54 protein-coding genes (2 of these 54 cut by a window edge) are annotated in these 56,652 nt (G+C 67.4%); 34 read left to right on the top strand and 20 right to left on the bottom strand.

The window, feature by feature from the left end:
- A protein-coding gene (locus tag AC5Y5E_RS15235; RefSeq protein ID WP_499903792.1) for a steroid 3-ketoacyl-CoA thiolase crosses the window boundary here: on the bottom strand, positions 1-1,009 show its 5' portion. The gene continues 155 nt to the left of window position 1, outside the view; only the first 1,009 of its 1,164 coding nucleotides appear in the window; the start codon lies at positions 1,007-1,009; its stop codon lies beyond the left edge, outside the window.
- A 183-nt stretch (positions 1,010-1,192) separates the two neighbouring features.
- On the opposite strand from AC5Y5E_RS15235, the gene AC5Y5E_RS15230 reads away from it, so the two are divergent.
- From AC5Y5E_RS15230 to ltp2, 6 genes are read left to right on the top strand one after another with little or no spacing between them, the layout of a single operon-like run.
- Positions 1,193-2,446, top strand: coding sequence for a cytochrome P450 (locus AC5Y5E_RS15230; protein WP_499903791.1), 1,254 nt, complete (start codon positions 1,193-1,195; stop codon positions 2,444-2,446).
- Positions 2,446-3,459 carry an acyl-CoA dehydrogenase family protein gene (locus AC5Y5E_RS15225; RefSeq protein ID WP_499903942.1) on the top strand — a complete coding sequence of 338 codons (1,014 nt, stop codon included), beginning with the start codon at positions 2,446-2,448 and terminating at the stop codon, positions 3,457-3,459. Before AC5Y5E_RS15230 ends, AC5Y5E_RS15225 begins: the two co-directional genes overlap by 1 nt.
- On the top strand, positions 3,450-4,613 hold the full coding sequence (fadE29, locus tag AC5Y5E_RS15220) for an acyl-CoA dehydrogenase FadE29 (RefSeq protein WP_499903790.1): 1,164 nt from the start codon (positions 3,450-3,452) through the stop codon (positions 4,611-4,613). Before AC5Y5E_RS15225 ends, fadE29 begins: the two co-directional genes overlap by 10 nt.
- Positions 4,610-5,566, top strand: a complete 957-nt coding sequence (locus tag AC5Y5E_RS15215; RefSeq protein ID WP_499903789.1) for a bifunctional MaoC family dehydratase N-terminal/OB-fold nucleic acid binding domain-containing protein — start codon at positions 4,610-4,612, stop codon at positions 5,564-5,566. The genes fadE29 and AC5Y5E_RS15215 overlap by 4 nt, the downstream gene beginning before the upstream one ends.
- Positions 5,563-5,964: a MaoC family dehydratase gene (locus AC5Y5E_RS15210; protein WP_499903788.1), complete on the top strand. Its 402-nt coding sequence runs from the start codon at positions 5,563-5,565 to the stop codon at positions 5,962-5,964. The genes AC5Y5E_RS15215 and AC5Y5E_RS15210 overlap by 4 nt, the downstream gene beginning before the upstream one ends.
- Positions 5,964-7,133, top strand: a complete 1,170-nt coding sequence (gene ltp2, locus AC5Y5E_RS15205) for a 17-hydroxy-3-oxo-4-pregnene-20-carboxyl-CoA lyase (RefSeq protein ID WP_499903787.1) — start codon at positions 5,964-5,966, stop codon at positions 7,131-7,133. The genes AC5Y5E_RS15210 and ltp2 overlap by 1 nt, the downstream gene beginning before the upstream one ends.
- A gap of 56 nt (positions 7,134-7,189) precedes the next feature.
- Here ltp2 and AC5Y5E_RS15200 read toward each other — a convergent pair whose 3' ends face one another.
- The 5 genes from AC5Y5E_RS15200 to kstD all read right to left on the bottom strand — a co-directional run bounded on the left by AC5Y5E_RS15200 (position 7,190) and on the right by kstD (position 13,542).
- On the bottom strand, positions 7,190-8,035 hold the full coding sequence (locus AC5Y5E_RS15200) for a type IV toxin-antitoxin system AbiEi family antitoxin (protein WP_499903786.1): 846 nt from the start codon (positions 8,033-8,035) through the stop codon (positions 7,190-7,192).
- A gap of 31 nt (positions 8,036-8,066) precedes the next feature.
- Entirely contained in the window at positions 8,067-9,038 is a 972-nt protein-coding gene (locus tag AC5Y5E_RS15195) for an FHA domain-containing protein (RefSeq protein WP_499903785.1), read from the bottom strand.
- 149 nt (positions 9,039-9,187) lie between these two features.
- A complete protein-coding gene (locus tag AC5Y5E_RS15190; RefSeq protein WP_499903784.1) occupies positions 9,188-10,942 on the bottom strand; it encodes a patatin-like phospholipase family protein in 1,755 nt (584 codons plus the stop codon).
- Between the two features lie 55 nt (positions 10,943-10,997).
- Positions 10,998-11,858: an enoyl-CoA hydratase ChsH3 gene (gene chsH3 / locus AC5Y5E_RS15185; protein ID WP_499903783.1), complete on the bottom strand. Its 861-nt coding sequence runs from the start codon at positions 11,856-11,858 to the stop codon at positions 10,998-11,000.
- 1 nt (position 11,859) lies between these two features.
- Complete coding sequence (kstD, locus tag AC5Y5E_RS15180) at positions 11,860-13,542, bottom strand: 3-oxosteroid 1-dehydrogenase (RefSeq protein WP_499903782.1); 1,683 nt, start codon at positions 13,540-13,542, stop codon at positions 11,860-11,862.
- Between the two features lie 74 nt (positions 13,543-13,616).
- On the opposite strand from kstD, the gene AC5Y5E_RS15175 reads away from it, so the two are divergent.
- From AC5Y5E_RS15175 to AC5Y5E_RS15140, 8 genes are all read left to right on the top strand, one after another.
- Positions 13,617-14,402 (top strand): 2-keto-4-pentenoate hydratase, encoded by a 786-nt coding sequence (locus AC5Y5E_RS15175; RefSeq protein ID WP_499903781.1) that lies wholly within the window; start codon positions 13,617-13,619, stop codon positions 14,400-14,402.
- A 42-nt stretch (positions 14,403-14,444) separates the two neighbouring features.
- On the top strand, positions 14,445-15,365 hold the full coding sequence (locus AC5Y5E_RS15170) for an acetaldehyde dehydrogenase (acetylating) (protein WP_085201102.1): 921 nt from the start codon (positions 14,445-14,447) through the stop codon (positions 15,363-15,365).
- Entirely contained in the window at positions 15,362-16,420 is a 1,059-nt protein-coding gene (gene dmpG, locus AC5Y5E_RS15165) for a 4-hydroxy-2-oxovalerate aldolase (protein ID WP_499903780.1), read from the top strand. The genes AC5Y5E_RS15170 and dmpG overlap by 4 nt, the downstream gene beginning before the upstream one ends.
- Before the next feature lie 116 nt (positions 16,421-16,536).
- Positions 16,537-17,754: a PPE family protein gene (locus AC5Y5E_RS15160; RefSeq protein WP_499903779.1), complete on the top strand. Its 1,218-nt coding sequence runs from the start codon at positions 16,537-16,539 to the stop codon at positions 17,752-17,754.
- Between the two features lie 99 nt (positions 17,755-17,853).
- A complete protein-coding gene (locus AC5Y5E_RS15155; RefSeq protein WP_499903778.1) occupies positions 17,854-18,150 on the top strand; it encodes a hypothetical protein in 297 nt (98 codons plus the stop codon).
- Between the two features lie 87 nt (positions 18,151-18,237).
- Positions 18,238-19,365 carry a hypothetical protein gene (locus AC5Y5E_RS15150; RefSeq protein ID WP_499903777.1) on the top strand — a complete coding sequence of 376 codons (1,128 nt, stop codon included), beginning with the start codon at positions 18,238-18,240 and terminating at the stop codon, positions 19,363-19,365.
- Positions 19,362-20,144 (top strand): SDR family oxidoreductase, encoded by a 783-nt coding sequence (locus tag AC5Y5E_RS15145; protein WP_499903776.1) that lies wholly within the window; start codon positions 19,362-19,364, stop codon positions 20,142-20,144. Before AC5Y5E_RS15150 ends, AC5Y5E_RS15145 begins: the two co-directional genes overlap by 4 nt.
- Entirely contained in the window at positions 20,144-21,289 is a 1,146-nt protein-coding gene (locus AC5Y5E_RS15140; protein WP_499903775.1) for a sulfotransferase family protein, read from the top strand. Before AC5Y5E_RS15145 ends, AC5Y5E_RS15140 begins: the two co-directional genes overlap by 1 nt.
- Positions 21,290-21,382: 93 nt before the next feature.
- Here the strand turns inward: AC5Y5E_RS15140 and AC5Y5E_RS15135 are convergent, their stop codons facing one another.
- Together AC5Y5E_RS15135 and AC5Y5E_RS15130 are read right to left on the bottom strand one after the other, a co-directional pair.
- Positions 21,383-21,832, bottom strand: a complete 450-nt coding sequence (locus AC5Y5E_RS15135) for a hypothetical protein (RefSeq protein WP_499903774.1) — start codon at positions 21,830-21,832, stop codon at positions 21,383-21,385.
- A gap of 4 nt (positions 21,833-21,836) precedes the next feature.
- Positions 21,837-23,000 (bottom strand): 3-ketosteroid-9-alpha-monooxygenase, oxygenase component, encoded by a 1,164-nt coding sequence (locus AC5Y5E_RS15130; RefSeq protein ID WP_499881641.1) that lies wholly within the window; start codon positions 22,998-23,000, stop codon positions 21,837-21,839.
- A gap of 117 nt (positions 23,001-23,117) precedes the next feature.
- On the opposite strand from AC5Y5E_RS15130, the gene AC5Y5E_RS15125 reads away from it, so the two are divergent.
- On the top strand, positions 23,118-23,642 hold the full coding sequence (locus AC5Y5E_RS15125) for a gamma carbonic anhydrase family protein (RefSeq protein WP_499903773.1): 525 nt from the start codon (positions 23,118-23,120) through the stop codon (positions 23,640-23,642).
- 103 nt (positions 23,643-23,745) lie between these two features.
- Here AC5Y5E_RS15125 and AC5Y5E_RS15120 read toward each other — a convergent pair whose 3' ends face one another.
- The 5 genes from AC5Y5E_RS15120 to AC5Y5E_RS15100 form a co-directional block, all read right to left on the bottom strand.
- Positions 23,746-25,629 (bottom strand): PE family protein, encoded by a 1,884-nt coding sequence (locus AC5Y5E_RS15120; protein ID WP_499903772.1) that lies wholly within the window; start codon positions 25,627-25,629, stop codon positions 23,746-23,748.
- Positions 25,630-25,761: 132 nt separating this feature from the next.
- Entirely contained in the window at positions 25,762-26,187 is a 426-nt protein-coding gene (locus tag AC5Y5E_RS15115; protein WP_499903771.1) for a nuclear transport factor 2 family protein, read from the bottom strand.
- The gene (locus AC5Y5E_RS15110; RefSeq protein WP_499903770.1) at positions 26,184-27,377 is read right to left on the bottom strand and encodes a thiolase family protein; all 1,194 of its coding nucleotides are present in this window, start codon (positions 27,375-27,377) and stop codon (positions 26,184-26,186) included. The genes AC5Y5E_RS15115 and AC5Y5E_RS15110 overlap by 4 nt, the downstream gene beginning before the upstream one ends.
- The gene (locus AC5Y5E_RS15105; RefSeq protein WP_499903769.1) at positions 27,377-28,438 is read right to left on the bottom strand and encodes a thiolase family protein; all 1,062 of its coding nucleotides are present in this window, start codon (positions 28,436-28,438) and stop codon (positions 27,377-27,379) included. The genes AC5Y5E_RS15110 and AC5Y5E_RS15105 overlap by 1 nt, the downstream gene beginning before the upstream one ends.
- A gap of 15 nt (positions 28,439-28,453) precedes the next feature.
- Complete coding sequence (locus AC5Y5E_RS15100) at positions 28,454-29,443, bottom strand: Zn-ribbon domain-containing OB-fold protein (RefSeq protein WP_499903768.1); 990 nt, start codon at positions 29,441-29,443, stop codon at positions 28,454-28,456.
- Positions 29,444-29,507: 64 nt separating this feature from the next.
- Here AC5Y5E_RS15100 and AC5Y5E_RS15095 point away from each other — a divergent pair, with 64 nt between their 5' ends.
- The 3 genes from AC5Y5E_RS15095 to AC5Y5E_RS15085 are packed head-to-tail and all read left to right on the top strand — an operon-like array spanning position 29,508 to position 32,501.
- Complete coding sequence (locus tag AC5Y5E_RS15095; RefSeq protein ID WP_499903767.1) at positions 29,508-30,539, top strand: LLM class F420-dependent oxidoreductase; 1,032 nt, start codon at positions 29,508-29,510, stop codon at positions 30,537-30,539.
- Between the two features lie 43 nt (positions 30,540-30,582).
- Positions 30,583-31,299, top strand: a complete 717-nt coding sequence (locus AC5Y5E_RS15090) for an acetoacetate decarboxylase family protein (RefSeq protein ID WP_499903766.1) — start codon at positions 30,583-30,585, stop codon at positions 31,297-31,299.
- Positions 31,296-32,501 (top strand): cytochrome P450, encoded by a 1,206-nt coding sequence (locus AC5Y5E_RS15085; protein WP_499903765.1) that lies wholly within the window; start codon positions 31,296-31,298, stop codon positions 32,499-32,501. The genes AC5Y5E_RS15090 and AC5Y5E_RS15085 overlap by 4 nt, the downstream gene beginning before the upstream one ends.
- 83 nt (positions 32,502-32,584) lie before the next feature.
- On the opposite strand, the gene AC5Y5E_RS15080 is transcribed toward AC5Y5E_RS15085, so the two are convergent.
- A complete protein-coding gene (locus AC5Y5E_RS15080; RefSeq protein ID WP_499881650.1) occupies positions 32,585-33,397 on the bottom strand; it encodes a crotonase/enoyl-CoA hydratase family protein in 813 nt (270 codons plus the stop codon).
- A 64-nt stretch (positions 33,398-33,461) separates the two neighbouring features.
- On the opposite strand from AC5Y5E_RS15080, the gene AC5Y5E_RS15075 reads away from it, so the two are divergent.
- Genes AC5Y5E_RS15075 through AC5Y5E_RS15060 form a run of 4 tightly spaced genes read left to right on the top strand, consistent with a single transcriptional unit; the run spans position 33,462 to position 38,279 of the window.
- Positions 33,462-35,102: an acyl-CoA synthetase gene (locus AC5Y5E_RS15075; protein WP_499903764.1), complete on the top strand. Its 1,641-nt coding sequence runs from the start codon at positions 33,462-33,464 to the stop codon at positions 35,100-35,102.
- Positions 35,103-35,116: 14 nt separating this feature from the next.
- Positions 35,117-35,884, top strand: coding sequence for a fructosamine kinase family protein (locus AC5Y5E_RS15070; protein ID WP_499903763.1), 768 nt, complete (start codon positions 35,117-35,119; stop codon positions 35,882-35,884).
- A 23-nt stretch (positions 35,885-35,907) separates the two neighbouring features.
- Complete coding sequence (locus AC5Y5E_RS15065) at positions 35,908-36,732, top strand: amidohydrolase family protein (RefSeq protein WP_499903762.1); 825 nt, start codon at positions 35,908-35,910, stop codon at positions 36,730-36,732.
- Complete coding sequence (locus tag AC5Y5E_RS15060; protein ID WP_499903761.1) at positions 36,729-38,279, top strand: acetolactate synthase large subunit; 1,551 nt, start codon at positions 36,729-36,731, stop codon at positions 38,277-38,279. The genes AC5Y5E_RS15065 and AC5Y5E_RS15060 overlap by 4 nt, the downstream gene beginning before the upstream one ends.
- A 73-nt stretch (positions 38,280-38,352) precedes the next feature.
- Here AC5Y5E_RS15060 and AC5Y5E_RS15055 read toward each other — a convergent pair whose 3' ends face one another.
- The 4 genes from AC5Y5E_RS15055 to AC5Y5E_RS15040 are packed head-to-tail and all read right to left on the bottom strand — an operon-like array spanning position 38,353 to position 42,904.
- Entirely contained in the window at positions 38,353-39,066 is a 714-nt protein-coding gene (locus AC5Y5E_RS15055; protein WP_499903760.1) for a serine hydrolase, read from the bottom strand.
- A complete protein-coding gene (gene fadD17 / locus AC5Y5E_RS15050; RefSeq protein WP_499903759.1) occupies positions 39,048-40,556 on the bottom strand; it encodes a long-chain-fatty-acid--CoA ligase FadD17 in 1,509 nt (502 codons plus the stop codon). The genes AC5Y5E_RS15055 and fadD17 overlap by 19 nt, the downstream gene beginning before the upstream one ends.
- Before the next feature lie 41 nt (positions 40,557-40,597).
- Positions 40,598-41,695: an acyl-CoA dehydrogenase family protein gene (locus AC5Y5E_RS15045; RefSeq protein WP_499903758.1), complete on the bottom strand. Its 1,098-nt coding sequence runs from the start codon at positions 41,693-41,695 to the stop codon at positions 40,598-40,600.
- A gap of 27 nt (positions 41,696-41,722) precedes the next feature.
- On the bottom strand, positions 41,723-42,904 hold the full coding sequence (locus AC5Y5E_RS15040; RefSeq protein ID WP_499903757.1) for an acyl-CoA dehydrogenase: 1,182 nt from the start codon (positions 42,902-42,904) through the stop codon (positions 41,723-41,725).
- Between the two features lie 189 nt (positions 42,905-43,093).
- On the opposite strand from AC5Y5E_RS15040, the gene AC5Y5E_RS15035 reads away from it, so the two are divergent.
- From AC5Y5E_RS15035 to AC5Y5E_RS14980, 12 genes are all read left to right on the top strand, one after another.
- Positions 43,094-43,285, top strand: a complete 192-nt coding sequence (locus AC5Y5E_RS15035) for a ferredoxin (RefSeq protein ID WP_499903756.1) — start codon at positions 43,094-43,096, stop codon at positions 43,283-43,285.
- Positions 43,286-43,309: 24 nt separating this feature from the next.
- Positions 43,310-44,224: a 3-oxoacyl-ACP reductase gene (locus AC5Y5E_RS15030; RefSeq protein WP_499903755.1), complete on the top strand. Its 915-nt coding sequence runs from the start codon at positions 43,310-43,312 to the stop codon at positions 44,222-44,224.
- A 238-nt stretch (positions 44,225-44,462) separates the two neighbouring features.
- Positions 44,463-45,227 carry an MlaE family ABC transporter permease gene (locus AC5Y5E_RS15025; RefSeq protein ID WP_499881662.1) on the top strand — a complete coding sequence of 255 codons (765 nt, stop codon included), beginning with the start codon at positions 44,463-44,465 and terminating at the stop codon, positions 45,225-45,227.
- 16 nt (positions 45,228-45,243) lie between these two features.
- Positions 45,244-46,086, top strand: coding sequence for an ABC transporter permease (locus AC5Y5E_RS15020; RefSeq protein WP_067159662.1), 843 nt, complete (start codon positions 45,244-45,246; stop codon positions 46,084-46,086).
- A gap of 19 nt (positions 46,087-46,105) precedes the next feature.
- Positions 46,106-47,308, top strand: a complete 1,203-nt coding sequence (locus AC5Y5E_RS15015; RefSeq protein ID WP_499903754.1) for an MCE family protein — start codon at positions 46,106-46,108, stop codon at positions 47,306-47,308.
- The gene (locus tag AC5Y5E_RS15010; RefSeq protein ID WP_499903753.1) at positions 47,308-48,360 is read left to right on the top strand and encodes an MCE family protein; all 1,053 of its coding nucleotides are present in this window, start codon (positions 47,308-47,310) and stop codon (positions 48,358-48,360) included. The genes AC5Y5E_RS15015 and AC5Y5E_RS15010 overlap by 1 nt, the downstream gene beginning before the upstream one ends.
- Positions 48,350-49,414, top strand: coding sequence for a virulence factor Mce family protein (locus AC5Y5E_RS15005; protein ID WP_499903752.1), 1,065 nt, complete (start codon positions 48,350-48,352; stop codon positions 49,412-49,414). Before AC5Y5E_RS15010 ends, AC5Y5E_RS15005 begins: the two co-directional genes overlap by 11 nt.
- Positions 49,411-50,853, top strand: a complete 1,443-nt coding sequence (locus tag AC5Y5E_RS15000; protein WP_499903751.1) for a virulence factor Mce family protein — start codon at positions 49,411-49,413, stop codon at positions 50,851-50,853. The genes AC5Y5E_RS15005 and AC5Y5E_RS15000 overlap by 4 nt, the downstream gene beginning before the upstream one ends.
- Positions 50,850-52,016: a virulence factor Mce family protein gene (locus tag AC5Y5E_RS14995; RefSeq protein ID WP_499903750.1), complete on the top strand. Its 1,167-nt coding sequence runs from the start codon at positions 50,850-50,852 to the stop codon at positions 52,014-52,016. The genes AC5Y5E_RS15000 and AC5Y5E_RS14995 overlap by 4 nt, the downstream gene beginning before the upstream one ends.
- Before the next feature lie 5 nt (positions 52,017-52,021).
- Complete coding sequence (locus AC5Y5E_RS14990) at positions 52,022-53,743, top strand: virulence factor Mce family protein (RefSeq protein ID WP_499903749.1); 1,722 nt, start codon at positions 52,022-52,024, stop codon at positions 53,741-53,743.
- Entirely contained in the window at positions 53,743-54,456 is a 714-nt protein-coding gene (locus AC5Y5E_RS14985; protein ID WP_499903748.1) for an Rv1363c family protein, read from the top strand. The genes AC5Y5E_RS14990 and AC5Y5E_RS14985 overlap by 1 nt, the downstream gene beginning before the upstream one ends.
- Positions 54,456-54,938: a mammalian cell entry protein gene (locus AC5Y5E_RS14980; RefSeq protein ID WP_499903747.1), complete on the top strand. Its 483-nt coding sequence runs from the start codon at positions 54,456-54,458 to the stop codon at positions 54,936-54,938. Before AC5Y5E_RS14985 ends, AC5Y5E_RS14980 begins: the two co-directional genes overlap by 1 nt.
- Positions 54,939-55,024: 86 nt before the next feature.
- On the opposite strand, the gene AC5Y5E_RS14975 is transcribed toward AC5Y5E_RS14980, so the two are convergent.
- Together AC5Y5E_RS14975 and AC5Y5E_RS14970 are read right to left on the bottom strand one after the other, a co-directional pair.
- Positions 55,025-55,603 (bottom strand): hypothetical protein, encoded by a 579-nt coding sequence (locus tag AC5Y5E_RS14975; RefSeq protein ID WP_499903746.1) that lies wholly within the window; start codon positions 55,601-55,603, stop codon positions 55,025-55,027.
- 58 nt (positions 55,604-55,661) lie between these two features.
- Positions 55,662-56,652 carry the 3' portion of an alpha,alpha-trehalose-phosphate synthase (UDP-forming) gene (locus AC5Y5E_RS14970; RefSeq protein WP_499903745.1) on the bottom strand. 476 nt of this gene lie beyond the right edge of the window, so only the last 991 of its 1,467 coding nucleotides appear in the window; its start codon lies off the right edge, out of view — the gene reads right to left on this strand; the stop codon is at positions 55,662-55,664.

Here is a 56,652-nt window from a genome sequence, read left to right as displayed (position 1 = left end):
CGCCGTTGACGTTGACCTTGGCCATGTCGGGCTCGTGGACGCGCGCCCAGGACAGCACCACCGACGCGAAGGCCTCGTTGATCTCGGTGATGTCGATGTCGCCCATCTTCATCCCGGCCTTCTCCAGCACCTTCGCCGTCGACTGCACCGGGCCGTCGAGGTGGTAGTAGGGCTCGGCGCCGACGAGGGCCTGGCTGACGATCCGGGCCCGCGGCCGCAGCCCGAGCGCCTTGGCCTTATCCTCGTCCATCCACAACACCGCCGCGGCGCCGTCGGAGATCTGCGACGACGTGCCCGCCGTGTGGATAGCACCCTCGATGACCGGCTTGAGCTGGCTCAGGCCCTCCAGAGTGGTGTCACGCAGGCCCTGGTCGCGGGAGACCATGTGGCGGTCGCTGGTGGGCTGCTTCTGCTCGTCGAGCACCGGCGCCTCGATCGGCGAGATTTCCCGGTCGAACCGGCCCTCGTCCCACGCCCGCTTGGCGCGTAGCTGGGACTGGAAGCCCCAGGCGTCGATGTCCTCGCGGGTGATGCCGCGGCGCTTGGCGATCCGCTCGGCGGCGGTGAACTGGTCGGGCAGGTCGATGTCCCACGAGGCCGGCCGCAGGATGCTGCGGTCGGGGCCGGCGTTGGCGCCGAGCCCGACGCGGCTCATGGCCTCGATGCCGCACGCGATGCCGATGTCGATGGCGCCCGCCGCGATCAGGCCGGCGACCAGGCCGTTGGCCTGCTGGCTGCTGCCGCACTGGCAGTCCACGGTCGCGGCCCCGACGTGCTCCGGCAGGCCGGCGACGAGCCAGCTCACGCGGGTGATGTTGTTGGACTGCTCGCCGAACTGCGTGACGCAGCCGCCGATGACCTGTTCCACATCACCGGCGTCGATGCCGGCCTTTTCCACCAGCGCCTTTTGCACCGCGCCCAGCAGCTCGGTGGCGTGCAGTCCTGAAAGCCATCCATTGCGCTTGCCAATAGGGCTGCGAGTGGCTTCAACGATTACCGGGTTACCCATGGGGCCAGGCTAGAACACGTTTCATTACTATGACAAGCGACGATGCGTCGGCGCCTTTTTTCTACGGTGGAGGCATGTTTTACTGGCAACAGAGCTCCACTAGGGAAGCTAGTGTCCTGGGATCGCCAGTCACTGGCCAGTCGCCAGACCAGCATAGGGACCAGCAGTTAAAGGAGAAGTAGCGTGCCCAGCCCCAACCTTCCGCCCGGGTTCGATTTCACCGACCCCGACATCTACGCGGAGCGGATTCCGGTCGAAGAGTTTGCCGAGGTCCGCGCGACTGCGCCGATCTGGTGGAACGAGCAAGCCCCGGGCCACGGCGGCGGCTTCAACGACGGCGGCTTCTGGGCGATCACCAAGCTCAACGACGTCAAGGAGATCTCCCGGCGCAGCGACGTGTTCTCCAGCTACGAGAACTGCGTGATCCCCCGGTTCAACGACGACATCGCGCGCGAGGACATCGAGCTGCAGCGGTTCGTCATGCTCAACATGGACGCGCCGCACCACACCCGGCTGCGCAAGATCATTTCCCGCGGTTTCACCCCGCGGGCCGTCGGGCGCCTGGAGGACGAGCTGCGCGAGCGTGCCCAGAAGATCGCCCGGGACGCGGCGGCTGCCGGCTCCGGCGACTTCGTCGAGCAGGTGTCCTGCGAACTCCCGCTGCAGGCGATCGCGGGCTTGCTCGGGGTGCCGCAGGAGGACCGCGAAAAGCTGTTCCGCTGGTCGAACGAGATGACCGGAAACGACGATCCCGAATATGCCGACATCGATCCCAAGACGTCGTCGTTCGAGGTGCTCAACTACGCGATGCAGATGGCCGCCATCAAGGCCGAAAAGCCCGGCGAGGACATCGTCACCACGCTGATCAACGCCGACATCGACGGGGAAAAGCTCTCCGACGACGAGTTCGGCTTCTTCGTGATGATGCTCGCCGTGGCCGGCAACGAGACCACCCGGAACTCCATCACGCAGGGGATGATGGCGTTCGCCGACTTCCCCGACCAGTGGGAGCTGTTCAAAAAGGAGCGCCCGGAGACCGCCGCCGACGAGATCGTCCGCTGGGCCACCCCCGTCACGTGTTTCCAGCGGACCGCTCTGGAGGACTACGAACTCTCCGGCGTGCAGATCAAGAAGGGTCAACGGGTCGTGCTGTTCTATCGGTCGGCCAACTTCGACGAGGAAATCTTCGACGACCCGTACACCTTCAACGTCCTTCGGGATCCCAACCCGCATGTCGGTTTCGGCGGCACCGGCGCGCACTACTGCATCGGCGCGAACCTGGCCAAGCTGACGATCAACCTGATCTTCAACGCCGTGGCCGATCACATGCCCGACCTCAAGCCGATCTCGGAGCCGGAGCGGCTGCGCTCGGGTTGGCTCAACGGCATCAAGCGTTGGCAGGTGGACTACACCGGTAAGTGCCCGGTGAACCACTGATGGACTTCGACCTCACCGCCGAGCAGCAGGCCGTCGCCGACGTGGCGACGTCAGTGCTGGACCGGGATCTGTCGTGGGAGGCGCTCGTCAGCGGCGGCCTGACGGCGCTGCCGGTTCCCGAACGCCTCGGTGGCGACGGGGTAGGCCTGCCCGAGGTCGCCACGGTGCTGACGGAAGTCGGCCGCCACGGCGCGATTACGCCGGCGTTGGCCACGCTCGGCTTCGGGGTGGTGTCGCTGCTGGACCTGGCGTCCGAGGAACAACAGGACCGTTTCCTGGCCGGGGTCGCCAAGGGCGGGGTGCTGACCGCGGCGCTCAACGAGCCGGGCACGGCGCTGCCCGACCGGCCGGGCGTCACGTTCGCGGGCGGCCGGGTGTCGGGCGTCAAGATCGGTGTGGCCTACGCCGAGCAAGCGGATTGGATGATCGTGACCACCGACAGCGCCGTCGTGGTCGTGTCGCCCAAGGCCGACGGTGTGCGGCTGGAGCGCACGCCGACCTCGAACGGTTCGGACGAGTACACGGTCACGTTCGACGGTGTGGCGGTTGGTGATTCGGACGTGTTGGCGGGCGCTTCGGCGCACCGGGTCAACCAGCTGGCATTGGCGGCGACGGGCGCGTACGCCGACGGGCTGGTCGCCGGGGCGCTGCGACTGACCGCCGACTACGTGGCCAACCGCAAGCAGTTCGGCAAGCCGCTGTCCACCTTCCAGACCGTCGCCGCGCAGCTCGCGGAGGTCTACATCGCTTCGCGCACCATCGATCTGGCCGCCAAGTCGGTGGTGTGGCGGCTGTCCGAGGGCCGGGACGCCGACAGCGACCTCGACGTCCTCGGATACTGGGTTACGTCGCAGGCGCCGCCGGTGATGCAGACCTGCCATCACCTGCACGGCGGGATGGGCATGGATATCACCTATCCGATGCACCGGTACTACTCCACGATCAAAGACCTGGCCCGGCTGCTGGGCGGTTCTTCTCATCGTCTCGACCTGGTGGGAGCGCAATGTTCATAGACCTGACTCCGGAGCAGCGTCAGCTGCAAGCGGAACTACGGGAATACTTTTCGAACCTGATCTCGTCCGACGAGATGAAGGCGATGGAGCAGGACCGTCACAACGAGGCCTACCGTGCGGTGATCCGGAGGATGGGCCAGGACCGCAAGCTCGGCGTCGGTTGGCCAAAGGAGTTCGGCGGCTTGGGTTTCGGCCCGATCGAGCAGTCGATCTTCGTCAACGAGGCGCATCGGGCCGACGTGCCACTGCCCGCGGTGACGTTGCAGACGGTCGGTCCGGTGTTGCAGCAGTTCGGCAGTGAGGCGCAGAAGAAGAAGTTCCTGCCCGCGATCCTGGCCGGCGAGGTGCACTTCGCGATCGGCTACACCGAACCCGAGGCGGGTACCGACCTGGCGTCGTTGCGGACCACCGCGGTGCGCCAGGGTGACGAGTACATCGTCAACGGCCAGAAGATCTTCACCACCGGGGCGCACGACGCCGACTACATCTGGCTGGCCTGCCGCACGGACCCGGAAGCCGTGAAGCACAAAGGCATCTCGATCCTGATCGTCGACACCAAGGATCCCGGCTACTCCTGGACGCCGATCATCCTGTCCGACGGCGCCCACCACACCAACGCCACCTACTACAACGACGTGCGGGTGCCCGCCGACATGCTGGTGGGCGAGGAGAACGGCGGCTGGCGGCTGATCACCACCCAGCTCAACAACGAACGGGTCATGCTCGGCCCGGCGGGCCGCACCGCCGGTATCTACGACCGGCTGCACGCCTGGGCGTCCAAGCCGGGCGGCGACGGCGTCACTCCGATCGATCACGAGGACGTCAAGCGGGCGCTCGGCGAGATCTACGCGATGTGGCGGATCAACGAGTTGCTGAACTGGCAGGTCGCGGCCGCGGGCGAGGACATCAACGTGGCCGACGCCGCTTCGACGAAAGTGTTTGGCACCGAGCGTATTCAGTACATCGGCCGGCTTGCCGAGGAGATCGTCGGAAAGTACGGCAACCCGGCGGAATCCGACACCGCCGAGCTGCTGCGCTGGCTGGATTCGCAGACCAAGCGCAATTTGGTGATCACCTTCGGTGGAGGCGTGAACGAAGTGATGCGAGAGATGATCGCGGCGGCCGGTCTCAAGGTGCCGAGGGTGCCTCGATGACGGATATCGCCGAAGCGGTCGCGGAGATCACCGCCACCGTCGTCGCCGCGCCGCGCGCGGGCCGGGATCCGGTGAACCAGCCGATCATCAACAACTGGGTCGAGGCTCTCGGCGACCGCAACCCGATCTATGTGGACGAGGATGCCGCCAAGGCCGCGGGTCATCCCGGGATTGTGGCCCCGCCGGCCATGATCCAGGTGTGGACGATGTTCGGGCAGGGCGGTGAACGCCCCACCGACGATCCGATGGGCCCGATGATGAAGCTGTTCGACGACGCGGGCTATATAGGGGTGGTCGCCACCAACTGTGAGCAGACCTATCACCGTTATCTGCGTCCCGGTGAGCAGGTCACCATCCATTCCGAAATGCGCGACGTGGTCGGCCCCAAGCAGACCGGCCTCGGTGAGGGCTACTTCATCAACCAGCACATCACCTGGCGGGTCGGTGACGAAGATGTGGCCGAGATGGCTTGGCGGATCTTGAAGTTCAAGCCCCGCGAATCCGCGCCGTCCTCGGTGCCCGAGGACCTCGATCCCGACACCATGATGCGCCCGGCGTCGTCGCGGGATACCGCTTTCTTCTGGGAGGGCGTCAAAGCGCACGAGTTGCGGATTCAGCGCCGGCCCGACGGCAGCCTGCAGCATCCGCCGGTGCCGGCGGTGTGGCAGGACAAGGCCCAACCCATCGACTACGTCGTGGCCAGCGGCCGTGGCACGTTGTACAGCTACGTCGTGCACCACGCGCCGAAGGTGCCGGGACGTACGCTGCCTTTCGTGATCGCGCTTGTCGAGCTGGAAGAGGGCGTTCGTATGCTCGGCGAGCTGCGCGGCGTCGACCATGCCGAGATAAAGATCGGAATGCCGGTTCGCGCAACCTATATCGACTTCCCAGCCGGTGACTCCGGCCCGGAGTGGAGCCTCTACGCGTGGGAGTCCTTGGGAGATCAAGCATGAGCGCGCCTGTTGTTGAAGTGGGCACCAAGTTGCCCGAGCTCAAGCTGTACGGCGACCCCACCTTCATCATCTCGACGGCCCTGGCCACCAGGGATTTCCAGGACGTGCACCACGACCGGGACTTGGCGCAGGCCAAGGGCTCCAAGGACATCTTCGTCAACATCCTGACCGACACCGGGCTGGTGCAGCGTTACGTCACCGACTGGGCCGGGCCGTCGGCGCTAATCAAGTCGATCGGGCTGCGGCTCGGGGTGCCGTGGTATGCCTACGACACCGTCACCTTCTCCGGCGAGGTGACCGCCATCGACGACGGCCTGATCACGCTGAAGGTGTTCGGCCGCAACAGCCTTGGCGATCACGTCATCGCGAACGTGACGCTGACGATCGGGGGTGCCTGATGTTGTCGGGTAAGGCCGCCATCGTCGGCATCGGCGCCACCGACTTTTCCAAGGACTCCGGCCGCAGCGAGCTGCGCCTGGCCGCCGAGGCTGTCCTGGATGCGTTGGACGACGCCGGCCTTTCGCCGTCGGACGTCGACGGGCTGACCACGTTCACGATGGACACCAACAACGAGACTGCGGTGGCACGCGCGACGGGCATCGGTGACCTGAAGTTCTTCGCCCAGACGGGCTACGGCGGCGGCGCCGCCTGCGGCACCATCCTGCATGCGGCGATGGCCGTCGCCACCGGGGTGGCCGACGTCGTGGTTGCGTACCGCGCGTTCAACGAACGCTCGGGTATGCGGTTCGGTCAGGTCCAGACCCGGTTGGTGGGAAATGCCGGCGTGCAGGCCGATTCGACCGCGGCCGACAACGCTTTTTCGTATCCGCACGGGCTGTCGACGCCGGCGGCGCAGGTCGCCATGATCGCGCAGCGCTACATGCACTGGTCCGGCGCGACCAGCCGGGACTTCGGCGCCATCTCGGTGGCCGACCGCAAGCACGCGGCCAAGAACCCGAAGGCGTACTTCTACGAGAAGCCGATAACCATTGAGGACCACCAGAATTCGCGGTGGATCGCCGAGCCGCTGCGGCTGCTGGACTGCTGCCAGGAGACCGACGGCGCGGTCGCGATCGTGGTGACCTCCCCGGAGCGGGCGAAGGATCTCAAGCAGCGGCCGGCGATCATCGAGGCCGCGGCGCAGGGTTCCAGCCCCGACCAGTACACGATGGTCAGCTACTACCGCGACGAGATAGGCCTGCCCGAGATGGGGCTGGTCGGTCAGCAGATGTGGCAGCAATCCGGTCTCAAGCCGACCGACATTCAGACCGCCATCCTGTACGACCACTTCACGCCCTTCACCCTGATTCAGTTGGAGGAGTTGGGTTTCTGCGGTCGCGGCGAGGCGAAGGATTTCATCGCCAACGGCGCGGTCGAGCTGGGCGGGCGGCTGCCCATCAACACGCACGGCGGCCAGCTCGGCGAGGCCTACATCCACGGCATGAACGGCATCGCCGAAGGTGTGCGGCAATTGCGTGGCACCTCGGTGAACCCGGTGCCCGACGTCGAGCACGTGCTCGTCACCGCGGGGACGGGTGTGCCCACGTCGGGCCTGATCCTCGGCTAGCTTCGCCTTTATCGTCGAGCGTCGCGCTAGCGCAGCTGTCGGCGTCGAGAGCCACGCTAGCGCGACGCTCGACGGGCCAATGCGGCTCGAACCCTGCGTACGACGTCCGCAGGCCGGTCGCCCGCGACCACCCGCACGACAATCCACCCACGACGTTCGAGCATCTCCAACCGCCGGATATCCCAGGTGTACTGCCGCCGATCATTGCGATGTTGCTCGCCGTCATACTCAACTGCGACTTTGAGGTCCTCCCAACCCATGTCGAGGTAGGCGAGAATCTCGCCGAAGTCGTCTTGGACCGCGATCTGGGTTTGCGGCCTAGGCAGGCCGGCGCGTATTAAGACCAGCCGAAGCCACGTCTCCTTGGGCGACTGGGCTCCGGGGTCTGCAAGACGGATCGCGGTCCTGGCCATGTGGACCCCTCGCCGGCCGTGGTAGCGGTCCATCAGGGTCTCGACCTCGGCCGTCTTCAAATCTGTCGTCCGAAGCAGGTCGTCGATCGCCGCGACCGACTCGGTGACCGAGTACCAGCAGCCCAAATCGAGTGCCGTCCGAGCCGGCGTTGTCACGGGGATGCCGTCAATGAGCGCGACCTCATCGTCGTCGATGTGGTCACCCCGGACGATCAGGTTTGGCATCGCACTCCGGTTGTTGTGAAGGATCTCAAGCGGCGCATTGACGTTTACCCATTCGGAGCCGTGCAGTGCGGCTGCCGACAGTCCGGCAACGATGCCGCGGCGTCGCGACCAGAGCCATCCCGCGCGGGCGCGAACGAGTGGAGTCAGCTCGGTACCAGGAGTGACATAGACGTCGCGGAACAACTTCGTATATCGAGTCCGCAGCGCACTTTTGACGATGTGCCCATGCGCTACCGCCTCGCTGCCGATGAACGGCTCCGCCATGACGGCAGCGTTCCACGTGTCACGGCGAACGTCACTTCACCGCGTGTCCGCCACCTACCGAACGCGCGACGACCGGAAAGACCGTCTCCATTCCGCGCCGGCCCTTGATCTCTACCTGCTCGGACTGCCCCCAGTCGTATTGCGCCTCGACGGCGGCGTGAACGCCGGTGCTCACCATCACGGCCGGGCGCCCGGCCCGTCCGGCGATGCCGGCCAACCGGAACGCCACGTTGGTCGCGTCGCCAATGACGGCCGTGACCGTCCTCGTCATCGCGGCGATCGCGGCCCGGCCCTGCACCACGCCCCAGCCCATGCGGATCGGCGAACCGTCGGGCGAACGCAGCGGCAGCGTGGGCGCGAGTTCCTCGACCATCTGGTTCGCGGCGAGCGCGAAGTCGATCGCGAGCTCATTTGCCTTCGGAATCGTCCGCAGCTCCCAGACGGCATACAGCGCATCGCCGGCGTAGTGATTGAGCGTTCCGCGATGTGCGCGCAGGACTCGGTTGAGCTCGTGCCAAAGATAGTTCAGGCTCTGGGCGATCACCTGGTTGTCGGTGACCTCTGAGATCGTCGAGTAGTTGGTGATATCGCCGACCACCATCACCATGGTCTCCTCGACGATCCGGGTCAGGGTCGGGCTGGTGTTGGTCACCCCGGCGGCGTTGAACCGGTCCGACCGGAAGATGAGCACCACGTCGCCCACCGAGATCCGGTCGTCGGGCTTAAGGGGGACCTGCACGGCGCGCTCCAGCGGCATGCCGTTGAGCAACGTTCCGTTGGTGCTGGTGTCGATGAGGTAGGCCCGGTCGGTGGTGACGTCCAAGCGGATCTCGAGGTGATTGCGGGAGATGTTCGGATCGGGAATGACCAGTCGGCGCTGTTCGTCGATGCCCGCGCACTGACGGCCGACGAATAGTTGATCGAAGATCGGCACGATCTTCTCGCCGCCATTCAAGTGCATGACGAGATTGGCCAGCGGCTTGTCCCACCAATCGGAGCCCATGGGTTAATGGCCTCGCCGCACACGAACGGCCGCGTGCGCGAGCGAGACTCGTCGTTGTCTGCCCCGCCCGCCCTGACCACCCTGTGCACACACTAAGCGTCTGCCATCTGAAGATGCTGAGCCGTTGGCTGCAGCGTAATAGTACAGGCTCAGCGAACGAGCGACGGCTGCGCTTCGAGGGTTCTGCGGGCTGCGATCCGCCCGGCTTCGAGGGCGGCATCGATGTTTTTGAAGTCCAACGGACCGATCGCTGAGACGTCCGGCTCGATGATCGCCGTGACTCGGGGGAGCTCGCGCAGGTTCCACTTGGGGGCCGCGAGTTCGACGCTGCGAAGCAATGTGTCTTGCAGCGGTGGCAGGGCTACGTCCGTCCCGGTCACGAGCCGCCGGACGAACGGGGGAGGCTGAAGCTTCGCCGGCAGCGGGCCAAAGCCCTTCGATGGCACCCAAGTCGTGCGCAGATCGACGCATACCACCTCGCCGTCCGGGTCGGCGCACATCACGTCGGCCGGGAGGATGTTCATCAATCCGCCGTCAACGAGCAGCCGTTCCCCATGCTGCACCGGTGGCAGGAGGCCGGGTATCGAGATCGATGCGCGCACGGCGATCCACAGCAGCCCACGCCGATGGATGATCTGATCGCCCGTGATGATGTCGGTGGAGACGGAAAAGAACTCCCTCGGCAGATGCTCGATCAGGGTCCTACTGCCGAAGAATCCTTCTATCAGACGGTCGACACGGCGACCTCGCGTGAGGGCTATCGCGGGGATCGTGTAGTCGCTGACCGGCCTGGTCTCTGCGACGTACTTCCGTGCCGCCGCGGTGCACTCCCGCGCGTCCAGACCCAGCGCGAAGGTGGCGGCAGCGAGGGCACCCGAACTGGTCCCGCCAAACCGGTCGATGACGACGCCCGCCCGGGTGAGCTCTTCGTAGACCCCGTAATGCGCGAGGCCCCGAGCGCCACCACCCCCGAGCACGAGGCCGAGAGATCGGCCGGCGATTCGGCGGGCCAGGGCACCGATGCCGTCGTCGTCGGTGGGGTGATGCGAGACCGGCTGCAGCAGGTCCCACCAGCTCGGGTCCGGCACGACGCCGCAAGTGACCAGGTGGACCGGCCCTTGCGTCACGGGTGGTTCGAGCGCTTCCGGCGGATGGGTTTGATCGGCAAGGACCACGACTCGGTCGCTTTGCGCGGTGACGTAGCGTCGCCAGCTGTCACCCGAGCCCCGATCGGCCACCAGCAAGACCCAATCGTTGCTTCGCTCGACGCGGTCGAGGGTCTCGCTGAACGCGTCGACGAGCTGGCCGTAATGATTGGCCGCGGCCGTCGTCTCGACCGGCGGCGCGACGACGGCCGCCTGGCCGTGCGATCTCAGCCGGGTCGCGATCGCATCGACGATCGGGGCCGCGACCGCATCCCCGGTCGACACCACGCCGACGACCCGGCGACCGCGAGAGACGTTGGCGGCTCGTGACTCGCGAAGCATCACCGCCATCGCTCGGAACATCGCCGATTGCAATTGCGGCGCCTTGGCGAGCACCTCGCTGAACGTGTCGGCGGCGATCCTCCAGACGACGCCGTCCCGAAGGGCTCGTACCCCGGCCGAGCGAGCGGCGCCGGTGATCACGCCCAGGTCTCCGATCGAGTCCCCGGACGCCATCTCACGAAGCACCTGTCCGTCGCGGCCGATGGCCGCGAATCGTCCCGAGGCGATTACATAGAAGGCGTCCGACGGGTCGCCCATGTGAAAGAGCCACTCGTTGGCGGGGACGTGCTGGCGACCTACGGTCTTCGTGAGCAGGTCGAGTTGTTCGTCGTCGATCTCGGCGAATATCGGAATGCTCCGCAGTGCGGTTCGCTCGTCGGCCGCACGCGGTTCGGGCGACTGCCCTTCAGCGACCATGAAAGGACGAAAGCATATTGCGCCGTTTAACGGTAGTCCGCACGGCGCAAAGGCGCTACGCGGGGACCAGTTCGACGCCGCTGAGCACGACGGCGTTGTCGCGCGACGGCGCGACAACGCTGGCCACGAAGCGGCCGTTCTCCTTCCAGATGCCGACCTTGAGCGTCTCACCGGGGAAGGCCACGCCGGCGAACCGCGCGCCGTAGGCGCCCACCGCGCCGGCGTCGCCGTCGAGCACCGCGTCGGTGATCGCCTTGCAGGTCATGCCGTAGGTGCACAGGCCATGCAGGATCGGCCTGGGAAACCCTGCGGCGGCGGCGAATTCGGGGTCGGAGTGCAGCGGGTTGCGGTCCCCGCAGAGCCGGTACAGCAACGCCTGCTGCGGCAGGATCGGCACGTCGACCTCCAGGTCGGGGGCCCGGTCCGGCGCGGCGTCGGACGATGACGGCCCGCGCTCACCGCCGAAGCCTCCTTCGCCGCGGGCGAAGATCGACCGCCGCTGCGTCCACAGCAGCGTGCCGTCCGGGTCGCTGACCGTCGTCTCGCTCCAGATCACCGCGGCCTTGCCCTTGTCCCAGATGTCGGTGAACCGGGTGACGGCCTTGGCCGAGCCCGACGGCGGCAGCGGCCCGGGCACCTCGACCCGCTCGCTGGCGTGCAACACCTTGCCCAGCTCGATGTCGATGCCGGGGAACCGCACCGTCGGCGGCGTGGTCATGTGAAAGGTGGCGGCGACGTTGCCGAACGTCGGCAGCACCTGCGGGGTGTCGTCCACCAGATAGCGCAGCTCGCGGGGATCCATCGGGTCCGAGCCGGCGCCCAGTCCCAGTTGATAGAGCTGGATATCGCTGCTGACCCAAGAGAATTCGATGGGATCCAGCTCGGCGTTCAGCGCGACGTCGACATCGATCGGCATCTCAGTTAACCCCCGCGATGTGCAGCGCGGCGAGGTAGCCGAAGGTCATCGCCGGCCCGATGGTGCCGCCCGGGCCGGGGTAGGTGTGGCCCATCACCGGGGCGCTGACATTGCCCGCCGCGTAAAGGCCTTCGATGATGCTGCCGTCGTCGCGCAGCGCCCGGCCGTGCACATCGGTGCGGATGCCGCCCTTGGTGCCCAGGTCGCCGGGCACCATCTTGGCGGCGTAGAAGGGCGCGTGGCTGATCTCGCCGAGGTTGGCGTTCGGCTTGTTGGTGGGGTCGCCGTAGTAGCGGTCGTAGGCGCTCTCGCCGCGGTGGTAGTCCTCGTCGACGCCCGAGCGCGCGAAGCCGTTGAAACGCTCGACGGTCGCCACCAGGTCGGCCACCGGGAGGCCGGCCTTCTCGGCCAGCTGCTCGAGGGTTTCGGCCTGGATGATCACGCCGCATTCCAGCCATTTGCGTGGGATACGTTGCCCCGGTTGCAGTCCCGCGAAGATGTAGCGGTCGCGGTACTGCTGGTCGAACACCAGCCACGCGGGGATGTTCTCGCCCGGACCGGGGCCCTGGCCGAATTCCCCGCCGTACATGTGGTGGCAGGCCTCGACGTAGGGCATCGACTCGTTCATGAAGCGCTTGCCCGACATGTTGACGATGATCGACCCCGGTGAGTTGCGCTCGGACAAGGCGAACCACGGCGCGCCCGCCAGCGGCACCGTCGGGCCCCACCAGGCGTCCTCCATCAGATCCAGTGCGGCGCCCAGCTTTTCGCCCGCGACGATGCCGTCGCCGGTGTTGGCCTTGGCCCCGACGGTCCATTCGGTGGTGATGGGGGCGCGCTGATACTTCACCCGCATTTGTTCGTTGTGCTCGAACCCGCCGCTGGCCAGGATCACGCCGCGCCGCGCCCGGATCAGCTGTGGCTCGGTCGATTCCGATGCGGTCGAGTCCTGAACGTACACCCCGCGCACCACGCCGTCCTCGACGTGGAGGTCAGTGAGCGCGGTGTTGAGCTGCACCGGAACACCGGCGCGCTGCAACCCGATGCGCAGCGGCCCGATCAGCGCGCGGCCCATGCCGACCAGGTTCTTGCCGGTCGCCTTGGCCCACATCGTGCGCGCGCCCACTTTCAGGCTGCGCGCGACGCCCCGCGGATGCCGCTTGAGCTGGTTCAGGCGCACGTAGTCCTGTTGCATCACAACGACGTTCAGCGGCACCTTGCCGTAAGCGGGCTCCAGCCCCGCCTCGTCGGCGCCGAGCTTGCGGGCGTTGAACGGCTTGGGCTCGATCGACCGCCCGTCCGCCCGGCCGCCCGGCGCCTCGGGGTAGTAGTCGGAATAGCGCGGCACCCAGCACATCTTCAGGGGCGTGTGCTTCAGCACGAAGGAGAGCATCTCGGGTCCGCGCTCGAGGTAGGTGTCGATGCGCTCCGGCTCCACGATGTCGCCGATGATTCCGTGCAGGTAGGTCCGTGCGGCCTCCGGCGTGTCCCGCACACCGTCGCGCTTGAGCACCTCGTTGTTCGGAATCCAGACCCCGCCCCCGGACCGCGCGGTGGAGCCGCCGAAATGCGCGGCCTTCTCGATGACTACTGTCGAAAGGCCACGGTGCGCGGCGGCAAGGGCGGCAACCATGCCGGCTCCGCCGCTCCCGACCACGACGACGTCGTACTCCTGCCCTGTCATGTAGAACACGTTATAGAATTGCCCGGGTTGGGCGCTACCGGCCCGGTCAAACGAACTAAGGGGACTTCCGGGAAATGCTCAGTGTTGCGATCCGCGACGAGCTGGCCGCCGACCTGGCGCAAGCCGAGCGCAGCCGTGAGCCCATCAGACCGTTGACCGCCGCTTACCCGGACATCGACGTCGTCGACGCGTACGAGATTCAGCTGATCAACATCCGTCAGCGGGTCGCCGAGGGCGCCCGGGTGCTGGGCCACAAGGTGGGCCTGTCGTCGCTGGCGATGCAGCAGATGATGGGGGTCGACGAGCCGGACTACGGCCACCTGCTCGACGAGATGCAGGTATTCGAGGACGTCCCGGTCAAGGCCGGACGCTACCTGTATCCGCGGGTGGAGGTCGAGGTCGGTTTCATCCTGTCCGACGACCTGCCCGGCGCCGAGTGCACCGAAGACGACGTGTTGGCGGCCACCGAGGCGCTGGTGCCGTCGATCGAGCTGATCGACACCCGCATCACCGACTGGAAGATCGCGCTGTGCGACACCATCGCCGACAACGCCTCGTCGGCGGGCTTCGTGCTCGGCCAGGCGAGGGTGTCGCCGGCCGACATCGACGTCAAGGCGATCGACGCGGTGCTGACCCGCAACGGCGAGGTGATCGCCGAGGGCCGCAGCGACGCCGTGCTGGGCAACCCCGTCACGGCGGTCGCGTGGTTGTCCCGCAAGGTGGAAAGCTTCGGGGTGCGGCTGCGAAAAGGTGACATCGTGTTACCGGGATCGTGCACGCGGGCGATCGATGCGCGCGCCGGTGACGAGTTCGTCGCCGACTTTACGGGCCTCGGTTCGGTGCGGTTGTCCTTTGAATAGCGCCGGAATAGTTTTCAATTAGTCCAGAAAACGAGGAGCATCATGCCGTCCAAGGCGAGTGTGGCCATTGTCGGGTCGGGAAACATCAGCACCGACCTGCTCTACAAGCTCCTCCGATCGGACTGGCTGGAACCGCGCTGGATGGTGGGCATCGACCCGGAAAGCGAGGGTCTGGCGCGGGCCCGAAAGCTGGGTCTTGAGACCACCCACGAGGGAGTCGACTGGTTGTTGGCGCAGCCGGAGAAACCCGACCTGGTGTTCGAGGCGACCAGCGCCTACGTGCACCGTGACGCGGCGCCGAAATACGCGGCCGCGGGCATCCGGGCGATCGACCTGACGCCGGCCGCGGTGGGCCCGGCGGTGATCCCGCCGGCCAACCTGCGTGAGCATCTGGACGCGCCCAACGTCAACATGATCACCTGCGGCGGGCAGGCGACCATCCCGATCGTCTACGCCGTCTCCCGGGTCGTCGAGGTGCCGTACGCCGAAATCGTCGCGTCGGTGGCCTCGGTGTCCGCAGGTCCGGGGACCCGCGCGAACATCGACGAGTTCACCAAGACCACCAGCAAGGGCGTCGAGACCATCGGGGGCGCCAAGCGCGGCAAGGCCATCATCATCCTGAACCCCGCCGACCCGCCGATGATCATGCGCGACACCATCTTCTGCGCCATCCCCGAGGACGCCGACCGCGACGCCATCGCCAAGTCCATCCACGACGTCGTCGCCGAGGTGCAGACCTACGTGCCCGGCTACCGGCTGCTCAACGAGCCGCAGTTCGACGACCCGTCGCTCAACTCCGGCGGCCAGGCCCTGGTCACCACCTTCGTCGAGGTCGAGGGTGCCGGGGACTACCTGCCGCCGTATGCGGGAAACCTCGACATCATGACCGCGGCGGCCACCAAGGTCGGCGAGGAGATCGCGAAGGAATCCCTGTCGGCGACGGCGGGAGGAGCGCAAGCATGACTACTGACATTTTCTTCAACCCGATCTGGGACGTGCGGATGACCGACACGTCGCTGCGCGACGGGTCACACCACAAACGCCACCAGTTCACCAAGGATGAGGTGGGCGCCATCGTGGCCGCCCTGGACGCGGCCGGCGTCCCCGTCATCGAGGTGACCCACGGCGACGGGCTGGGCGGCTCGAGCTTCAACTACGGGTTCTCCAAAACCCCCGAGCAGGAACTGATCAAGCTCGCGGCCGAGACCGCCAAAGAGGCCAAGATCGCGTTCCTGATGCTGCCCGGGGTGGGCACCAAAGAGGACATCAAGGAAGCCCAGGACAACGGCGGCTCGATCTGCCGGATCGCCACCCACTGCACCGAGGCCGACGTATCAATCCAGCACTTCGGGCTGGCCCGCGACCTGGGCCTGGAAACCGTCGGCTTTCTGATGATGTCCCATACCATCCCGCCGGAGAAGCTCGCGGCCCAGGCGCGCATCATGGCCGACGCTGGGTGCCAGTGCGTCTACGTGGTCGACTCGGCCGGGGCGCTGGTCCTCGAAGGGGTGCGCGACCGGGTGGGCGCGCTGGTCGCCGAGCTGGGCGGCGACGCCCAGGTCGGATTCCACGGCCACGAAAACCTCGGCCTGGGCGTGGCCAACTCGGTGGAGGCCGTCCGCGCCGGGGCCAAGCAGATCGACGGCTCTTGCCGGCGGTTCGGGGCCGGTGCGGGCAACGCGCCCGTCGAGGCCCTGATCGGGGTGTTCGACAAGATCGGCGTGAAGACCGGCATCGACTTCTTCGACATCGCCGACGCTGCGGAGGACGTCGTGCGCCCCGCCATGCCGGCCGAATGCGTGCTGGACCGCAACGCTCTGATCATGGGCTACTCGGGCGTCTACTCCAGCTTCCTCAAGCACGCCGTCCGGCAGGCCGAGCGCTACGGCGTGCCCGCCCACGCGCTGCTGCACCGGGCCGGCCAGCGCAAGCTCATCGGGGGCCAGGAAGACCAGCTCATCGACATCGCGCTGGAGATCAAACGCGAGCAAGAGAGCGGCGCGGTCGTCACGCATTAATGGCTCTCCCCGGCATAGGCGCTTGGCTTAGAATTCTTTGAAAACGGCGAAGACACTGATCCTTCGTCGGCCTTGGCCTAGCGTTGTTCCATCGACTGCATGCTCGAGGGGTTCGGATGACTTTTTTCACGTTGCCGCCGGAGATCAACTCGCTCCTGATGTACTCGGGCGCCGGTTCGGCTCCGATGCTGGAGGCCGCGGCGGCGTGGAACGGGCTGGCGTCTGAGCTGTCGTCTGCCGCCCAGTCGTTCGCGTCGGTGACGTCGACGCTGGCCGGCCAGGCCTGGCAAGGTGCGGCCGCGCAGGCGATGGCGGCGGCCGCCGCTCCGTACGCCGGGTGGTTGAATGCGGCGGCTGCGCAGGCGGCCGGGGCTGCGGCCCAAGCCCAGGCGGTCGTCAGCGCGTTCGAGTCCGCGCTCTCGGCGACGGTGCATCCCCTGCAGGTGGAAGCCAACCGCAACGGCCTGGTCAACCTGGTGATGAGCAATCTGTTCGGGCAGAACTGGCCCGCCATCGCCGAGACCGAGTTCAACTACCTCGAGATGTGGGCCCAGGACGTGACGGCGATGGTGGGCTACCACGGCGGGGCGTCGGCGGCGGCCGGGCAACTGCTGTCGGGGCAGGCGAGCCTGCCGGCGATTCCGAGCCTGCCCGGCCTCGGTGGCATCGGCGCCGGCACCTCGAGCCCGGCCGGCGGCACCGCCGCCGCCACCTCGGGCGGCGCGGCCGCGAGCGGCGGGGCCGGTGGGGGCGGCGCGGGCGGCGTGGCCGCCGGTAGCGCCGCGACCGGCGGCGGAGGAGGCGACACGGCCGGTAGTGCCGTCGCTGCCGGGGGTGCGGACAGCGGTTACGCGAGTGGCATCGGCACCGCCGATCCCAACGCCGGCGCCGCAGCCACCGGCGGCAGCTACGCCGGCACCGGAGACGTGGGCGCGGCGAACGCCGCTGCCGTGAGTGGCGGTGGCGGCGGCTCTGCCCCCGGCATGGGCGTGCTCGGCACCGGCGGCATGGGGGCGATGATGATGGCGTCCGCCGCGATGGGGGCGTCGAGCTCGTCGACCGGGCCGTCCGCGCCGCCGATTCCGCCGGCCAAGGCCGCGGAGGAGACCGCGCCCGCAGCGCCTCCGGTGGAGGAAACGGTGGCCGCGGAAGTGGAGGAAGCCATTCCGGTGGCCGCCACACCTCTCGGGGCGACACAGGCCGCGGCGGGGCCGGCCGCGGAGGTCTCGGCGGCCAAGCCCGAGGCCGCGCAGACACCGGCGGAGGCGGGGGAGCGCGAGCGAGTGGCGCTGGCGCTCGACGACGCGCCGGAAGCCGAAGCCCGGGCCAACTAGCCTTCCCACGGCAGGCCGGGTACCAGGCGCTGAGCGCAGTCCGCGCATGGACGCCGCGGGTAGTGTTGATCGCGACGTCTCTGGCAAAGGAGGGATCCGGTGACCGTAAAAAATCTCAGCCCTCTTCGGCGCGGACTGTGCGGCCTGGTTGCCGCCGGGGCACTGGGCGTCGCCCCGGTAATAGTCGCGTTGTCGCCGGCCAACGCGGATCCCCAATGCGATCAGACCGTAGGGCAATCCATCGACTCGTACCTGACCCGGCATCCGGACGTGAAGCAGCAATTGCAGGCCAAATCTCAGGCCGAGGGCGGCGGCGGCAACGTCATGGACTACCTGAGTCGCCATCCTGACGTACGGCAGCACCTGATCGACCTGTCCCAGCAGTGCGTGCCCTAGCGAGCGGGCGTCGTCTTTAAATGCCGTGGACGACGCGCGGGAACGTTCGCCATTGACTAAAAAGTAGAACACGTTCTAGGTTTAGGCGTGTTCTCTGATCCCCTCAACGAAGCCATCGTCGAAGCCGAAAAACTCGTCGCGGCCGCACCGTTCATCGAGACCGAAGCCGACCTGCTCGAAGGACTGCAATATCTGGGTGGCTGCATCGCCGCCTGCGAGCATCTCGCCTTCGACTACGACCGCGACCATCCGTTCCTACAGTCGGGCACCGGGCCGTTCACCAAGATGGGCCTCGACAACCCCGACACCCTCTACTTCGGCACCCGGGTGCATGCGGGCCATGAGTACGTGGTCACCGGTAGGCGCGGAACGACCACCGACCTGAGCTTCCAACTGCTCGGCGGCGAGTACACCGATGACAACGTTCCCGCCAGCCAGGCCGCGTTCGACGACCGAGAGCTCGACATCGCCGAAGACGGCAGCTTCGAGTGGCGGGTGCGTCCCACCAGCGCGGGTCAATTGGTGATGCGCGAGGTCTACGGCGACTGGTCGGCGCAGCGCGGCACCCTGGCGATCGCCCGAACCGATACTGCTGGCACCGCCCCGCCGCCGCTAACTCGCGAAATGATCGAAAGGCGTTACGCGACAGCGGGAAAGCAGCTGGTTCAGCGCGTGAAGACCTGGCTGCAATTTCCCCAGTGGTTCTATGACAAGCTCCCGGTCAACACCATGGTGGCACCTCGGCTGACACCGGGCGGACTGGCCACGCAGTACTCGTCGGTCGGGCACTGGGATCTGCGGCCAGACCAGGCCCTGGTGATCACCATTCCGGTCAGCGATGCGCCCTACCTCGGCTTCCAGCTTGGCAGCCTGTGGTACATCTCGCTGGATTACATCAACCACCAGACCTCGCTGAACAACACTCAGGCGCAAGCGGATCCGGACGGCAAGGTGCGCATCGTGGTTGCCGACCAGAATCCGGGTGTCACCAATTGGGTCGAGACGCTCGGCCACAAACGCGGCTATCTGCAGTTCCGCTGGCAGCGGGTGTCGCGCGAGCTCACCGACGCCGACGGTCCGACGGTCGAGCTGGTCGACCTCGACGGGGTGCCCGGCAAGCTGCCGTACTTCGACCACAACAAGATCTCCGAGGACGACTGGCGCGCGCGAATTGCACTGCGCCAACAACAAATTCAGGCGAGGATGCTGGGATGACGAAGTTGTTAGACGGCAAGGTCGTGCTGATCAGCGGCGTGGGCCCGGGCTTGGGCACCACGCTGGCGCACCGATGCACGCGGGAGGGCGCCGATCTGGTGCTGGCGGCCCGCACGCCGGAACGCCTGGACGACGTCGCCAAGCAGATAGCCGACGCCGGTGGGCGCGCGACGACGGTGCCCACCGACATCACCGAGGACGACCAGGTGAGCAACCTGGTCGATGCCACGCTCGAGGCCTACGGCAAGGTTGACGTGTTGATCAACAACGCGTTCCGGGTGCCCTCGATGAAGCCATTGGCGGCGACCAGCTTTCAGCACATCCGGGATGCCATCGAACTCAGCGCCCTCGGCGCGTTGCGGCTGATCCAGGCCTTCACCCCGGCGCTGGAACAGGCGCATGGATCGATCGTCAACGTCAATTCCATGGTGCTGCGGCATTCGCAGGCCAAATACGGCGCCTACAAGATGGCCAAGTCCGCGTTGCTGTCCATGTCGCAGTCGTTGGCGACCGAACTGGGCGAGAAGGGGATCCGCGTCAATTCTGTTGCACCCGGCTATATCTGGGGCGAGACGCTGCAGGCCTACTTCAACCATCAGGCCGGCAAGTACGGCACCACGGCCGAGCAGATCTACGAGGCCACCGCGGCCAACTCCGACCTCAAGCGACTGCCGACCGAGGACGAGGTGGCCTCGGCGATTCTGTTCATGGCCAGCGACCTGTCCAGCGGCATCACCGGGCAGTGCTTGGATGTCAACTGCGGGGAGTATCACACCTGATGACCCAACGGACCAACGTCGGCACCGTCGAGGACCTGCAAGCGTCGGCGACCAAGCTGTGCGGGCTCGACGACTTCGGTGTCGACGACGACAACTACCGCGAGGCGTTGGGCGTGCTGTTGGACTCCTATCAGCGTGACGCGGGCCTCACTGAGTTGGGCAGCAAGATGAATCGGTTCTTCTTGCGCGGCGCGCTGGTGGCCCGGTTGTTCTCCGAGTCGGCATGGAAGCAGTACCCGCAGTACGTCGACGTGGCCATCGAGCGGCCGATCTTCGTCACCGGCCTGCCGCGCACCGGAACCACGATCTTGCACCGCCTGCTGGGCGCCGACCCGGTACACCAGGGCCTGCACCTGTGGCTGGCCGAGTTTCCCCAGCCGCGGCCGCCCCGCGACACCTGGGACGAAAACCCTTGGTACCGCGCGCTGAATGCCCAGTTCGAAAAGGCTCACTCGGAGAACCCGGAGTACACCGGCCTGCACTTCATGGCCGCCTACGAGCTGGAGGAGTGCTGGCAGCTGCTGCGGCAGTCGCTGCATTCGGTGTCATACGAAACGCTGTCGCACCTGCCCACCTATTCGCGCTGGCTGTCGGAGCAGGACTGGACGCCGTCATACCAGCGGCACCGCCGCAACCTTCAGCTGATCGGCCTCAATGACGTCGAAAAGCGTTGGGTGCTCAAGAATCCCAGCCATCTGTTTGCGCTCGATGCGCTGATGGCGACCTATCCCGATGCCCTGGTGATACAGACTCACCGGCCGGTGGAAACGATCCTGGCGTCGATGTGCTCGTTGGCGCAGCACACCGCCGAGGGCTGGTCGACGACCTTCTCCGGCGCCCAGATCGGTGCTGACAACATGGAAACCTGGTCGCGCGGTCTGCGGCTGTTCAACACCGCACGCGCCAAATACGATCCGGCCCAGTTCTACGACGTCGACTACCACGACTTGATCGCCGACCCGCTCGGGACGGTCGCCAACGTATACCGGCACTTCGCTATCCCGCTGACCGATGAGGCGCGAAAGGCCATGGAGGACAGCCACGCCGAGAGTCAGACCGGCGCCCGGGCTCCCAAGCACAAGTACTCCCTGGCCGACTACGGCCTGACCGCCGAGGTCGTCAAGGAGCAGTTCGCGGGGCTGTAGTCCGCGAGTTGCTCAAGCTGGTCACGGCTGCCACCCCACCTCTGCGCCGGCCCGGACAGGGGCATATGTGGCGAATGTGACTGCGCTGGCAGGTTAGTCCGGATCGTCCGGGTGATCCAGGTAGCCCTCGGCGGCGGCGTGCTCGATGCTGTCCCCCAGCTTCGGGCAGGCGCGCGCCCGGGCCGTGTCGCCGCCGGATTCGCGAATCTCGCTGAAGTACGCGCAGCGCTGCGCCGCCTGGGTGTTCCACTGCACCGCGGTGTGACCCGGGCCCAGCCTGCGCACGGTGACCGTGACGTGGCAGAACCGGCAATCCACCGGCAGCAGCCCCGACGTCAGATAGCGCTCACGATCGGCGCGGCTGGCCTCCGCGACCGCGGCGGCGCGTTGCGGGTCGTTGGCAAAATCCCTTGACTTGGACCAGGATCCGGACCCGCCGTCTCGCGCGGGCGATTCCTCGTGATCGTGGTGATCGCCGTGCAGCATCAGCATCGATCGGGCGAGCCGATCGACGTCCGGTACTGCCGGCTGATCGTCAGGCATGGTCCTAGTGTTGCTCGGCGGGAACCTCGGCGGATTCGGATTCCCTTGCCTTCAGGTTCTCCTCGACTTCGACGTTCCAGTGTTCGATGGCACGGGTGGTGTCGATTTCAATCTCGAAGCGCTCCACCATTTCCGGCGTGATGTCGGCGACGTCGACGTAGAACTGCTGATACCAGCGGCGCAGCTGGTAGACGGCGCCGTCCTCCTCGACCAGCAGCGGGTTGTCGATCCGGGTCTTGTGTTTCCAGATTTCGACGTCCTGCAGGAATCCCTTGCTGACCCCTTCGGTGAAGACACGCGACAGCTTGTCGGTCATCTTTTCGTCCATGCCCTTTGGCTTTTCGACGATGACGCCCCACTGCAGCACGAACGAGTTCTGCGTGACCGGGTAGTGGCAGTTGATCAGGATCGACTCGGCCTTGTAGCCGCCGTAGCTGTTGTGCAGCCAGTTGATCATGAACGACGGCCCGAAGTAGGACGCCTCCGAATCCAGGTGCGCCTCACCGTAAGACGTGCCCAGGTCGTCCACGTCGGGACGGCCCACGTTGTGCAGGTACTGCGAGGCGATGTGGCCCTCGAAGACGTTCTTGAAGTACGTCGGCAACCCGAAATGGATGTAGAAGAAGTGCGCCATGTCGGTGACGTTGTCGATGATGTCGCGGCAGTTGGATCCCTCGATGAGGATGCGGTTCCACCGCCATTCGGTCCACTCGCCGCTGTGGGCTTCGGCGATGTCGGGGATCCGGACCGCGGGGTCCGGCGGGTTGCCCTCGTGGTCGTGCCAGACGAACAGCAGGCCGCCGCGCACGTCGGTGGCCCACGACCGGGTGCGCGCGGTCTTGGGCGTGCGCTTGGCGTACGGCACCAGCTTGCAGCGCCCGTCGCCGCCCCAGCGCCAGTCGTGGAACGGGCAGGCGACCTCGTCGCCCTTGATGGTGCCCTCGGACAGGTCGCCGCCCATGTGTCGGCAGTAGCCGTCGAGCACCTTGAGGTCCCCGTGGGAGTCGGCGAAAACCACCAGCTTGGTGCCGAAAGCGTCTACGGAGTGCGGCTTGCCGTCCTGGAAGTCTTTCGCGACGCCCAGGCAGTGCCAGCCGCGGGCATATCTCGTCGGCAGGTCGCCGGGATCGATTTCCCGGATGCCGGCCGCCTTGGTGTCGGTACTCACCAGTCACCTCCAGTGCTCTCTAACTAGAACACGTTACAGTTTTTGGGCTCGATGGCGCAATGACCGCTGGTCTAGCCGGGTTACCGCTGGCGCGTCGGCGCACGGTATATCTAGACGATGCCGCTGTTTGCTTTCGAGGGCCGGTCGCCGCGGATCGATCCGACAGCGTTCGTGGCCCCGACCGCCACCCTGATCGGTGACGTCACCGTCGAGGCCGGGGCGTCGATCTGGTTCAACGCCGTGCTGCGCGGTGACTACGGGCCGATCGTCGTGCGGGAAGGCGCCAACGTCCAGGACGGATCGGTGTTGCACGCGCCGCCCGGCATCCCGGTGGACATCGGTCCGGGCGCGACGGTGGCGCACATGTGCGTGATCCACGGCGTTCACGTCGGGAAAGAGGCGCTGATCGCCAACCACGCCACCGTCCTGGACGGCGCGGTGATCGGCGCGCGCAGCCTGATCGCCGCCGGGTCGTTGGTGTTGGCGGGCACCCAGATTCCGGCCGGGATGCTGGCCGTCGGCGCGCCGGCGCAGGTGAAGGGCCCCGTCGCCGGCACGGGCGCGGAGATGTGGATCAACGTCAACCCGCAGGCCTATCGCGACCTGGCGCAACGGCATATGGCCGGCTTGGAGCCGATCTAGGGCTGCCGAGCGTGCGGCCGGCCGCAGACCTTCTTGACGCTCAATCGCCTTGTCGCGTAGCAGGTTTCGCAGTCGACGCGAATTGCCGCCCAGCCCTTGCTAATTACGTCATGCCTGGCGCCCCGGGGAAGCCCAACAACAGCCCGCGGGCGCCGCCGGCGCCGCCATTGCCGATAGTGGCGGGCGAGTTTCCGCCATTACCACCATTACCACCGTTGCCGACCACCTGGGCGTTGCCGCCGTTGCCGCCGTTGCCGCCAAGACCCGCGGCGCCGATCGCCTCGCCGCCGGCGCCGCCCGTACCGCCAGAACCGATCAACCCGGCCTTACCGCCGTTGCCACCAGCCCCGCCGGACGCACCAAGTCCGCCGGCACCGCCAGCGCCACCGTCGCCGTTGAGCGTGCCGCCGGCGCCACCGTCGCCGCCGATACCGCCGAGAGTGCCACCGCCCCCGCCCGCTCCGCCGGCCCCGCCGGTGCCGAATAGCCGCGCAGCGCCGCCGGCACCGCCGCCCCCGCCGACGGCCGCCCCCGACAGGCCGCCCGCACCGCCGGCGCCACCGGCGCCGAGCAGTCCGGATAGGCCGCCGGCGCCGCCAACCCCGCCGGCGCCGTTGACGCTCGTCCCGCCCCCGCCGCCGGTTCCACCATTGCCGGAAAACAGCGCGCCGCCGCCACCACTACCGCCGGCCCCGCCTGCGGCATTCTGTGAAAACCCGCCGCCACCGCCGGCGCCGCCGCGACCGGACAGCCAACCTGCGCTGCCGCCGGCACCACCGGCCCCGCCGTCGCCCCCCACGGTGTTCAGCGAAAAACCGCCGGAGCCCCCGGCGCCGCCGGCGCCGGTGAACATCCCGCCGGCTGCGCCCGCGCCGCCGGCGCCTCCGGTACTGGCGGAGCCGGTGGCAACCCCACCCGCTCCGCCCGCGCCGCCGGTTCCGAACAGGCCGGCGCCTCCGCCGGCACCCCCGGCTCCCCCCGTGCTCGTGGGTGCCGCCGACATGCCGCCGGCGCCGCCGGCCCCGCCAGTTCCGAACAAGCCAGAGTGCCCGCCCACGCCGCCGGCGCCGCCGCTAGCGTTCGGCTGTGCGCCGATGAAGCCGCCGATGCCGCCGGTGCCGCCCCCACCGCCGTTGCCAGAGATCATGCCGCCCGCACCGCCCGCGCCGCCGGCGCCGCCCCCGCTGAGTCCGCTGTCCCCGCCGGCCCCCCCGAGGCCCCCGGAGCCGAATAGCCCGGCGTTGCCGCCGGCGCCGCCGCCGCCCGCGACGCTGATGGCGTTACCGCCCGCCCCGCCCGCTCCGCCCGCTCCGTAGATCAGGCCGCCCGTGCCGCCGTTCCCGCCAAAGCCGCTGCGGCCGTTGACGCTGATACCGGCCCCGCCGCCGGCGCCACCGGTTCCGAACAGCCCAGCGGCGCCGCCGGCCCCGCCCGAACCGCTCACGGCGCCGGCGGTTTGGGTGCTGCCGCCAGCCCCGCCCGCCCCCGCGGTGCCCCAAAACAGCCCGGCAGCGCCGCCGTTGCCGCCGTTTTGACCCGCGGCCCCGGACCCGCCGTTGCCGCCGTTACCGACCAATATCCCGCCTGCCCCGCCGTTTTGGCCTGTCCCCGGCGTGCCATTGGCGCCGTTGCCGATCAAAGGGCGACCCAGCAGCGTCTGGGTGGGCGCGTTTATCACGTTCAACAGCTCCTGCAGCGGCGAGGCATTGGCGGCCTCGGCGCTCGCGTAGGAGGCGGCGGCCGTGTTCAGGGCACGCACGAACTGCTCATGAAGCGCCGACACCTGTGTACCCAGCGCCTGATATGCCTCGGCGTGCCCGGTGAAAACGGCTGTGACGGCCGCCGACACCTCGTCAGTCGCCGGCGCCAGCAGCCCGGTGGTGGGCGCCATCGCGGCGAGGTTCGCCTCGGTGAGCGCTGACCGTATGCTCGCCAGATCCGCCGCCGCCGCGTCGATCACCTCGGGCGCCGCTATCAGAAAGGACATGTGGCACCCTCCCCTTCGGGTCAACCCCGGGCATGAGCCGAAGGCCATCGAGCCGGCAGAGCGTAACAGCCGCTGAGACGGAAAATCTCGCGTTCGCCCAAAATGCGTGGCGCCGGGAAACGGGCCGGGGTTCTAGATGCGCCGCGTGCTGGCGGCGGCCTGGTCCATCTCCCAGTACGCGCGCAGGGCGACCAGCTTGCCCTCGTCGTTGGCCTTGTAGGTGAACACGCCTTCGGCGGTGACCTGGTAATCGCCCGTCGTGATGAGGATATGCCCGACGTTGGCTTCCTCGTTGCCGCATTGATAGGTGTCTTGGAAGACGAACTCGATCCTGTCGGTGGGGGCGATTGCCATGTCCCAGAACGCCGAGATCGCGTCATGTCCCCGGTGCCCCTTGCCCTCGGGGTCGAAAGCCGATGGCCCAATGGGGTCCTCGACGATCGCGTCGTCGGCGAACACCGCCAGCCACGCGTCCTTGTCCCTCGCCGCTACGGCATCGCGGGAGCGGCGACCGGCCTCGTGGGCGGGGTGCTTCTTGGTGCTCTCAATCGTGGTCATGCCGGGACCTTCCCGGGCTTGTCCGCGGCCACCACCCACATGGAGTAGTACTGCGAACCGCCACCGTAGGCGTGGCCCAACGCCTTTCGCGCGCCGGGAACCTGGTGATCGCCGCCCTTGCCCATCACCTGAATCGCGGACTCCGCGAAGCGAATCAGGCCCGACGCGCCGATCGGGTTCGACGACAGCACGCCGCCCGACGCGTTCACCGGCAGCCGCCCGCCGATCTTGGTCTCGCCCGCCTCGGTGAGTTTCCAGCCCTCGCCCTCGGGGGCAAACCCGAGGTTTTCCAGCCACATCGGCTCGAACCACGAGAATGGCACATAGATTTCGGCGCAGTCGATCTCGTCGATCGGGCTGGTGATGCCGGCCGCCTTCCACAGCGCGGCGGCCGCGTCGCGCCCGGCCTGCGGGCTGACCTGATCCCGGCCCGAGAACTGCAGCGGCTCGGTGCGCAACGCAGTGGCGTGGATCCACGCCACCGGATGCCCTTGCGCCACAAGGGAGTCGGCGATCTCCTCGTTGCCGATCACCATCGCCGCCGCGCCGTCGGAGGACGGACAGGTCTCGTCGTAGCGGATCGGGTCCCACAGCATGGGGGACTCCATCACCTTCTCGAGGGTGATGTCGGGCTGGTGCAGATGCGCCAGCGGGTTGCGGGCGCCGTTGAGCCGGTCCTTGACCGCGACCATGGCACCGATGTTCAACGGTGCACCCGAACGGCGGATGTAGGAGCGAACGTGGGGGGCGAAGTAACCACCCGCGCCAGCACCGACCGGCTTGATGAAGGGGATCGGAATGGACAACGCCCACATGGCATTTGATTCCGACTGCTTTTCCCAGGCCATCGCGAGCACGCGTCGGTACTTTCCGGACTGCACGAGGCTGGCGGCGACGATGGCGGTGGATCCGCCGACTGACCCCGCGGTATGCACCCGGATCATCGGCTTGCCGGTGGCCCCCATGGCGTCGGCCATGAACAGCTCGGGCATCATGACGCCCTCGAAGAAGTCCGGCGCCTTGCCGACCACGACCGCGTCGATGTCATCGAAGGTCGAACCGGAGTCTTCCAGCGCGCGGTCGATCGCCTCGCGCACCAAGCCGTTCATCGAGACGTCTTTGCGCTTGGCGACATACTTCGTCTGCCCGGTACCGAGTACCGCGGCGAGGTGTGCCCCTGCACCGGCCATCAGCTCTTTCCTTCCATGACCGCGACCAGGTTCTGTTGCAGGGCGGGTCCGCTGGTTGCGTGCGCCAGCACCCGCCCGGCCGAACCGTTCCAGATGTGTTGTGCGGCAAAGCCGATTCGTTCCAGCCCGGCGACGAACATGGGGTTGGCCGCCAGTGCCCCGCCGGACGGATTGACCTTCGTCGTCCCGGCAAGCCCGATGGCTTCGGCCAGAATCAGATGCTGGTGGGTGAAGGGCGCATGAATCTCGGCGACGTCGACCGAGGAGTTGCCGCCGCCGGCCGCCTTGGCCGAAACCGCCGTCGACGGCGACTGCGTCAGGTCGCGAGCACCCAGGACGGGGGTTTCGATGCGATGCTCGATTCCCGTTATCCAGGCGGGATTTTCGCGAAGTTCGCGCGCCCGCCCGTCGGCGGCGAGCACGATGGCCGCGGCGCCGTCGGTGATGGGCGCGATGTCGTGCCGGCGCAGCGGGTCGTTGAAGAACGGCCGGGCAAGCAGTTCGTCGATGCTCTTGGCCGGCTTCTCCGAGTCATTGCGTTCGGCGTACGCAAACGAGTCGAGCGCGACTTGGGCCATCTGTTCGGGCGTCCATTTGCCGGAGTCGAGCCCGAGACGGGCCTGTAATCCCGCCATCGACACCGAATCCGGCCACAGCGGCGCCACCGTGTAGGGGTCGGTCTGCCGAGACAGGATTTGCCGCAGTATCCCCGCCGACGACTTGCCGAAGCCGTACACCAGGGCGGTGTCGACCTCACCGGTGAGGATCTTGATGTAGGCCTCGTACAGCGCCCAGGCCGCATCCATCTCGACGTGCGACTCGTTGATCGGGGGGACGGCGCCGATGGAGTCGATCGCCGAGATGAACGAGAATGCCCGTCCGGCAAGGTAATCGGACGATCCCGAGCACCAGAATCCGATGTCGGCCTGGCTGATGCCGAGCTCCTCGTAGAGCTGGGCGAAGCACGGCATCAACATCTCGACGCCGTTGGTGGTGCCGTCGGTGCGGCGGACGTGCGGGGCATGGGCAAAGCCGACGACCGCAACGTTGCGAGCGCTCATGTGCAGCTGGGTCCTTTACAGGTGGTGCTTGTAGGTGTCGTACTCGGCGTCGGGCTCCCCGGTCGGCCGGAAGTACTCGATGTTGTCGATGCCAAATCCCCACTCGTCGCGGGGTTTCCACACCGCCTCGACGCGCATGCCCATCCGCACCTCGTGCGCGTCGATGTCGGCGACCAGATGCAGGAAGGGGATGTCGGCGCCGTCGAGCAGCACATAGGCCGCCACGTAGGGCGGCTTGATGCGCTGGCCCTGGAACGGGATGTTGATGATCGCGAACGTCGTCACCGTGCCCTTGTCGGGCAGCTCGACGAAATCGGTGGTCGGCAGGCCGGTGGCCGGGTCCGCGCCGTGCGGCGGGAAATAGACCTTGCCCTTCTCGCCGGTTTTCGCCCCCAGCAGCTTGCCTTCCGCGATGGCGCGTAGGTAGGCGCTCTCCTCGTGCGAGGCGGTGTGCTGAATCGTCAGCGAGATCGGCGTGACGATCATGGTGACCGGGTCCTGGTCGCTGGCGGGCCCTTCGGGCTCGGCGTCCTCACCCAACGCGAAGTAGGCGATGTCGGTGATGGCACCCACCGTCTCGTCGGCCCAGTGCACGTGCACCCGGGTCCCGGTCTGGATGGCGCCGGGTTCGCCCGCATCGACGGCGTGGATCAGCGGCGTATCCGCGCCGTCCAGCTTGATCAGCGCCCAGGCGAAGGGCCGGTCCAGCGGCTGGCCCTCCAGCGGCTCGGGTTGCCACGTCCAGGACACGACGGTGCCGACGCTCGACACCGGTACCATCTCGCCCAGCGGGTCATAGGTAACCGGGTCATATTCCGCCGGCGGGACATGCACCCGGCCATCCGATCCGCGCACCCCGAGAATGCGGCGGTCACGCAACGCGGTGAAGAACTTGCTCAGCGTGGCGCCCACCGAACGGGTGTAGTCGAATGACAACGTCAGTGGCGCGGAGAGCGGTGGCTCGGGATGATCCATCAGGGTCGGGCTGCTCGAACTGGCTGTCACGACATCGAGTAGAACAGGTTCTAAGAATCGTTTCAACACTGGGTCGGCTGGAAAGGCGGAGGCCATGAAGCTGGGGTTGCAGCTGGGGTATTGGGGCGCTCAGCCGCCGGAGAACCACGCGGAACTCGTCGTCGCGGCCGAGGAGGCCGGATTCGACGCGGTGTTCACCGCCGAGGCGTGGGGATCCGACGCCTACACGCCGCTGGCCTGGTACGGATCGTCGACGTCGCGGGTGCGGCTGGGCACATCCGTGATCCAGTTGTCCGCGCGGACGCCGACGGCCTGCGCGATGGCCGCGCTGACGCTCGACCACCTGTCCGGGGGGCGGCACATTCTCGGGCTGGGCGTGTCCGGCCCGCAGGTGGTTGAGGGCTGGTACGGCCAGCGATTCCCCAAGCCGCTGGCGCGCACCCGCGAGTACATCGACATCCTGCGGCAGGTGTGGGCCCGGGAGAAGCCGGTGACCAGCGACGGCCCCCACTACCCGCTGCCGCTGACGGGTCCCGATACGACCGGGCTGGGCAAGCCGCTCAAGCCCATCACCCATCCGCTGCGCGCCGACATCCCGATCATGCTGGGCGCCGAGGGCCCCAAGAACGTCGCGCTGGCGGGCGAGATCTGCGACGGCTGGCTGCCGATCTTCTACACGCCGCGGATGGCCGACACCTACAACGAATGGCTCGACGAGGGCTTCGCCCGGCCGGGCGCGCGCCGCTCCCGCGAGGACTTCGAAATCTGCGCGACGGCCACGATCGTCATCACCGATGACCGCAGCGCCGCCTTTGCGGCCATGAAGCCGTATCTGTCCCTGTACATGGGCGGCATGGGCGCGGAGGACACCAATTTCCACGCCGACGTCTACCGCCGGATGGGCTACTCCGACGTCGTCGACGACGTCACCAAGCTCTTCCGCAGCAACCAAAAAGACAAGGCCGCCGAGATCATTCCGGACGAGCTCGTCGACGACGCCGCGATCGTCGGCGATCTGGACTACGTGCGTAAGCAGGTCAAGGTCTGGGAGGCCGCTGGCGTGACGATGATGGTCGTGAACGGCCGCAATGCCGAGCAGATCCGCGAGCTGGCGACGCTGATTTGAGCGGGTATTGCCGGACGAATAGAACGCGTTCTAGATTGGCCCGATGACAGCCTCGCAACACACGATCGCCGGCACCGTACTCACCATGCCGGTGCGGATCCGCCTGGCAAATCAGCACATGGCGATGTTCTCGGTGGACGCCGACGCCGCCCAGCGCATGATCGACTACAGCGGCCTGAAGGTGTGCCGGTACCTGCCCGGGCGCACGGTTGTCGTCCTGATGCTGATGCACTACATCGACGGCGACCTAGGCCAGTACTACGAATTCGGCACCAGCGTGATGGTCAACCCGCCGGGGTCGGACGCGCGTGGGCCGCGCGCTTTGGGGGACGCCGGCGCCTTCATCCACCACCTGCCCGTCGACCAGCCGTTCACGCTGGAGGCCGGGACCAAGATCTGGGGTTACCCGAAGGTCATGGCGGACTTCACCGTTCGAGACGGCCGTGATTTCGGATTCGACTGCACCGTTGACGGGCAACTGGTCATCGACATGGAATTCCGCCGGGGCCTGCCGTTTTCGCTGACCCCGCGCCAGCAGGCGCAGCGCACCTACTCGCACCGCGACGGCGTCACGCGCGAGACCTCTTTCGAACACACACTGGACGGCGTGCGCACCCGATTCGGCGGGGTGCGCGTCCGGCTGGGCGATCACCCCTACGCGAAAGAGTTGGCGTCGCTGGGCCTTCCGAAGCGCGCGATGCTGTCCAGCTCGGTCGACAACGTGCAGATGACCTTCGGCGATGCTCAGGAGATCTCATGACAGTGACTTCAGTGACCAGACCCGATGTGGATCTGACCGACGGCACCTTCTATGCCGGCGAATCCCACTCCGTCTACCGCTGGATGCGGGAGAACGAGCCGGTCTTTCGGGACCGCAACGGGCTGGCCGCCGCGTCGACCTACCAGGCCGTTATCGATGCCGAGCGCAACCCCGAATTGTTCTCGAATGCCGGCGGCATCCGGCCCGACCAAGACGGCGTCGAGATGATGATCGAGATGGACGATCCGCAACATCTGTTGCGCCGCAAGCTCGTCAACTCCGGCTTCACCCGCAAGCGCGTGAAAGACCAGGAGTCCAAGATCCTTTCGCTGTGCGACACGCTGATCGACGCGGTTTGCCAACGCGGCGAGTGCGACTTCGTCTGGGACCTGGCCGCGCCGCTACCAATGGCGGTCATCGGCGACATGCTCGGTGTGCTTCCGGAGGAACGCGAGATGTTCCTCAAGTGGTCCGACGACCTGGTCGGCGCCTTGAGCAGCACCGCGGCCGAAGCGGATATCCAGGTCACGATGGATGCCTTCGCCGCCTACAGCGAATACATGATGGGGATGATCGCGGCGCGCAAGTCAGAGCCGACGGACGATCTGGTCAGCGTCCTGGTGCACGCGGAGGTCGAGGGATCGCGCCTGGAGGACCACCAGATCGTCACCGAGGTGCTGCTGCTCCTCATCGGCGGCGACGAGACCACCCGGCACACGCTGTCCGGCGGCACCCGGCAGCTGCTGTTGCACCCCGATCAGCACCGGCGGTTGGTCGACGATCTGGGGCTGCTGCCCAACGCGATCGAAGAGATGCTGCGCTGGACCGCTCCGGTGAAAAACATGGCCCGCACCATCACCGCCGACACCGAATTCCACGGCACGGCGCTGCGCCAAGGCGAAAAGATGATCCTGCTGTTCGAGTCGGCGAACTTCGACGAGAAGGTCTTCGAGGACCCGGAGAGCTTCAACATCGAGCGCTACCCGAACAACCACCTGGCGTTCGGCTTCGGGACGCACTTCTGCCTTGGCAACCAGCTCGCGCGCCTCGAGCTGTCGATCATGCAGGCGCGGCTGCTGCAGCGCCTTCCGGACCTGCGGCTGGCTTCGCCGGACGCCGCGTTGCCGTTGCGGCCGGCGAATTTCGTGTCCGGTCTCGAGAAGATGCCGGTTGCGTTCACGCCCAGCGCGCCGCTGGGCTAAGGGGCTTCACCCTCGCGAGCAGACGCAAACTCGCACGATTTGGCGCGAAAAAGTGCGATTCTGCGTCTGCTCGCGGGGAGGCGCTAGCGGTTCTGGAAGTTGGGCTTGCGCTTCTCGGCGAACGCCCGCGGCCCTTCCTTGGCGTCGTCGGACAGGAACACCTTGATGCCGATCTGGGTGTCGATCTTGAACGCGTCGTTCTCGTGCAATCCCTCGGTCTCGCGGATCGCCCGCAGGATCGCCTGCACGGCGAGCGGGCCGTTGTTCTCGATGATCTCCGCGATCTCCAGCGCCTTGGTCAGCGCCTGCCCGTCCGGGACGACGTGGCCGATCAGGCCCATCTCCTTGGCCTCCGCGGCGGTGATGTGCCGTCCGGTCAGCAGCAGGTCGCAGGCGACCGTGTAGGGGATCTGGCGCACCAGCCGCACCGCCGACCCGCCCATCGGATAGAGGCTCCACTTGGCCTCGGAGATGCCGAACTTGGCGCTCTCACCGGCGACCCGGATGTCGGTGCCCTGCAGGATCTCGGTGCCGCCCGCGATCGCGGGTCCCTCGACGGCCGCGATCAGCGGCTTGGTCAGCCGGCGGCCCTTGAGCAAGGCGTCAATCCGTGACGGGTCGTAGCTGCCGTCCTTGAACGAGTCGCCCGGCGGTTTCTTGGTCGCCGTCTTCAGATCCATGCCCGCGCAGAAGTAGCCACCGGCCCCCGTCAGGATGCAGCACCGGATGTCGTCGTCGTTGTCGACGCGGTCCCAGGCCTGCACCATGATTTCCATCATTTCGGTGCTCAGCGCGTTGCGGGCGTGCGGCCGGTTCAACGTGACGATCAGGGTGTGACCGCGCTGTTCGACGAGCGCGTCGGGACCCGTTTGTTCGTTTGCTGGAGCCTCGGCCACGGCTGGTGCCTTTCCGTCGACGTTGGGGGTGAGCTTGTCAAGAAATGTAACACGTTCTAATTTGGTGGCCGTGGCCCTGAATATTGCCGACCTTGCCGAGCACGCCATCGACGCTGTGCCTGACCGTGTTGCCCTCATCTCCGGCGACGAGAAGCTGACCTACGCCCAGCTGGAAGAGAAGGCCAACCGCTTCGCCCACTACCTGATCGACCAGGGCGTCAAGAAGGACGACAAGGTCGGACTGTACTGCCGCAACCGCATCGAGATCGTCATCGCGATGCTCGGCATCGTCAAGGCCGGCGCCATCATCGTCAACGTCAACTACCGCTACGTCGAGGGCGAGCTGCGCTACCTGTTCGACAACTCCGACATGGTCGCGCTGGTGCACGAGCGCCAGTATTCCGACCGGGTCGCCAACGTGCTGCCGGACACCCCGAACGTGAAGACGATCCTCGTCGTCGAGGACGGCAGCGACAACGACTACAAGCGCTACGGCGGCGTCGAGTTCTACTCGGCGATCGCGCAGGGCTCGCCGGAGCGCGACTTCGGTGAGCGCAGCGCCGACGACATCTACCTGCTGTACACCGGCGGCACCACCGGATTCCCCAAAGGCGTGATGTGGCGTCACGAGGACGTCTACCGGGTGCTGCTCGGTGGGACCGACTTCGCCACAGGCGAATTCGTCAAGGACGAATACGATCTGGCCAAGGGCGCGGCCGCCAACCCGCCGATGATCAACTATCCGGTTCCGCCGATGATCCACGGCGCCACCCAGTCGGCCACCTGGAGGTCGATCTTCTCGGGCCAAACCACCGTGCTGGCACCGGAATTCAACGCCGACGAGGTCTGGCGCACGATCCACGATCACAAGGTGAACATGCTGTTCTTCACGGGCGACGCGATGGCCCGGCCGTTGCTCGACGCGCTCGACAAGAAAAACGACTACGACCTGTCGTCGCTGTTCATGCTGGGCAGCACCGCGGCGTTGTTCTCGCCGAGCATCAAGGAGAAGCTGCTGGAGCTGCTGCCGAACCGGATCATCACCGACTCGATCGGTTCCTCCGAGACCGGGTTCGGCGGCACCAGCATTGTCGCCAAGGGAGCGCCGCACAGCGGCGGCCCGCGCGTGACCATCGACCACCGCACCGTGGTGCTCGACGAGGACGGCAACGAGGTGAAGCCGGGGTCCGGCGTGCGCGGCTTCATCGCCAAGAAGGGCAACATCCCCGTCGGCTACTACAAGGACGAGAAGAAGACGGCCGAAACCTTCAGGACCATCAACGGTGTTCGCTACGCGATCCCGGGGGACTGGGCCCTGGTCGAGGAGGACGGCTCGGTCACCATGCTTGGCCGCGGCTCGGTGTCGATCAACAGCGGCGGCGAGAAGATCTACCCCGAGGAGGTCGAGGCGGCCCTGAAGGGTCACCCCGATGTTTTCGACGCCCTCGTGGTCGGCGTGCCGGACCCGCGTTACGGCCAGCACGTGGCCGCCGTCGTGCAGGCCCGGCCCGGGTGCCGGCCGTCGCTGGCGGAGCTGGACAGCTTCGTGCGCTCCGAGATCGCGGGATACAAAGTACCGCGCAGCCTTTGGCTGGTCGACGAGGTCAAGCGTTCGCCCGCGGGCAAGCCCGACTACCGCTGGGCCAAGGAGCAGACCGAGGCCCGCCCCGCCGACGACGTGCATGCGAGCCACGTGACGACCTGATGCGCACCTAGCGCGTGGCCGACTTCGTCAAGCAGCACCCGGACGCGCCCGCCGGTTACTTCGCCTGGGAGGCAGCGGGTTTGCGGTGGCTTGGCGGCGTCGGCGGCGGCGTGCCGTGCGCGCAGGTGTTGTCCGTCGACGCGACGAGCCTGACCCTGCGGCGGCTTGAATCCGTGCGCCCGACCGCCCAGGCTGCGGACGCGTTCGGCGCCCAATTGGCCATCACTCACGACGCGGGCGCCCCCGCATTCGGCGCGGGTCCCGACGGCTGGGACGGGACCGGGTTCTTCGGGCCGCTGTCGCAGCCGCTGCCGATGTCGCTGCGACAGCATCGACGGTGGGGCGATTTCTACGCCGACGAGCGGCTGGCCCCGATGGCCGAATTGGCCGCGCCGCGGCTGGATGCTTCGACCCGTGCCACGATCGGCGCGGTCGCCGAGCGCTGCCGTGCCGGCGACTACGACGACGACGACCGGCCGGCCCGGCTGCACGGAGATCTGTGGGGCGGCAACGTGATGTGGACACCCGACGGGGTGGTGCTGGTCGACCCGGCCGCACACGCCGGCCATCGCGAGACCGACCTGGCGATGCTGGCGCTGTTCGGCTGCCCCCACTACGACGTCATCCTGGCCGGTTACCAGCGGGTCCGCCCGCTGCGGCCCGGCTGGCGCGGCCGCATCGGGCTGCGCCAGCTCTACCCGCTGCTGGCGCACGTGGTGCTGTTCGGCGGCGGGCACGCGGCGCGGACGGGAGCCGCCGCCCGCGCCGCGCTGGCCGCTTGACCGGCGGTCTATGTTGGAGCGCGATGACGATCGATGTCTGGATGCAGCATCCGACGCAACGGTTTCTGCGCAGCGACATGTTGGCCTCGCTGCGGCGCTGGACCGGGGGAGCGATCCCCGACACCGACATCCCGATCGAGGCGACGCTGGCGGCGATGGATGCCGCCGACGTCGGCTTCGCCCTGCTGAGTGCCTGGCGCGGTCCGAATGGTCAGGACCTGGTTTCCAACGAGGAGGTCGCGGGATGGGTGGGCTCGCATCCCAACCGTTTCGCCGGACTGGCGGCGGTGGACCTCGATCGCCCGATGGAGGCGGTCCGCGAGTTGCGGCGGCGCGTGCAGGACGGATTCGTGGGCCTGCGGGTGGTGCCGTGGCTCTGGAACGCACCGCCCACCGACCGTCGCTATTACCCGCTGTTCGCCGAATGCGTGGAGTCCGGCGTGCCGTTCTGCACCCAGGTCGGGCATACCGGCCCGCTGCGGCCGTCGGAGACCGGGCGACCGATTCCTTACATCGACCAGGTGGCCCTCGACTTTCCCGAGCTGGTCATCGTCTGCGGCCACGTCGGCTATCCGTGGACCGAGGAGATGGTCGCCGTCGCCCGTAAGCACGAGAACGTCTACATCGACACCTCGGCCTACACCATCAAACGGCTGCCCGAGGAGCTCATCAGATTCATGAAAACCGGTACTGGGCAACGCAAAGTCCTGTTCGGCACCAACTACCCGATGATCAATCCCACACACGCTCTGGCCGGACTGGATGAGCTCGGGCTCGGCGATGACGGCCGCCGAGACTTCTTGCGCGGCAACGCGGAACGCGTTTTCAGATTGGAGGCAAGCAGGTGAACGGCGCGCAGGCCCTGATCAACACGCTGGTCGACGGTGGCGTCGACGTATGCTTCGCCAACCCGGGCACCTCGGAGATGCACTTCGTGGCCGCGCTCGACACCGTCCCCGAAATGCGGGGCGTGCTGGCCCTTTTCGAGGGCGTGGCCACGGGCGCGGCGGACGGCTATGCGCGCATGGCCGATCGGCCGGCCGCGGTGCTGCTGCATTTGGGTCCCGGCCTGGGTAACGGACTTGCCAACCTGCACAACGCGCGCCGCGCCCGGGTGCCCATGGTCGTGGTCGTCGGCGATCACGCCACCTATCACAAGAAGTACGACGCCCCACTGGAATCCGACATCGACGCGCTGGCGGGCAGCGTTTCGGGGTGGCTTCGCCGCACCGAGCGGAGCGCCGACGTCGCGTCGGATGCCGCCGAGGCGATCACCGCCAGCCGGTCTAGCTCGCAGGTCTCGACTTTGATCTTGCCCGCCGACGTGTCCTGGTCCGACGGCGCGCAGCCCGCGCGGACACCGTCCGTCGAGCCGCCGCGAGCCGATCCCGCCCTGGCGTCGGAGGTGCTCGATGTTCTGCGGTCGGGGGAGCCCGCGGTGCTCATGATCGGCGGCGACGCCACGCGGGGGCCCGGGCTGGCCGCCGCGGCGCGCATCGCCCAGGCGACCGGGGCCCGGTTGTTGTGCGAGACGTTCCCGACCCGGCTGGAGCGCGGCGCGGGCGTCCCCGCCGTCGAGCGGCTGGCGTATTTCGCCGAGGCGGCCAGCGCCCAGCTCGACGGCGCGAAGCATCTGGTGCTGGCGGGCGCCAAGTCGCCGGTCTCGTTCTTCGCGTATCCGGGCATGCCGAGCGACCTGGTGCCGGCTGGCTGCCAGGTGCACGCGCTCGCCGAATACAGCGGCGCCGCAACCGCTCTGGCGGCATTGGCCGACCAGCTTGCCCCGGGCACGGTCGCGCCGCTGGCCCCGGCCTCGCGCCCGCAGCTGCCGACGGGAGCCCTGACGTCCGCGTCGGCCGCGGACGTGATCGGGGCGCTGCTGCCCGAGCGTGCGATCGTCGTCGACGAGTCGAACACGTCCGGTCTGTTGCTGCCGGCGGCCACCGCCGGTGCGCCGGCGCACGATTGGCTGACGCTGACCGGCGGGGCGATCGGCTACGGAATTCCCGCCGCGGTGGGCGCCGCGGTGGCCGCCCCCGATCGTCCCGTGCTGTGCCTGGAATCCGATGGTTCTGCGCTGTACACGATTTCGGGCCTGTGGACCCAGGCTCGCGAGCACCTGAACGTGACGACCGTGGTCTACGACAACAGCGCGTACGACATCCTGCGGATCGAACTGCAACGCGTCGGCGCCGGCTCGGCGCCCGGTCCCAAGGCCTTGGATCTGCTCGACTTGTCGCGTCCCACAATGGATTTCGTAAAGATCTCCGAGGGCCTTGGGGTTCCCGCCCGTCGCGTCAGCACCGCCGAGGAACTCGCCGACGCCCTGCGCGCGGCCTTCGCCGAACCCGGGCCGCACCTCATCGACGCCGTGGTGCCCTCGCTGACCAGTTAGCCGGGCAGCTATTGAGCATTTCCCGGAAATGCCGGGATTTCACCAAGGGTGCTCGATCACCAGTTAATTCGCGTTACCGCCCCGCTAGCGCGGGAAGCTGGCCGACGAGCCAGTCGGTCATCGTGTCCAAAGCGTCCACCCCGGCCTCGAACGCGTGGGCCTGGGCCGCGAGCGCCACACCCACCTCTCCTGAATCCGTTGACAGAAGGCCGAATTGCCGGACCAGGTAGTCGCCGCGCACGCCTGGCCCCCAGCCCCCTTTGGCGGCAGCGCCTTTGGCAGCCAGTCCCCACCGCTGGGACGGGGTGAGGCGGCGCATCAGGCCGGTCACGGTGGCCGCGTCGGGGATATTCGGAAGCTGGGCGGCAAAGCGCGCCTGCCGGCGCAGCGTCCACTGGGTCTGCCCAAATGCGGTGTAGCCGCGGCGAAGTCGTCGCGATTCGACCACGGTATCCGCGTCGCCGCATTCGTTGACTATGGCCCGCACCTGTTGCGCGGCTCGCGCCGGCTCGCCCAGCTGGGACCACAACAGCTCCGACGCGTGGTTATCGGATTCCGTGATGGCCTTGACGACCAGATCCCGGGCGCGCCCCGGATCGTCGCGCAGGGCCGCAATCGCCAACGGTACCTTGATGGTTGACCACGCGACGCCCGACGACCATCGGCCCAGCGAATACACCTCGGCAACGGCCGGGCGAGCGATCGCGATGCCGATGGTCGCCGGCACCGTGGCGGCCAGCTTCTCGAAGCTCGCTTCAATCGCGGGCGTTACCGGCGAATCGGCCACACCGGATCACCGCAGTCCACACCCTGCGCCGACAACTGCCGCTTGAGCACTTTGAAGGTGACCGTCCGCGGCAGCTCCTCGCTCACCCGCACATACGACGGCCATTGCTTGGGGCCAAGGTCGGGCTGCCCGGCGAGGAAAGCCCGGAACTTTTCCGGATCGAACTCGACGCCGGCCGCCATGACCACCGCCGCCATCACCTGATCACCGACGACCGGATCGGGCACCGCGTACACCGCGACCTCGGTGGCGTCGGGGTAGCGCAGCAGCACTCGCTCGATCGGGGCGGCGCCCAGGTTCTCGCCGTCCACCCGCATCCAATCGCCAAGCCGTCCAGCGAAATACGCGTAGCCGGCCTCGTCGCGGTAACCCAGATCGCCGCTGTGGTAGATGCCGTCGGCCATCCGCTGCGCCTCGGCGGCCTCGTCGTTGTAGTAGCCCTCGAAACGGCCCGGCCCCGTGGTGTTGACGATCTCGCCGACCACCCCGACGGGGCACGATTGGCCGGTGTCGGGGTCGACGATGTCGACGCCGTCGGGCAGTGGGCCCAGTGCGCCCGCCGGGGTGTCGGGCGTGCGGGCGATCGCCACCCCGCCCTCGGTCGAGCCGAACCCGTCCTGCACGACGCACCCGAACCTGCGGGCGAAGCGTTCGATGTCGCCGGGCACGCCCTCGTTGCCGTAGACGGCGCGCAGGGGGTTGTCCGCGTCGTCGGGCCGCTCCGGCGTGGCGAGCACGTACGACAGCGGCTTGCCGACGTAGTTGGCGTAGGTGGCGCCGTAGCGGCGCACGTCCGGCAGGAACCCGGACGCGGAGAACTTGCGCCGCAACGCCATCGAGCCCTGGCACGCCGCGGCCACCGCCCAGCCGACCAGCACGGCATTCGAGTGAAACAACGGCATCGACACGTAGCAGACGTCGTCGCGCCCGAGACCGAAGCGCTGCGTCATCGTCACGCCGGCGATGGCGACCTTGCCGTGGCTGCACTTCACCGCCTTGGGCTCCCCGCTGGTGCCCGAGGTGAAGATCAGCATGAACAGGTCCGCCGCGGACGCCGACTGAAAACGGGGCTCCGCGTGGCGATGCGCGTCCAGCTCGGACGCCCACGCGGCGGAATCGACGTCGACATGGTCGATATCGCCCAGCGGCGCGGCCGATCTCGAATCGGCCAGTACCACTTGGCACTCGGCGTGGGCGATATCGCGGGCCAGCGCCTCACCGCGGCGCACCGGGTTGAGCCCGACCGGCACGATGCCGGACATCCCCGCCGCCACCAGCATCGCCGAGAAGAACGGGGTGTTCTCCAGCAACACGCCGACGTGCGGCGGCTTGGCCGGGTCGAGGCGCTGGCGCAACGCGGCCGCGATAGTGGCGCCGTGCCGGAGGTGGTCACGCCAGCTGACGAACGAATCCTCGAAATAGATGCCCCGGTCCTCGATTTCGGCCAGCGGGACCAGGAGTTTGGTGACGGTCGGGTCGGCAGGAATCACGAAGCCCATTCAAGACCCCGCCTGCTCCACCGCCGCCGCTCTCAGGCCGGCGTTTCCGCCAGTTCGCGGCCGATCCGGCGCAACTGCCCGGTGGCACCGTGCAGGGCGAATTCGATTTCCTTGGCGGCCAGGAAGTAACGGTGCACCGGGTGATCGGTGTCGACGCCGACGCCACCGTGGATGTGCACGATGCTGTGCGCCACCCGGTGTCCCGCATCGGCGGCCCAGAACGCCGCGCTGGCCACATCGATCTCGGCGGGCATGTCTTCCGCCACGCGCCACGCCGCCTGGGTGAGCGTCAGCCGCAAACCCTTGACGTCGATGTAGCCGTCGGCCAGCCGCTGGCCGACCGCCTGGAAGCTGCCGATCGGGCGGTCGAACTGCTCGCGGGTGCGGGCGTATTCGGCCGTCATTTGCAGGCCCCGCTCGAGCACCCCGAGCTGAAAGGCGCTGCGCCCCAAGGTCATCAGCGTGTCGAGCCACGCGGTGACGACCCCGTCGCCGACGATCCGCCCGGCGTCCACCTGCGTCCCGTCCAGGGCCAGGTGCCCGACGCTGCCCCGCCCGGTGGTCTGCAGGGCCGTCACCGTGACCCCGGGGTCGTCGGCCGCGACCAGGAAAACGGCCGCCCCGGAATCGGTTTCGGCCGGAACCAAGAAGGCGTCGGCGACGGGCCCGAAGGCGATCTGGGTGCGCGTACCGGTCAGCCGGTAGCCCGCACCGGCGCTGACCGCTTGCACCGGCCCCTCACCCATCTCGCCGTCGAGCGCGACGGTGAGGATCTTTTCGCCCCGCACCGCCGGCGCGCCCCAGGCCTGCTGCAGGTCCTCGGAGCCGAACCGGGCCAGCGCCCCGGCGCCCAGCACCACCGACTCCAGGTAGGGCACCGCGGCCAGCTGGTGACCCAGCGCCACCAAGATGGCGACCTGCTCGAGCACGCCGAAGCCGTCGCCGCCCAGTGCGGCGGGCGCCGCGCTGGTCAGGATGTCGGACTCGACCAGCTTGCCCCACAGCGTGCGGTCGAATCGTTGCTCGAGGCCGTCCAGCTCCCGTTGGTGCTGGGGCGTGCACACCGCGTCCACGATGGTGTCGACCAACCCGCCGAGGTCCTGTGCCGCTTCTGTCGTCGTGAAGTCCATGAATTCTCGTCCTTATATATAGGAAGCTCAGCGGTTGGCCCGGGGCAGGCCCAGCGCGACCATCCCGATGATGTCGCGCTGCACTTCGTTGGTGCCGCCGCCGAAGGTCAGGATCAGGCACGCGCGGTGCATCCGCTCGACCCGGCTGCGCAGCAACGAGCCCGGCGAATCCTGGCGGACCGTCGCCGCGGTGCCGAGCACCTCCATCAGCAGCCGGTACGCCTCAGTGGCCAGCTCGGTCCCGTAGACCTTGGCCGCCGACGCGTCCGCGGGGTTCAACGCTTCGCTGGACGCCGAGGCCAGCTCCCAGTTGATCAACTTGAGCACCTCGGCCTTGGCGTGCACCCGGGCCAGATTCAGCTGCACCCATTCGGAGTCGATGAGCCGGGCCCCGCCGGCGTCCTTGGTGTTCTGCGCCCACTCGCGAACCTCGCGCAGCGCCAGGAAGATCGGTTGCGGCGACACCAGCGCGACCCGCTCGTGGTTGAGCTGGTTGGTCACCAGCTTCCACCCGCCGTTCTCCTCGCCGATCAGGTTGGTCACGGGCACCCGCACGTCGGAGTAATACGTGGCGCTGGTGTCCACACCGGCCATGGTGTGTACCGGTGTCCAGGAGAAGCCCTCGGCGGTGGTCGGCACGGTCAGCATCGAGATGCCGCGGTGCTTCTTGGCCTCCGGGTTGGTGCGCACCGCCAGCCAGACCCAGTCCGCGTAGGCGATGAGGCTGGTCCACATCTTCTGGCCGTTGATCACGTAGTCGTCGCCGTCGCGGACGGCGGTGGTGCGCAGGTTCGCCAGGTCGGTTCCGGCGCCGGGCTCGGAGTAACCGATCGAGAAGTGCAGTTCGCCGGCCGCGATCTTGGGCAGGAAGAACTTCTTCTGCTCCTCGGTGCCGAAGGCCATGATCGTCGGCGCCACGCTGTTGATCGTCAGGAACGGCACCGGCACGCCGGCGATGGCGGCCTCGTCGGTGAAGATCAGCGAGTCCATCGGCGAGCGGTCCTGGCCGCCGTACTCCTTGGGCCAGTTCAAGGTGAGCCACCCGTCCTTGCCCATCTGCGCGACGGTGTCGCGATATGCATTTCCGGTCCCGACCTCGCCCTCGGTCGACGTCAGCGCCGCGCGGCGCTCCGGGGTCATCAGCGTGGTGAAGTACGACCGCAGCTCGCGACGCAGCTCCTCCTGTTCAGGGGTGTAACTGATGCGCATTCCAGCCGTCCTTTGGTTAACGTGACACGCGTAGCTTGACCAACGGCTACCCGTTCGCCTCCCCGGTTGTAACACGTTCTAGTCTGGGAATCCAGCGACCGTTTCGCCTGGCGCACCGGGGCCCTATGGTGGACCTACCAACCGATAGGGCGTGTGCTCGGGTCGAAGGCCAATCTCAAGGAGGGTGCCGTGCGGGTGATCGTGGATCGTGACCGGTGTGAAGGGAACGCGGTGTGCTTGGGAATCGCACCCGACCTCTTCGATCTGGACGATGAAGACTATGCCGTCGTAAAGCTCGATCCGATCCCGCCCGACCGGGAGCAGCTGGCCGAACAGGCGATCGCCGAATGCCCCCGCGCCGCGCTCCTGCGCGAAGACTGACCACAGACTAGAGGTATTCATAAATTGACTAGCAGCACAAACGCGACCGATCTATCCGGAAAGGTCGCGGTGGTAACCGGCGCGGCCGCGGGCCTGGGACGCGCCGAGGCGCTCGGCTTGGCCGGGCTCGGTGCCACCGTCGTCGTCAACGACATCGCGGCCGCGCTGGACGCCTCCGACGTCATCGACGAGATCAACTCGTCGGGCGCCAAGGCCGTCGCGGTGGCCGGGGACATTAGCCAGCGCGCGACCGCCGACGAGCTGGTTGCCACGGCCGACGGGCTGGGTGGCCTGGACATCGTCGTGAACAACGCCGGGATCACCCGCGACCGGATGCTGTTCAACATGTCCGACGAGGAATGGGACCTCGTCATCGCGGTTCACCTGCGCGGCCACTTCCTGCTGACCCGCAACGCCGCCACCTACTGGCGCGCCAAGGCCAAGGACGCGGGCGGACAGATTTTCGGCAGGATCGTCAACACCGCGTCGGAAGCCGGGCTGGTGGGGCCGGTGGGCCAGGCCAACTACGGCGCGGCCAAGGCGGGCATCATCTCGCTCACCCTGACGGCCGCGCGGGCGCTGGGACGCTACGGGGTGTGCGCGAACGCGATCTGCCCGCGGGCGCGCACGGCGATGACGGCCGACGTCTTCGGCGAGGCACCCGAGGTGGAGCAGGGCGGCATCGACCCGCTCTCGCCCGAGCACGTGGTGAGCCTGGTCAAGTTCCTGTCATCGCCCGCTGCCGCGGAAGTCAACGGGCAGGTGTTCATTGTCTACGGGCCGCAGGTGACGCTGGTCGCCGCACCGACGGCGGAGCACAGATTCAAGGCCGACGGGGCGGCCTGGGAGCCCGGCCAGCTCAGTGGCGCGCTCGAGGAATACTTTGCTGGACGCGATCCGGAGCGGAACTTTTCCGCGGTCAACCTCATGGAGCAATGACCGTGGTAAACGCATTTTATGGGGGGAAATCGGCGAGTAGAACACGTGTCAGATTGAACCGGCGGCAATACCTCTGACCTGGACAAATTAACGGTTCGGATACGGAAATGCTGTTCATTGACACGGTCCACTTTCTCTGAGTTAATATGATCCGGCTTACACCGAGCCGCATGCGACCGAAGACAACGTTAAGGCGATACACAGGCTTCGCCGCGAGCAGCAGAGGGGGGTGGCCGAGTTGAGAGAACAACTTGCCGTCCCCGCCCGCGCGATCGGCGGGTTCTTCGAGATGATGATCGACACCGGCCGTGAGACTTTCAGACGGCCGTTTCAATTTGGCGAGTTCCTCGAACAGACCTGGATGATTGCCCGGGTGTCGCTGGTACCGACGCTGCTGGTGTCGATCCCGTTCACGGTGCTGGTCGCGTTCACCCTCAACATCCTGTTGCGCGAGATCGGCGCGGCCGACTTGTCCGGCGCCGGAACCGCTTTCGGCACCGTCACCCAGCTGGGTCCGGTGGTGACGGTGCTCGTCGTCGCCGGCGCGGGCGCCACCGCGATCTGTGCCGACCTGGGTGCCCGCACCATCCGCGAAGAGATCGACGCGATGCGGGTGCTGGGCATCGACCCGGTCCACCGGCTGGTGGTGCCAAGGGTTTTGGCGTCCACGGTGGTCGCGCTGCTCCTCAACGGCCTGGTGTGCGCCATCGGCCTGTCCGGCGGCTACGTGTTTTCCGTCTTTCTCCAGGGCGTCAACCCCGGCGCGTTCATCAACGGCCTGACCGTGCTGACCGGCCTGCGCGAACTGGTGCTCGCCGAAGTCAAGGCGCTGCTGTTCGGCGTGATGGCCGGCCTGGTCGGGTGCTACCGGGGCCTGACCGTCAAGGGCGGTCCCAAGGGGGTCGGGAACGCCGTCAACGAAACCGTCGTCTACGCGTTCATCTGCCTGTTCGTCATCAACGTGGTCATGACCGCCATCGGCGTGCGGATTTCGGCCAAGTGAGGCGGGGGAACACCCGATGAGCTACGACGCCACCCTCCGGTTTCGCCGTTTCATGTCGCGGCTGCAGGGGCCCATCGACGACTTCGGCGAGCAGGCGTTGTTCTACGGCAAGACGGTGCGTTACGTGCCGCAAGCGCTCACCCAATACCGGAAGGAGACGATCCGGAACGTCGCCGAAATGACGCTGGGCGCAGGGGCTCTGGTCATGATCGGCGGCACGGTCGGCGTCGCGGCCTTCCTGACCCTGGCCTCCGGCGGCGTCATCGCCGTGCAGGGGTATTCGTCGCTGGGCAACATCGGCATCGAGGCACTGACGGGCTTCCTCTCGGCGTTCCTCAACGTCCGCGTGGTCGCCCCGGTGATCGCGGGCATCGCGCTGGCGGCCACCATCGGAGCCGGCGCCACCGCGCAATTGGGCGCCATGCGGGTGTCCGAGGAGATCGATGCCGTCGAATGCATGGCCGTGCAGTCGGTGTCCTACCTGGTGTCGACCCGGCTGATCGCCGGCCTGATCGCGATCATTCCGCTCTATTCGCTGTCGGTGCTCGCCGCGTTCTTCGCCGCCCGATTCACCACGGTGTACATCAACGGGCAGTCCAAGGGCCTGTACGACCACTACTTCAACACCTTCCTCATACCGTCGGACCTGCTGTGGTCGTTCCTGCAGGCCATCGTGATGGCCATTGCGGTCATGCTGGTGCACACCTACTACGGCTACAACGCCAGCGGCGGCCCGGTCGGCGTCGGCGTCGCGGTCGGCCAGGCCGTGCGTACCTCGCTGATCGTCGTGGTCGTCATCACTTTGTTCATCTCGCTCGCCGTGTACGGCGCGTCCGGTAACTTCAACCTCTCCGGGTGAAGGGAGCTCTCGAAAAGACATGGCGGAAGGCGCATCACGACGCTCATCGGTTCGGCTGGCAGCGGCGCTGCTGGCCGGCGTGATCGTTGCCTTCGCCGCCCTCACTTACCTCTCGTACACGGCGGCGTTCGCCTCGACCGACACCGTCACCGTCTCGGCGCCGCGGGCGGGCCTGGTGATGGACAAGGGTGCCAAGGTCAAGTACCGCGGCATCCAGATCGGCAAGGTCACCAGCATCGACTACTCCGGTGACCAGGCGCGGCTGACGCTGGCCATCAGCAGCGACCAGATGCACTTCGTCCCCTCCAACGCGACGGTGCACATCGCGGGCAACACCATCTTCGGTGCCAAGTCCGTCGAATTCGTTCCGCCCCAAGCCCCTTCGCCGACGTCGCTGCGCCCGGACGCGCACGTGGAGGCCTCGGCGGTGGCGCTCGAGGTCAACACCCTGTTCCAATCGCTCATCGACCTGCTGCACAAGATCGACCCGGTGGAGCTGAACGGAACGCTGAGCGCCCTGTCCGAAGGGCTGCGTAGCCACGGCGACGACTTCGGATCGCTGCTCGCAGGGCTGAACACGCTGGCGCGCCAGGCGAATCCGAAGCTGCCAGCCCTGCAGGAGGACTTCCGCAAGGCCGGGATCGTGACCAACACCTACGCCGACGCCGCCCCCGACCTGAACACCGTCTTCGACAACCTGCCGACGATCAACCGGACGGTCGTCGACAAACAGAAGGACCTCAACGACACGCTGCTCGCGGCAATCGGCCTGGCCAACAACGCCTACGAGACGCTGGAACCCGCCGAGCAGAACTTCATCGACGCCATCAACAGGTTGCGCGCACCGATCAAGGTGGCCCACGACTACTCGCCCGAATTCGGCTGCTTCTTCGCCGGTGTCGAGCGCGGCATCAAGGAATTCGCCCCTCTGCTCGGTGTGCGCAAGGCGGGCCTGTTCACGTCGTCCAGCTTCGTCCTGGGCGCGCCCTCGTACACGTATCCGGAATCCCTGCCGATCGTCAACGCCTCCGGGGGTCCGAACTGCCGCGGACTGCCCGACATCCCGACCAAGCAGACCGGTGGGTCGTTCTACCGGGCGCCGTTCCTGGTCACCGATAACGCCAACATCCCGTACGAGCCGTTCACCGAGCTGCAGTTCGACGCGCCCTCCACCCTGCAGTTCCTGTTCCACGGCGCCTTCGCGGAACGGGACGACTCCTGATGGTGGCCAAGGGAATGCCGTCGCACCGGTCGATGCTGATCAAGGTCGCCATCTTCGCGGTGGCCATGGTGTTGGTGAGTGCGTCGCTGGTGGTGGTTTTCGGCGACTTCCGGTTCGGGCCCGAAAGTACCTACCACGCAACGTTCACCGATGTGTCGAAGCTGAAGGCCGGCCAGAAGGTTCGGATCGCCGGCGTGCCGGTCGGCGCGGTGTCGGGCGTGAAGCTCAACCACGACAACACGATCGACGTGAAGTTCGGAGTGGACAGCCGCTACACGTTGTATTCGTCGACGCGCGCGGTGATCCGATACGAAAATCTGGTCGGCGACCGCTATTTGGAGATCACGTCGGGCCCGGGGGAGCTGCGTAAGCTGCCGCCGGGCGGCACGATCAACTCTCAACACACCCAGCCCGCACTGGACCTCGACGCACTGCTGGGCGGGCTGCGGCCGCTGGTCAAGGGCCTGGACGCTGACAAGGTCAACACCATAAGTAGCGCGGTCATCCAGTTGTTGCAGGGCCAGGGCGGGGCGTTGTCCAACGTGCTGGCCGACACGAGCGCGTTCTCGTCGGCGCTGGGCCAGCGCGACCAGCTGATCGGCGACGCGATCACCAACCTCAACACCGTGTTGGGCACCGTCGACCAGAAGAGCGCGCAATTCTCGGCCAGCGTCGACCAGCTGCAGCAGTTGATCACCGGGCTGGCCAAGAACAAGGACGCGGTCGCGGGGGCCATCCCGCCGCTGGCGTCGACAACTACGGACTTGACTGAGCTGCTGAAGAATTCGCGTCGGCCGCTGCAGGGCATCATCGAGAACACCCGTCCCCTGGCCACCGAGTTGGACAACCGCAAGGCCGAGGTGAACAACGATGTCGAGCAACTCGGCGAGGACTACCTGCGGCTGGCGGCGCTCGGTGCTTACGGTTCGTTCTTCAACATCTATTTCTGCTCGGTGACGATCAAGATCAATGGCCCGGCCGGCGGCGACATCCTGATACCGTTCGGCGGCCCGGTCGATCCCAGCAAGGGAAGGTGCGCTTTTGTCAAGTAACGCAAGGCGCGAACGCGACCCGCTGCGCACCGGCATCTTCGGTGTGGTGTTGGTGGTTTGCGTGGTGCTCATCGCCTTCGGGTACTCGAACCTGCCGTTCTTTCCGCAGGGCAAGATGTACGACGCCTTCTTCACCGACGCGGGCGGGATCAACCCGGGCAACGCCGTTTACGTGTCCGGCTTCAAGGTGGGCAAGGTGGCCTCCGTGGGTCTGGCCGGCGACAGCGCCAAGGTGACGTTCTCCGTCGACCGGCACATCACCGTCGGTGACCAGTCGCTGGCCGCGATCCGCACCGACAGCATCCTCGGTGAGCGTTCCATCTCGGTGACCCCGGCCGGCAACGGCAAGGCGACCACCATCCCGCTGAGCCGCACGACGACGCCGTACACGCTCGCCGGCGCCCTCGAGGACTTGGGCGGCAACGCCAACAACCTGAACAAGCCGCAGTTCGAGCAGGCCTTGAACGTGCTCACCGATACGCTGCACGACGCCACGCCGGAACTGCGCGGCGCGCTGGACGGCGTGACGTCGTTGTCCCGCACGCTTAATCGGCGCGACGAGGCGCTGCAAGGCCTGCTGGCACACGCGAAGTCGGTGACGGGGGTGCTGTCGCAACGCGCCGACCAGGTCAACAAGCTGGTGGACGACGGCAACCAGTTGTTCGCCGCGCTCGACGAGCGGCGCGCCGCGATCGGTGAGCTGATCTCCGGCATCGGCGGTCTCTCCCAGCAGATTTCCGGCTTCGTTGCCGACAACCGCAAGGAGTTCGGCCCCGCGCTGAGCAAGCTCAACCTGGTGCTCGCCAACCTCAACGAGCGCCGCGACTACATCACCGAGGCGCTCAAGCGGCTGCCCACCTACGCCACCGAGCTGGGTGAGGTCGTCGGCTCCGGTCCCGGGTTCAACGTCAATGTTTTCGGTGTGATCCCGGCGCCGTTGGTCGCGACGATGTTCGACTTTTTCTACCAGCCGGGCAAGCTGCCGGCCAGCCTGGCCGACTACCTGCGCGGGCTGATTCAAGAACGCTGGATCATCAGGCCGAAATCGCCATGACGAACCGGATCGCGGGCAGCAGGGGGCTGCGTTACGGCATCATCATCGCGCTGGTTGCGATGCTGGTGGGTGGCGTGTATGTGCTGTCGTCGCAAGGCAATAGCCGGACCGTCATCGGCTACTTCACCTCCGCCGTCGGTCTCTATCCGGGCGACCAGGTCCGCGTTTTGGGCGTGCCGGTCGGTTCGATCGACACGATCGAGCCGCGGCCGTCCGACGTGAAGATCGTCATGTCGGTGACCAAGGACGTGAAGATCCCCAAAGATGCCCGGGCCGTCATCATTTCGCCGAACCTGGTGTCGGCGCGGTTCATTCAGCTCACCCCGGCGTACACCGGCGGGGCGGTGCTGCCCGACGGCGGCAGCATCGACCTGAACCGCACCGGGGTGCCGGTGGAATGGGACGAGGTGAAGGAGTCCCTGACGCAGCTGGCCGTTCAGCTGGGCCCGACGACGGGATCGATGCAGGGGCCCCTGGGCAGGGCGATCAATCAGGCCGCCGACACCCTCGACGGCAAGGGCGAGTCGTTCCACAATGCGCTGCGCGAGCTGTCGCAAGTCGCCGGGCGGCTGGGGGATTCGCGTAGCGACCTCTTCGGCACGGTCAAGAACCTGCAGGTGCTGGTGGACGCGCTGTCGGCGAGCAACGAACAGATCGTGCAGTTTGCCGGGAACGTGGCCTCGGTGTCGCAGGTGCTCGCCGACAGCTCGCGGCATCTGGATAACACCCTGGGCACGCTCAACCAGGCGCTCTCGGACATCCGGGGATTCCTGCACGAGAACAATTCGACGATCATCGATACGGTCAACAACCTCAACGACTTTGCGCAGACGTTGAACGACCAGAGCGACAACATCGAGCAGGTGTTGCACGTGGCCGGCCCGGGTATCGCCAACTTCTACAACATCTACGACCCGGCGCAGGGCACCCTGAACGGTTTGTTGTCGATCCCCGAATTCGCCAACCCCGTGCAATTCATCTGCGGTGGCTCCTTCGAGACCGCCGGCGGGCCGCGGGCGCCCGACTACTACCGGCGCGCCGAGATCTGCCGCGAGCGGCTGGGCCCGGTGCTGCGCCGGCTCGCCGTGAACTACCCGCCGGTCATGTTCCACCCGCTGAACACGATCACCGCGTACAAGGGCCAGATCATCTACGACACCCCGGAAACCCAGGCGAAGGCGGCCACCCCGATTCCGCAGCTGACCTGGATTCCGGCCCAGGGCGTACACCTGCCCCCGGCCGCCCAGAACCCCGCGGATCTGCAGGCCCTGCTGGTCCCGACGGCCCCGCAAACCGCTGCGGGCGCCCCGCCGCCGGCCGGCCTCAGCTCGGGTCCGGCGCCGGGGCCCGGCCCCGGCAATGCCTATGGTCCGCTGCCCGGCCCCCCGCCGGGCCAGGCGCCGAGCGCGCCGCCGGCCGATCAGGGCGGTGGCGGATGAGGCGAATCTGGTTGCGCGGCACCGTGTTAGCCGCGGGCGGCGCGCTGCTGGCCGGTTGCCAATTCAACGGCCTGAACTCCCTGTCGATGCCGGGCACGGCCGGCCACGGCAGCGGGGCGTATTCGATCACCGTCGAGATGCCCGACGTGGCGACGCTGCCGCAGAACTCGCCGGTGATGGTCGACGAGGTCACCGTCGGCAGCGTCGCGGGCATTTCGGCCGAGCAGCGTTCCGATGGATCCTTCTACGCCGCGGTGAAGCTGGCGCTGAACAAGAACGTGGTGTTGCCGGCCAACGCGACCGCGACGGTGGCCCAGACGTCATTGCTGGGTTCGATGCACATCGACCTGGCACGCCCCAAGGACAAGCCGCCGACCGGGCGGCTCAAGGATGGCTCCAGGATCACCGAGGCCAACACGGGCCGCTACCCGACCACGGAAGAAGTCCTCTCGGCGTTGGGTGTCGTCGTCAACAAGGGCAATCTCGGTGCGCTGGAAGACATTACCGACGAGACCTATCAGGCCTTCGCCGGCAGACAGGACCAGTTCGCCGACCTGATCCCCCGGCTCGCCGAATTGACGGCGGGGCTCAACCGGCAGACCAATGACATCATCGACGCGGTCGACGGGCTGAACCGATTCTCCGCGACCCTGGCGCGTGACAAGGACAACCTGGGCCGGGCGCTGGACACGCTGCCCGAGGCCCTCCGGGTGCTGAACAAGAACCGGGACCACATCGTCGAAGCGTTCGGCGCGCTCAAGAAGCTGGCAACGGTGACCTCGCACATCCTGGCAAAAACCAAGGTGGACTTCGCCGAAGACCTCAAGGGCCTGTACTCGGTCGTCAAGGCCCTCAGCGACAACCGCAAGAACTTCGTCACGTCGCTGCAGATCCTGCTGACGTTCCCCTTCCCCAACTTCGGCATCAAGCAGTCGGTGCGCGGCGACTACCTCAACGTGTTCACCACCTTCGACCTGACCCTGCGCCGGATCGGTGAGACGTTCTTCACCACCTCCTATGCGCTCGACCCGAACATGATGCACATGAGCGAGGTTCTCAACCCGCCCGACTTCCTGACCGGCGAGATGGCAAACCTGTCCGGGCAGGCGGCCGACCCGTTCAAGATTCCGCCCGCCACGTCTTCGGGCACTGAGGGGCGGTAGGGCGGATGATCGACAAGCTCACCAGGGTCCAACTCGGCATCTTCGCGGTGATCACCGCGGTCACGCTGACGGTGATGGCCGTCTTCTATCTGCGGCTGCCCGCCACCTTCGGGCTCGGGACGTACGGCGTCAGCGCCGATTTCGTCGCGGGGGGCGGCCTGTACAAAAACGCGAACGTCACCTACCGCGGGGTCGCGGTCGGTCGGGTGGAGTCGGTGGGCCTGAGCCCCAATGGCGTCATCGCCGAGATGCGCCTCAACAGCGGCACGCCCATCCCGTCGAACGTCACCGCCACCGTGAAGAGCGTCTCGGCCGTCGGTGAGCAGTACATCGACCTGGTGCCGCCGGGCAATCCGGCATCGACCAAGCTGCACAACGGATCCCGGATCGACCGGCAGAACACGCGGATCGGTCAGGAGGTCGCCGACCTGTTGAAGCGGGCCGAGGCATTGGTCAACAGCCTCGGCGACACCCGGTTGCGGGAACTCCTGCACGAGACGTTCATTGCGGCCAACGGGTCGGGCCCCGAGTTGGCCCGGCTGATCGAGTCCGCCCGGCTGCTGGTGGACGAGGCCAACGCCAACTACCCGCAGGTGTCGCAGCTGATCGATCAGGCCGGCCCGTTCCTGCAGGCCCAGATTCGTGCCGGCGCCGACGTGAAGTCGCTGTCGGATGGCTTGGCGCGGTTCACTTCCGAGGTGCGCCAGGCCGACCCGCAGCTGCGCGAGACGCTGTCCACCGCCCCGGGTGCGACCGACGAGGCCAGCACGGCGTTCTCCGGGATTCGCCCGTCCTTCCCGGCGCTGGCGGCCAGCCTGGCGAACCTGGGCCGCGTCGGAGTTATCTACCACAAGTCAATCGAGCAGCTGCTGGTGGTGTTGCCGCCCCTGTTCGCGGCGATCACCACGGCCGCCGGCGGCGCCCCACAGGACGAGGGCGCCAAGCTGGACTTCAAGCTCGACCTCAACGACCCGCCCCCCTGCGCGGTCGGCTTTCTGCCCCCGCCGTTGATGCGCACGCCGGCGGACGAGACGTTGCGCGAGCTTCCGAGAGACATGTACTGCAAGACGGCGCAGAACGACCCCAGCACCGTGCGCGGCGCGCGCAACTATCCGTGCCAGGAGTTCCCCGGCAAACGGGCGCCGACGATCCAGCTCTGCCGTGACCCGAAGGGCTACGTTCCGGTCGGTCGCAACCCGTGGCGCGGCCCTCCGGTGCCCTACGACACCCCGGTGACGAACGGGCTGAACGTGTTGCCGCCCAACAAGTTCCCGTACATCCCGCCGGGCGCCGATCCCGATCCGGGCGTTCCCATTGTGGGGCCGCCCCCACCCGGCGTCGTGCCGGGGCCGGGGCCGGCGCCGCACCAGCCGGCCTACGATCCGCCGCCGCCCAACGACAGGCCGCCGCCGCCGGGCAACCCGTCGTGGATGCCGCCGGGTGTCCCACCGGTGCCGCCGATGCTTCCCTATCCCAAGTGGCTCCCACCGCCGGCCCCGCCGGAGGGCATCAATCCTCCGCCGGCGGGCCCGGGCCCGGAGAAGCCCTGGGGGCCGCCGCAGGGTCCGCCCCCGCAGGCCAGCGGGCCGGCCTACACCACCTATGACCAGCGCACCGGGGCGTTTGTGGACCCGGCCGGCGGCACTGGTACTTTCGCGGCCGGCGCCAGTGGCGCATCCGGCGCCGAGAATTGGGTGGACCTGATGCTTGATCCAAGGCCGATGTAGTGGCCCCAGAAGTGCCGGAAACGGCGACGCGGCGTGTGCGTCGCCGCGCATCGCGCGCGGCGGGGCCGGCCAACGGGGAGGCGCGCGAGACCGCTCCGATCGAGGTCGAGGTCGCGGCCGCGCCGAAGGCGAAGCCGAAGCCGCCCGCGAAGCCCGTCGCCACCCTGAAGCCGGTGAAGCCGCCGCCGCGGCGCCGGCCGAACCGCGCCCTGGTGCTATGGACGTCGTTCGCCGCCGCCCTGGTGGCCGTCGGCGCGCTGGCCGGCTGCCTGGTCGTGCTGCTCGTCCAGCAGCGGCACGCCGACGCGGCACAGGCTCGCGATCAGCGCTTCGTCGACACCGCCACGCAGACGGTGGTCAACATGTTCAGCTACAAGCAGGACAACATCGACGAGAGCGTGAACCGGTTCTACAACGGCACCAGCGGTCCGCTGCGCGGAATGCTGGGCGCCAACAACAACATTGAGAACCTCAAGGGCCTGTTCCGCTCCACCAACGCGACGTCGGAAGCCGTGGTCAACGGCGCCGCGCTGGAGGGCATCGATTCGGTCACCGACAACGCGTCGGTGCTGGTGTCGGTGCGGGTGACGGTCGCCGACGTCGACGGGACGAACAAGCCGTCCATGCCGTATCGGCTGCGCGTGATCGTGCACGAGGACGAGCAGGGCCGGATGACCGGCTACGACCTGAAGTATCCGGACGGGGGTAACTGATGCGGTGGCTGATAGCCGTCGCCGGCTCCCTGCTGGTGACGGCCTTTGTCGGCCTGTCCGCGGCGGCCGGTTGGTTCTACTGGGAGCGGGTGCAGACCCGCGGCGAGGCGGCGGCGCGAGCCGTATTGCCAGGGTTGGCAGCCAAGGAGATACCCGAGGTCTTCGCGTACGACTACCAGACCGTCGAACGCAGCCTTTCGGCCGCATATCCGTTGCTGACACCCGCCTATCGCCAGGAGTTCCAGAAGAGCGCGAACGCGCAGATTATTCCGGAGGCGAAAAAGCGTGAGGTCGTCGTCCAGGCGAATGTCGTTGGCGTCGGCGTCATGTCCGCCAAGCGCGATTCGGCGTCGGTGATGGTCTACCTCAACCGCACCGTGACCGACAAGTCACGGCAGCCGCTCTACGACGGGAGCCGGTTGCGGGTCGACTTCACCAAAGTCGGCAAGCAGTGGTTGATCGCCTACATCACGCCGATCTAGGCGCTGGCCGAGCGTCACGCTAGCGTGACTCTCGGCGCCCACAGTTGCGCTAGCGTGACGCTCGGCCGCGGGGCCGCAGGCCAACCTCAGAAGCACATCGCAAGGTCGTTGCACCGCAACGGATAACGCTCGATCGGGCTGGGTGGGGGCCCACTGAGCGCCAACGAAAAGGGTTGCTTGCTCATCGCCGACTCCAGGCCGCACTCGGGCCCGTGCAAACTGGTGTGCGTGCCGGTGAGCGTCTCGTCGTCAAATGCAAAAGTCTCGGTGGAAGCGGCGGTCCCACCGCCCGGGCACGAAACGCCGTCGGCGATGTCGACCTTGAAGGTCCACCGTTGGCTCACCAACCGGGCCCTGCCGCTGAAGTTCTGCAGTTTGTCCTGCCGGCTGATCCTTTCGTCGGTCGCGCTCACGATGTTGAGTGCGCAAAAGTCCGCCATGATGTCCGGGTTGGAATAGTCCTTGTAGTACCGGCTTCCGTTCACCTGATCGCACAGCGCCGTGATCGTCCACGTCACCCCGGAAACCCCCGCCTGGTTGAACGAGTAATTGCCATCCGGCGGCGGCGCGACGGCACCCGCCGGCTCGCCCGATTCCAACGCGATTCCGAGCGCGACGACCGAGCAGATGCCGGCACCGGCGGCCAGGCCACGACGGAGCTTCATGCCGTTCCTCCCTCTACGCTGCATCGAGTATCACAGCGTTTCGGCGGGAGCACCATGCCTAGTTCGAGCCGCGCGGATGCGACTCGGCGAGCGCCTCGAGGAATGACCGCGCCCAGCGGTCCACGTCGTGGGCGAGCACCTGCCGGCGCAGCGCGCGCATGCGGCGCCGCCCCTCCTCGGGGGACTGGTTGAGGGCCGCTTCGATCACGTCCTTGACGCCATCGGTGTCGTGCGGGTTGACCAGGTATGCCTGCCGGAGTTCGGCTGCGGCGCCGGTGAATTCGGACAGGACGAGCGCGCCGCCGAGGTCGCTGCGGCAGGCGACGTACTCCTTGGCCACCAGGTTCATCCCGTCGCGCAGCGGGGTGACCAGCATGACGTCGCTGGCGACGAAGAAGGCGATCAGCTCGTTGCGGGGGACGGGCCGATGGAGGTAGTGCACCACCGGATGACCGACCTCGGCGTATTCGCCGTTGATGTGGCCGACCTCGCGCTCGATGTCGTTGCGCAGGATCTGGTAGCTCTCGACGCGTTCGCGGCTGGGTGTCGCGAGCTGAACCAGCACGGTGTCGTCGCGTTTCGCGCGGCCCTCGGCGAGCAGCTCCGAAAAGGCTTTCAGCCGAACGTCGATGCCCTTGGTGTAGTCAAGCCGGTCGACGCCGAGCAGGATCTTGCGCGGGTTGCCGAGCTCGGCGCGGATCTCCCGCGCGCGGCGCCGCACGTCGCGGTCGCGGGCCGCGTGGTCGAGCGCGGTGGAGTCGATCGAGATCGGAAAGGCGCCAACCCGCACGGTGCGGGACGCCAGCTCCACCTCGCCGAAACGCGACCGCACCCCGACGGCGCCGCGGGAGGTGTTGACCCCGATCAACTGCCGGGACAGGAAGAGGAAATTCTGCGCGCCGCCGGGCAAGTGGAAGCCCACCAGGTCGGCACCGAGCAGGCCCTCGACGATCTCGGTGCGCCACGGCAGCTGCATGAACAGCTCCACCGGCGGGAACGGGATGTGCAGGAAGAAACCGATGGTCAGGTCGGGCCGCAGTTCGCGCAGC

Source organism: Mycobacterium sp. NGS54, assembly GCF_059812465.1.
This window is presented reverse-complemented; position numbering and strand designations above follow the sequence as displayed.

Coding starts and splice junctions, on each gene's coding strand:
- AC5Y5E_RS15110 (WP_499903770.1), bottom strand. CDS start 27,377: ATGGCCGGTGCAGGGGCACACCTCGCCGCGGTACTCGGTACCGGGCAG.
- AC5Y5E_RS15140 (WP_499903775.1), top strand. CDS start 20,144: ATGACCCAACGGACCAACGTCGGCACCGTCGAGGACCTGCAAGCGTCG.
- AC5Y5E_RS15225 (WP_499903942.1), top strand. CDS start 2,446: ATGGACTTCGACCTCACCGCCGAGCAGCAGGCCGTCGCCGACGTGGCG.
- chsH3 (WP_499903783.1), bottom strand. CDS start 11,858: ATGCCGATCGATGTCGACGTCGCGCTGAACGCCGAGCTGGATCCCATC.
- AC5Y5E_RS15120 (WP_499903772.1), bottom strand. CDS start 25,629: ATGTCCTTTCTGATAGCGGCGCCCGAGGTGATCGACGCGGCGGCGGCG.
- AC5Y5E_RS14975 (WP_499903746.1), bottom strand. CDS start 55,603: ATGAAGCTCCGTCGTGGCCTGGCCGCCGGTGCCGGCATCTGCTCGGTC.
- AC5Y5E_RS15045 (WP_499903758.1), bottom strand. CDS start 41,695: ATGGACTTCACGACGACAGAAGCGGCACAGGACCTCGGCGGGTTGGTC.
- ltp2 (WP_499903787.1), top strand. CDS start 5,964: ATGTTGTCGGGTAAGGCCGCCATCGTCGGCATCGGCGCCACCGACTTT.
- AC5Y5E_RS15040 (WP_499903757.1), bottom strand. CDS start 42,904: ATGCGCATCAGTTACACCCCTGAACAGGAGGAGCTGCGTCGCGAGCTG.
- AC5Y5E_RS15190 (WP_499903784.1), bottom strand. CDS start 10,942: ATGGTCGCTGAAGGGCAGTCGCCCGAACCGCGTGCGGCCGACGAGCGA.
- AC5Y5E_RS15160 (WP_499903779.1), top strand. CDS start 16,537: ATGACTTTTTTCACGTTGCCGCCGGAGATCAACTCGCTCCTGATGTAC.
- AC5Y5E_RS15010 (WP_499903753.1), top strand. CDS start 47,308: ATGGTGGCCAAGGGAATGCCGTCGCACCGGTCGATGCTGATCAAGGTC.
- kstD (WP_499903782.1), bottom strand. CDS start 13,542: ATGACAGGGCAGGAGTACGACGTCGTCGTGGTCGGGAGCGGCGGAGCC.
- AC5Y5E_RS14995 (WP_499903750.1), top strand. CDS start 50,850: ATGAGGCGAATCTGGTTGCGCGGCACCGTGTTAGCCGCGGGCGGCGCG.
- AC5Y5E_RS15210 (WP_499903788.1), top strand. CDS start 5,563: ATGAGCGCGCCTGTTGTTGAAGTGGGCACCAAGTTGCCCGAGCTCAAG.
- AC5Y5E_RS15170 (WP_085201102.1), top strand. CDS start 14,445: ATGCCGTCCAAGGCGAGTGTGGCCATTGTCGGGTCGGGAAACATCAGC.
- AC5Y5E_RS15095 (WP_499903767.1), top strand. CDS start 29,508: ATGAAGCTGGGGTTGCAGCTGGGGTATTGGGGCGCTCAGCCGCCGGAG.
- AC5Y5E_RS15195 (WP_499903785.1), bottom strand. CDS start 9,038: ATGGGCTCCGATTGGTGGGACAAGCCGCTGGCCAATCTCGTCATGCAC.
- dmpG (WP_499903780.1), top strand. CDS start 15,362: ATGACTACTGACATTTTCTTCAACCCGATCTGGGACGTGCGGATGACC.
- AC5Y5E_RS15175 (WP_499903781.1), top strand. CDS start 13,617: ATGCTCAGTGTTGCGATCCGCGACGAGCTGGCCGCCGACCTGGCGCAA.
- AC5Y5E_RS15085 (WP_499903765.1), top strand. CDS start 31,296: ATGACAGTGACTTCAGTGACCAGACCCGATGTGGATCTGACCGACGGC.
- AC5Y5E_RS15090 (WP_499903766.1), top strand. CDS start 30,583: ATGACAGCCTCGCAACACACGATCGCCGGCACCGTACTCACCATGCCG.
- AC5Y5E_RS15105 (WP_499903769.1), bottom strand. CDS start 28,438: ATGAGCGCTCGCAACGTTGCGGTCGTCGGCTTTGCCCATGCCCCGCAC.
- AC5Y5E_RS15000 (WP_499903751.1), top strand. CDS start 49,411: ATGACGAACCGGATCGCGGGCAGCAGGGGGCTGCGTTACGGCATCATC.
- AC5Y5E_RS14980 (WP_499903747.1), top strand. CDS start 54,456: ATGCGGTGGCTGATAGCCGTCGCCGGCTCCCTGCTGGTGACGGCCTTT.
- AC5Y5E_RS15015 (WP_499903754.1), top strand. CDS start 46,106: ATGGCGGAAGGCGCATCACGACGCTCATCGGTTCGGCTGGCAGCGGCG.
- AC5Y5E_RS15115 (WP_499903771.1), bottom strand. CDS start 26,187: ATGACCACGATTGAGAGCACCAAGAAGCACCCCGCCCACGAGGCCGGT.
- AC5Y5E_RS15145 (WP_499903776.1), top strand. CDS start 19,362: ATGACGAAGTTGTTAGACGGCAAGGTCGTGCTGATCAGCGGCGTGGGC.
- AC5Y5E_RS15135 (WP_499903774.1), bottom strand. CDS start 21,832: ATGCCTGACGATCAGCCGGCAGTACCGGACGTCGATCGGCTCGCCCGA.
- fadE29 (WP_499903790.1), top strand. CDS start 3,450: ATGTTCATAGACCTGACTCCGGAGCAGCGTCAGCTGCAAGCGGAACTA.
- AC5Y5E_RS15065 (WP_499903762.1), top strand. CDS start 35,908: ATGACGATCGATGTCTGGATGCAGCATCCGACGCAACGGTTTCTGCGC.
- AC5Y5E_RS14990 (WP_499903749.1), top strand. CDS start 52,022: ATGATCGACAAGCTCACCAGGGTCCAACTCGGCATCTTCGCGGTGATC.
- AC5Y5E_RS15215 (WP_499903789.1), top strand. CDS start 4,610: ATGACGGATATCGCCGAAGCGGTCGCGGAGATCACCGCCACCGTCGTC.
- AC5Y5E_RS15020 (WP_067159662.1), top strand. CDS start 45,244: ATGAGCTACGACGCCACCCTCCGGTTTCGCCGTTTCATGTCGCGGCTG.
- AC5Y5E_RS15200 (WP_499903786.1), bottom strand. CDS start 8,035: ATGGCGGAGCCGTTCATCGGCAGCGAGGCGGTAGCGCATGGGCACATC.
- AC5Y5E_RS15125 (WP_499903773.1), top strand. CDS start 23,118: ATGCCGCTGTTTGCTTTCGAGGGCCGGTCGCCGCGGATCGATCCGACA.